60 protein-coding genes and 1 pseudogene (2 of these 61 cut by a window edge) are annotated in these 54,023 nt (G+C 66.4%); 21 read left to right on the top strand and 40 right to left on the bottom strand.

Features of this window, described 5'->3' with window-relative positions; translation table 11 throughout:
* The 3 genes from nusA to pip form a co-directional block, all read right to left on the bottom strand.
* Nucleotides 1-26: the start of a transcription termination factor NusA gene (gene nusA / locus CX676_RS11450; protein WP_101752731.1), read on the bottom strand. Its footprint begins 1,663 nt before the window's first position; 26 of the gene's 1,689 nt are visible here — the first part of the coding sequence; it begins with the start codon at nt 24-26; its stop codon lies beyond the left edge, outside the window.
* 3 nt (nt 27-29) lie between these two features.
* Nucleotides 30-659 (bottom strand): ribosome maturation factor RimP, encoded by a 630-nt coding sequence (rimP, locus tag CX676_RS11445; protein WP_101752730.1) that lies wholly within the window; start codon nt 657-659, stop codon nt 30-32.
* A 144-nt stretch (nt 660-803) separates the two neighbouring features.
* Nucleotides 804-1,784, bottom strand: a complete 981-nt coding sequence (gene pip / locus CX676_RS11440; protein WP_101752729.1) for a prolyl aminopeptidase — start codon at nt 1,782-1,784, stop codon at nt 804-806.
* Nucleotides 1,785-1,834: 50 nt separating this feature from the next.
* Here pip and ubiG point away from each other — a divergent pair, with 50 nt between their 5' ends.
* The gene (gene ubiG / locus CX676_RS11435; protein WP_101752728.1) at nt 1,835-2,605 is read left to right on the top strand and encodes a bifunctional 2-polyprenyl-6-hydroxyphenol methylase/3-demethylubiquinol 3-O-methyltransferase UbiG; all 771 of its coding nucleotides are present in this window, start codon (nt 1,835-1,837) and stop codon (nt 2,603-2,605) included.
* A 3-nt stretch (nt 2,606-2,608) separates the two neighbouring features.
* On the opposite strand, the gene CX676_RS11430 is transcribed toward ubiG, so the two are convergent.
* The 4 genes from CX676_RS11430 to CX676_RS11415 are packed head-to-tail and all read right to left on the bottom strand — an operon-like array spanning nt 2,609 to nt 5,091.
* A complete protein-coding gene (locus tag CX676_RS11430) occupies nt 2,609-3,094 on the bottom strand; it encodes a MarR family winged helix-turn-helix transcriptional regulator (protein ID WP_101754287.1) in 486 nt (161 codons plus the stop codon).
* A gap of 7 nt (nt 3,095-3,101) precedes the next feature.
* The gene (locus CX676_RS11425) at nt 3,102-3,944 is read right to left on the bottom strand and encodes a carbon-nitrogen hydrolase family protein (protein WP_101754286.1); all 843 of its coding nucleotides are present in this window, start codon (nt 3,942-3,944) and stop codon (nt 3,102-3,104) included.
* A 58-nt stretch (nt 3,945-4,002) separates the two neighbouring features.
* Nucleotides 4,003-4,281, bottom strand: coding sequence for a glutaredoxin 3 (gene grxC, locus CX676_RS11420; RefSeq protein WP_101752727.1), 279 nt, complete (start codon nt 4,279-4,281; stop codon nt 4,003-4,005).
* A gap of 45 nt (nt 4,282-4,326) precedes the next feature.
* A complete protein-coding gene (locus CX676_RS11415) occupies nt 4,327-5,091 on the bottom strand; it encodes a ComF family protein (protein ID WP_232816424.1) in 765 nt (254 codons plus the stop codon).
* Here CX676_RS11415 and CX676_RS11410 point away from each other — a divergent pair.
* The 3 genes from CX676_RS11410 (at nt 5,090) to CX676_RS11400 (ending at nt 7,376) form a co-directional block, all read left to right on the top strand.
* Entirely contained in the window at nt 5,090-5,932 is an 843-nt protein-coding gene (locus CX676_RS11410; RefSeq protein WP_101752726.1) for a methyltransferase domain-containing protein, read from the top strand. The genes CX676_RS11415 and CX676_RS11410 overlap by 2 nt on opposite strands.
* Nucleotides 5,929-6,966, top strand: a complete 1,038-nt coding sequence (gene hemH, locus CX676_RS11405) for a ferrochelatase (RefSeq protein ID WP_101752725.1) — start codon at nt 5,929-5,931, stop codon at nt 6,964-6,966. The genes CX676_RS11410 and hemH overlap by 4 nt, the downstream gene beginning before the upstream one ends.
* Before the next feature lie 68 nt (nt 6,967-7,034).
* Complete coding sequence (locus tag CX676_RS11400; protein WP_101752724.1) at nt 7,035-7,376, top strand: 4a-hydroxytetrahydrobiopterin dehydratase; 342 nt, start codon at nt 7,035-7,037, stop codon at nt 7,374-7,376.
* 67 nt (nt 7,377-7,443) lie between these two features.
* Here the strand turns inward: CX676_RS11400 and CX676_RS11395 are convergent, their stop codons facing one another.
* On the bottom strand, nt 7,444-8,091 hold the full coding sequence (locus CX676_RS11395; protein ID WP_101752723.1) for a L,D-transpeptidase: 648 nt from the start codon (nt 8,089-8,091) through the stop codon (nt 7,444-7,446).
* Nucleotides 8,092-8,327: 236 nt separating this feature from the next.
* Between CX676_RS11395 and dalA the strand changes: the two genes are divergently transcribed.
* Together dalA and CX676_RS11385 are read left to right on the top strand one after the other, a co-directional pair.
* Nucleotides 8,328-8,843 carry a divisome-associated lipoprotein DalA gene (dalA, locus tag CX676_RS11390; RefSeq protein WP_101752722.1) on the top strand — a complete coding sequence of 172 codons (516 nt, stop codon included), beginning with the start codon at nt 8,328-8,330 and terminating at the stop codon, nt 8,841-8,843.
* 160 nt (nt 8,844-9,003) lie between these two features.
* Nucleotides 9,004-9,417: a DUF2852 domain-containing protein gene (locus CX676_RS11385; RefSeq protein WP_101752721.1), complete on the top strand. Its 414-nt coding sequence runs from the start codon at nt 9,004-9,006 to the stop codon at nt 9,415-9,417.
* A 71-nt stretch (nt 9,418-9,488) separates the two neighbouring features.
* Here the strand turns inward: CX676_RS11385 and betC are convergent, their stop codons facing one another.
* The 9 genes from betC to CX676_RS11340 form a co-directional block, all read right to left on the bottom strand.
* A complete protein-coding gene (gene betC, locus CX676_RS11380; RefSeq protein WP_101752720.1) occupies nt 9,489-10,985 on the bottom strand; it encodes a choline-sulfatase in 1,497 nt (498 codons plus the stop codon).
* Complete coding sequence (choX, locus tag CX676_RS11375) at nt 10,982-11,911, bottom strand: choline ABC transporter substrate-binding protein (protein ID WP_101754284.1); 930 nt, start codon at nt 11,909-11,911, stop codon at nt 10,982-10,984. The genes betC and choX overlap by 4 nt, the downstream gene beginning before the upstream one ends.
* Nucleotides 11,912-11,985: 74 nt before the next feature.
* The gene (locus CX676_RS11370) at nt 11,986-12,861 is read right to left on the bottom strand and encodes a 3-hydroxybutyryl-CoA dehydrogenase (protein ID WP_101752719.1); all 876 of its coding nucleotides are present in this window, start codon (nt 12,859-12,861) and stop codon (nt 11,986-11,988) included.
* Nucleotides 12,862-13,036: 175 nt separating this feature from the next.
* Nucleotides 13,037-13,963, bottom strand: a complete 927-nt coding sequence (locus CX676_RS11365; protein WP_101752718.1) for an electron transfer flavoprotein subunit alpha/FixB family protein — start codon at nt 13,961-13,963, stop codon at nt 13,037-13,039.
* Nucleotides 13,963-14,721, bottom strand: coding sequence for an electron transfer flavoprotein subunit beta/FixA family protein (locus CX676_RS11360; RefSeq protein ID WP_101752717.1), 759 nt, complete (start codon nt 14,719-14,721; stop codon nt 13,963-13,965). Before CX676_RS11360 ends, CX676_RS11365 begins: the two co-directional genes overlap by 1 nt.
* A gap of 109 nt (nt 14,722-14,830) precedes the next feature.
* Complete coding sequence (locus tag CX676_RS11355; protein WP_101752716.1) at nt 14,831-15,403, bottom strand: cob(I)yrinic acid a,c-diamide adenosyltransferase; 573 nt, start codon at nt 15,401-15,403, stop codon at nt 14,831-14,833.
* A 3-nt stretch (nt 15,404-15,406) separates the two neighbouring features.
* Nucleotides 15,407-15,604, bottom strand: coding sequence for a twin transmembrane helix small protein (locus CX676_RS11350; RefSeq protein ID WP_101752715.1), 198 nt, complete (start codon nt 15,602-15,604; stop codon nt 15,407-15,409).
* A gap of 24 nt (nt 15,605-15,628) precedes the next feature.
* Nucleotides 15,629-16,453 carry an SDR family NAD(P)-dependent oxidoreductase gene (locus CX676_RS11345; RefSeq protein ID WP_101752714.1) on the bottom strand — a complete coding sequence of 275 codons (825 nt, stop codon included), beginning with the start codon at nt 16,451-16,453 and terminating at the stop codon, nt 15,629-15,631.
* Nucleotides 16,454-16,951, bottom strand: a complete 498-nt coding sequence (locus CX676_RS11340) for an SH3 domain-containing protein (RefSeq protein ID WP_101752713.1) — start codon at nt 16,949-16,951, stop codon at nt 16,454-16,456. It abuts the gene before it with no gap.
* A gap of 123 nt (nt 16,952-17,074) precedes the next feature.
* Between CX676_RS11340 and parC the strand changes: the two genes are divergently transcribed.
* Nucleotides 17,075-19,297: a DNA topoisomerase IV subunit A gene (gene parC, locus CX676_RS11335; RefSeq protein WP_101752712.1), complete on the top strand. Its 2,223-nt coding sequence runs from the start codon at nt 17,075-17,077 to the stop codon at nt 19,295-19,297.
* 226 nt (nt 19,298-19,523) lie between these two features.
* Here the strand turns inward: parC and folD are convergent, their stop codons facing one another.
* The 13 genes from folD to ybgC all read right to left on the bottom strand — a co-directional run bounded on the left by folD (nt 19,524) and on the right by ybgC (nt 31,881).
* Nucleotides 19,524-20,399, bottom strand: coding sequence for a bifunctional methylenetetrahydrofolate dehydrogenase/methenyltetrahydrofolate cyclohydrolase FolD (folD, locus tag CX676_RS11330; protein WP_101752711.1), 876 nt, complete (start codon nt 20,397-20,399; stop codon nt 19,524-19,526).
* Nucleotides 20,396-20,698 carry a chorismate mutase gene (locus tag CX676_RS11325; RefSeq protein WP_101754283.1) on the bottom strand — a complete coding sequence of 101 codons (303 nt, stop codon included), beginning with the start codon at nt 20,696-20,698 and terminating at the stop codon, nt 20,396-20,398. Before CX676_RS11325 ends, folD begins: the two co-directional genes overlap by 4 nt.
* 136 nt (nt 20,699-20,834) lie before the next feature.
* Nucleotides 20,835-22,730 (bottom strand): ATP-dependent zinc metalloprotease FtsH, encoded by a 1,896-nt coding sequence (gene ftsH, locus CX676_RS11320; RefSeq protein WP_101752710.1) that lies wholly within the window; start codon nt 22,728-22,730, stop codon nt 20,835-20,837.
* Between the two features lie 85 nt (nt 22,731-22,815).
* Nucleotides 22,816-24,081, bottom strand: coding sequence for a tRNA lysidine(34) synthetase TilS (gene tilS, locus CX676_RS11315; protein WP_101752709.1), 1,266 nt, complete (start codon nt 24,079-24,081; stop codon nt 22,816-22,818).
* Nucleotides 24,071-25,030: a tetratricopeptide repeat protein gene (locus tag CX676_RS11310; RefSeq protein ID WP_232816423.1), complete on the bottom strand. Its 960-nt coding sequence runs from the start codon at nt 25,028-25,030 to the stop codon at nt 24,071-24,073. Before CX676_RS11310 ends, tilS begins: the two co-directional genes overlap by 11 nt.
* Entirely contained in the window at nt 25,027-25,554 is a 528-nt protein-coding gene (locus tag CX676_RS11305) for an OmpA family protein (protein ID WP_101754281.1), read from the bottom strand. The genes CX676_RS11310 and CX676_RS11305 overlap by 4 nt, the downstream gene beginning before the upstream one ends.
* Before the next feature lie 8 nt (nt 25,555-25,562).
* On the bottom strand, nt 25,563-26,888 hold the full coding sequence (gene tolB / locus CX676_RS11300) for a Tol-Pal system beta propeller repeat protein TolB (protein WP_408634459.1): 1,326 nt from the start codon (nt 26,886-26,888) through the stop codon (nt 25,563-25,565).
* A 133-nt stretch (nt 26,889-27,021) separates the two neighbouring features.
* Nucleotides 27,022-28,593, bottom strand: a complete 1,572-nt coding sequence (locus CX676_RS11295; RefSeq protein ID WP_232816422.1) for a protein TolA — start codon at nt 28,591-28,593, stop codon at nt 27,022-27,024.
* Nucleotides 28,586-29,038, bottom strand: a complete 453-nt coding sequence (locus CX676_RS11290; RefSeq protein WP_101752706.1) for an ExbD/TolR family protein — start codon at nt 29,036-29,038, stop codon at nt 28,586-28,588. The genes CX676_RS11295 and CX676_RS11290 overlap by 8 nt, the downstream gene beginning before the upstream one ends.
* 3 nt (nt 29,039-29,041) lie before the next feature.
* Entirely contained in the window at nt 29,042-29,734 is a 693-nt protein-coding gene (gene tolQ, locus CX676_RS11285; RefSeq protein WP_101752705.1) for a protein TolQ, read from the bottom strand.
* Nucleotides 29,735-29,873: 139 nt separating this feature from the next.
* A complete protein-coding gene (locus CX676_RS11280) occupies nt 29,874-30,575 on the bottom strand; it encodes a sulfotransferase-like domain-containing protein (protein ID WP_101752704.1) in 702 nt (233 codons plus the stop codon).
* A gap of 14 nt (nt 30,576-30,589) precedes the next feature.
* Nucleotides 30,590-31,495: a D-amino acid aminotransferase gene (locus CX676_RS11275; RefSeq protein WP_101752703.1), complete on the bottom strand. Its 906-nt coding sequence runs from the start codon at nt 31,493-31,495 to the stop codon at nt 30,590-30,592.
* Nucleotides 31,492-31,881, bottom strand: coding sequence for a tol-pal system-associated acyl-CoA thioesterase (gene ybgC / locus CX676_RS11270; protein WP_101752702.1), 390 nt, complete (start codon nt 31,879-31,881; stop codon nt 31,492-31,494). The genes CX676_RS11275 and ybgC overlap by 4 nt, the downstream gene beginning before the upstream one ends.
* A 104-nt stretch (nt 31,882-31,985) precedes the next feature.
* Between ybgC and CX676_RS11265 the strand changes: the two genes are divergently transcribed.
* Complete coding sequence (locus CX676_RS11265; protein WP_157935905.1) at nt 31,986-32,855, top strand: hypothetical protein; 870 nt, start codon at nt 31,986-31,988, stop codon at nt 32,853-32,855.
* 14 nt (nt 32,856-32,869) lie between these two features.
* Here the strand turns inward: CX676_RS11265 and CX676_RS11260 are convergent, their stop codons facing one another.
* The 3 genes from CX676_RS11260 to CX676_RS11250 all read right to left on the bottom strand — a co-directional run bounded on the left by CX676_RS11260 (nt 32,870) and on the right by CX676_RS11250 (nt 34,952).
* Nucleotides 32,870-33,463 (bottom strand): hypothetical protein, encoded by a 594-nt coding sequence (locus tag CX676_RS11260; RefSeq protein ID WP_101752700.1) that lies wholly within the window; start codon nt 33,461-33,463, stop codon nt 32,870-32,872.
* Nucleotides 33,464-33,602: 139 nt separating this feature from the next.
* A complete protein-coding gene (locus CX676_RS11255) occupies nt 33,603-34,244 on the bottom strand; it encodes a 3-oxoacid CoA-transferase subunit B (protein WP_101752699.1) in 642 nt (213 codons plus the stop codon).
* 3 nt (nt 34,245-34,247) lie between these two features.
* On the bottom strand, nt 34,248-34,952 hold the full coding sequence (locus CX676_RS11250; RefSeq protein ID WP_101752698.1) for a CoA transferase subunit A: 705 nt from the start codon (nt 34,950-34,952) through the stop codon (nt 34,248-34,250).
* Between the two features lie 330 nt (nt 34,953-35,282).
* On the opposite strand from CX676_RS11250, the gene CX676_RS11245 reads away from it, so the two are divergent.
* Nucleotides 35,283-35,993, top strand: a complete 711-nt coding sequence (locus tag CX676_RS11245; RefSeq protein ID WP_101752697.1) for a prephenate dehydrogenase — start codon at nt 35,283-35,285, stop codon at nt 35,991-35,993.
* Here CX676_RS11245 and topA read toward each other — a convergent pair whose 3' ends face one another.
* From topA to tldD, 4 genes are all read right to left on the bottom strand, one after another.
* Entirely contained in the window at nt 35,994-38,699 is a 2,706-nt protein-coding gene (gene topA, locus CX676_RS11240) for a type I DNA topoisomerase (RefSeq protein ID WP_101752696.1), read from the bottom strand. It lies immediately after the preceding gene.
* A gap of 56 nt (nt 38,700-38,755) precedes the next feature.
* A complete protein-coding gene (locus CX676_RS11235) occupies nt 38,756-39,157 on the bottom strand; it encodes a VOC family protein (RefSeq protein WP_198590180.1) in 402 nt (133 codons plus the stop codon).
* 88 nt (nt 39,158-39,245) lie between these two features.
* Nucleotides 39,246-40,406, bottom strand: coding sequence for a DNA-processing protein DprA (gene dprA / locus CX676_RS11230; RefSeq protein WP_101752695.1), 1,161 nt, complete (start codon nt 40,404-40,406; stop codon nt 39,246-39,248).
* Between the two features lie 84 nt (nt 40,407-40,490).
* On the bottom strand, nt 40,491-41,912 hold the full coding sequence (gene tldD, locus CX676_RS11225; RefSeq protein ID WP_101752694.1) for a metalloprotease TldD: 1,422 nt from the start codon (nt 41,910-41,912) through the stop codon (nt 40,491-40,493).
* A gap of 170 nt (nt 41,913-42,082) precedes the next feature.
* Between tldD and coxB the strand changes: the two are divergent.
* From coxB to CX676_RS11180, 9 genes and pseudogenes are all read left to right on the top strand, one after another.
* Nucleotides 42,083-42,955: pseudogene (gene coxB / locus CX676_RS11220) on the top strand (cytochrome c oxidase subunit II); the annotation flags it as partial.
* A gap of 167 nt (nt 42,956-43,122) precedes the next feature.
* Complete coding sequence (gene cyoE, locus CX676_RS11215) at nt 43,123-44,040, top strand: heme o synthase (protein WP_101752692.1); 918 nt, start codon at nt 43,123-43,125, stop codon at nt 44,038-44,040.
* A complete protein-coding gene (locus CX676_RS11210; protein ID WP_101752691.1) occupies nt 44,040-44,267 on the top strand; it encodes a hypothetical protein in 228 nt (75 codons plus the stop codon). Before cyoE ends, CX676_RS11210 begins: the two co-directional genes overlap by 1 nt.
* A complete protein-coding gene (locus CX676_RS11205; protein WP_101752690.1) occupies nt 44,264-44,827 on the top strand; it encodes a cytochrome c oxidase assembly protein in 564 nt (187 codons plus the stop codon). The genes CX676_RS11210 and CX676_RS11205 overlap by 4 nt, the downstream gene beginning before the upstream one ends.
* Nucleotides 44,828-44,854: 27 nt before the next feature.
* A complete protein-coding gene (locus tag CX676_RS11200; RefSeq protein ID WP_101752689.1) occupies nt 44,855-45,655 on the top strand; it encodes a cytochrome c oxidase subunit 3 in 801 nt (266 codons plus the stop codon).
* 89 nt (nt 45,656-45,744) lie between these two features.
* Nucleotides 45,745-46,416, top strand: coding sequence for an SURF1 family protein (locus CX676_RS11195; protein ID WP_101752688.1), 672 nt, complete (start codon nt 45,745-45,747; stop codon nt 46,414-46,416).
* A gap of 10 nt (nt 46,417-46,426) precedes the next feature.
* The gene (gene thrC / locus CX676_RS11190) at nt 46,427-47,809 is read left to right on the top strand and encodes a threonine synthase (protein ID WP_101752687.1); all 1,383 of its coding nucleotides are present in this window, start codon (nt 46,427-46,429) and stop codon (nt 47,807-47,809) included.
* Between the two features lie 65 nt (nt 47,810-47,874).
* Entirely contained in the window at nt 47,875-49,083 is a 1,209-nt protein-coding gene (locus tag CX676_RS11185; protein ID WP_101754279.1) for a M16 family metallopeptidase, read from the top strand.
* On the top strand, nt 49,083-49,664 hold the full coding sequence (locus tag CX676_RS11180; protein ID WP_101752686.1) for a GNAT family N-acetyltransferase: 582 nt from the start codon (nt 49,083-49,085) through the stop codon (nt 49,662-49,664). Before CX676_RS11185 ends, CX676_RS11180 begins: the two co-directional genes overlap by 1 nt.
* Nucleotides 49,665-49,670: 6 nt before the next feature.
* Here CX676_RS11180 and CX676_RS11175 read toward each other — a convergent pair whose 3' ends face one another.
* Together CX676_RS11175 and CX676_RS11170 are read right to left on the bottom strand one after the other, a co-directional pair.
* A complete protein-coding gene (locus CX676_RS11175) occupies nt 49,671-50,204 on the bottom strand; it encodes an adenine phosphoribosyltransferase (RefSeq protein ID WP_101752685.1) in 534 nt (177 codons plus the stop codon).
* Nucleotides 50,201-50,803: a flavin reductase family protein gene (locus CX676_RS11170; RefSeq protein WP_101752684.1), complete on the bottom strand. Its 603-nt coding sequence runs from the start codon at nt 50,801-50,803 to the stop codon at nt 50,201-50,203. Before CX676_RS11170 ends, CX676_RS11175 begins: the two co-directional genes overlap by 4 nt.
* Nucleotides 50,804-50,950: 147 nt before the next feature.
* Between CX676_RS11170 and CX676_RS11165 the strand changes: the two genes are divergently transcribed.
* The 3 genes from CX676_RS11165 to CX676_RS11155 all read left to right on the top strand — a co-directional run bounded on the left by CX676_RS11165 (nt 50,951) and on the right by CX676_RS11155 (nt 52,907).
* Nucleotides 50,951-51,466, top strand: coding sequence for a GNAT family N-acetyltransferase (locus CX676_RS11165; protein WP_101752683.1), 516 nt, complete (start codon nt 50,951-50,953; stop codon nt 51,464-51,466).
* A 61-nt stretch (nt 51,467-51,527) separates the two neighbouring features.
* Nucleotides 51,528-52,322, top strand: coding sequence for an EcsC family protein (locus CX676_RS11160; protein WP_101752682.1), 795 nt, complete (start codon nt 51,528-51,530; stop codon nt 52,320-52,322).
* A 72-nt stretch (nt 52,323-52,394) separates the two neighbouring features.
* A complete protein-coding gene (locus tag CX676_RS11155) occupies nt 52,395-52,907 on the top strand; it encodes an ABZJ_00895 family protein (RefSeq protein WP_157935904.1) in 513 nt (170 codons plus the stop codon).
* Here the strand turns inward: CX676_RS11155 and CX676_RS11150 are convergent.
* On the bottom strand, nt 52,904-54,023 hold the 3' portion of the coding sequence (locus CX676_RS11150) for an ATP-dependent DNA helicase (protein WP_101752680.1). 410 nt of this gene lie beyond the right edge of the window; 1,120 of the gene's 1,530 nt are visible here — the last part of the coding sequence; the start codon falls outside the window, past its right edge; the stop codon is at nt 52,904-52,906. The genes CX676_RS11155 and CX676_RS11150 overlap by 4 nt on opposite strands.

Genomic DNA, 54,023 nt, shown 5'->3' with positions numbered 1-54,023 from the left:
AGCTGGTTGGCAGAGGTGATTGCCATCACTTACTCCTTCACTGAGCCGGCGTCCTGCGCGGCCTCGTCTTCGGTTTCGATCTCGTCAAAATGGGATTCGTCGAGATTGTCTATCTCGACCCCCGCATCCTTCTTCTGGCGCAGCATTTCCCGGATCAGCTCGTCGGTCAGCACCAGCTTGGCGTCGCTGAGCCAGTCGAAATTCAGCCCGATGGTCTGGGTCTCGCCGGCTTCCTCGATGTTCAGCAGAACCTCGTCGCCACCCTCGCCGGTCTCGACCCCGGCCAGGATGCCCTTGAAGCGCTTGCGACCGTCGATCGGCTGGTTGGTCTCCAGCCGGGCCTCGTAGCCTTCGAAAGTGGCGAAGTCCTTCAGCCGGGTCAGCGGCCGGTCGATGCCGGGGCTGGAGACTTCCAGATGGTAATTGTCCTCGATCGGGTCCTCGACATCCAGCGTGGCCGAGACGGCGACCGAGATATCGGCGCAGTCATCCACGTTGATGCCGCCCTCGGGACGGTCGGCCATGATCTGCAGCGTGGCGGTCTTGCCGCCCTGCAGGCGCAGGCGCACAAGTTCGAATCCCAGATCCTCGATCACCGGGATCAGGATCTCGGCCAGGCGCCGGTCGATGGCAGTCTTGGCGATCAGGTCATTGGACATGTCAGTCCCCAGAAATGAAAAACGGGCCATCAGCGGGCCCGGTCGTCTTGCTCGGTGGGGCAGGTGGTGGAAGCCTGCGCCGCTGTTGAGGCGGTATATAGGCGCAAGCTTCGTGGAATGCAAGCCGAGTCTCGGGCCGGTTGTCTAGGCGGAGCTGGCCCTGTCGCGCAGCTCGTCCATCACCCGCACCAGTTCGGCGGCAATCGGCGCTTCGGACAGGGCATGGCCCGCCGCCGGGACGATTCGCAGCTCGCAGCGGTCCCAGCCCTCGGCCAGTTGCCAGGCGCTTTGCGGCGGGCAGACCATGTCATAGCGGCCCTGCACGATCACCGCCGGCAGATTCTCGATCCGGGCCCTGTTGCGCAGCAGCTGGCCCTCGTCGAGGAAACAGCCGTTGACGAAGTAGTGGTTTTCCAGACGGGCGAAGGCGCGGGCATATTCGGTCGGCGCCGTGGTCGAGGCCGAGGATTGCAACCCGGCCAGCGCGTTTTCCCAGATCAGCCAGGGCAGCGCGTAACGTGCCTGCCGCCCGGGATCATCATCGAAGAGGCGGCGATGATAGGCGGCGATCAGGTTGCCGCGTTCCCCCTCGGGGATCACCTCGCGGAAGCGCGCCCAGAGATCGGGGAAGAACCGGCCAGCGCCGCCGCCATAGAACCAGTCGAGCTCGCTCTGCATCCCCAGGAACACCCCGCGCAGCACCAGCGCGGCAACACGATCGGGATGGGCCTCGGCATAGGCAAGGGCCAGTGTCGCCCCCCAGCTGCCACCGAAGAGGGTCCAGCTCGCGACACCGAGAATCTGCCTGATCGCCTCGATATCGCCGATCAGATGCGCCGTGGTATTCGCCTCGACGCTGGCGGTTGGGCGCGAGCGGCCGCAGCCGCGCTGGTCGAAGAGGACGACACGGTAATGAGCCGGGTCGAAGAAGCGCCGCATGAACGGGCTGCAACCGCCGCCGGGGCCGCCATGCAGCACCAGCACCGGCTGGCCATCGGGATTGCCGCATTGCTCGACGTAAAGCTGATGCCCGTCGCCGCGGTCGATCATGCGCTGGTCATAGGGGCGGATGTCGGGATAAAGCCGCCCGGGTGTCGCGCCGATTTGTCCTGCCAATCTGTCCATTGACGCAGTATAGATCGCCCGCGACAAACCTGCCAGCCGAAGGACACGCCATGACCCAGGACAGTACCCTTGTAACGGGACGGAATGCCGAAGGCAGCAGCGTCGATCCGGCGGAACTGGCGAAATTCGAGGCCATGGCCGCCGAATGGTGGGATCCGAACGGCAAGTTCAAGCCGCTGCACATGCTGAACCCGACCCGGCTCGACTATATCATCAGCCGCATCGGCGCCGAGTTCGGCCGCGATGCCCGCAGCCTTCGGCCCTTCGAAGGCTTGCGGCTTCTGGATATCGGCTGCGGCGGCGGCCTGCTGACCGAGCCGATGGCGCGGCTGGGGGCCGAGGTGGTGGGTGCCGACGCGGTCGAGCGCAATATCTCGGTCGCCAGCCTTCATGCCGAGCAGCAGGGGCTGGAGATCGATTACCGCGCCACCACCGCCGAGGCGCTGGCCGACGCGGGCGAGCGGTTCGATGCGGTTCTGGCGCTGGAGATCGTCGAACATGTCGCCGACCCGGCGGCTTTCGTCGCCACCTGCGCGGCGCTGACGAAGCCCGGGGGGGTCATGATCGTCTCGACCCTGAATCGCACGCCGAAAAGCTTTGGCGCGGCGATCATCGGGGCGGAATGGATCATGCGCTGGCTGCCCAAGGGGACGCATGAATGGCACCGCTTCATCACCCCCGAGGAACTGGCCGGGATGATGGCCGCAGCGGGGATGCCGGCGGTGGACCGGCGTGGCATGGTCTTCAACCCGATTCGGTGGGACTGGAGCCTGTCTGAGCGCGATCTGTCGGTAAACTACATCATGACCGGGCGGCGCTGAGGCTCAGCCGTTCTCGTCACCCGCCAGCCGCAGCCGCAATTCGCGCAGCACCGGCAGGGTGGCCCGCACCCGGTCCGCGCCGATGTCGCGGACGATATCGGCGATCAGCGGCATGAAGGCAGCGATGGCCGCATCGCGCGCGGCACGGCCCGCCGGGCTGATCGCCACCAGCTTGCGCCGGGCATCATCCCAATCAGGGCGGATATGGACATGCCCGGCCCATTCCAACCGCGACAGCGTATTGGTCATCGCGCCCCGGGTGACGTGGAAGGCCGCCGCCAGTTCGGCCGGCGTGCGTTCCTCGTTCATATGCGCCAGCAGGTTCAGCACCGAGAAATGCGAGATCTGCATCCCGCGGGGCAGGGCCTTGCTGATCAGGTTGCGCGACAGCTGATCGGCGATCAGCACCTCGGCAAAGAGGCTCGCGGCCAGACGGTCGGGCGTCTGGTCCTTGGGCTGCGGCGCGTTGGGGGCGGTAGTAGTGGTCATCTGCAGGTCAGGGGCCGCAATAGTCGCGATCATGGGTCAGGGACGGAATGCGCGACCGTGCCCTTTCCACTGCCCCCAGGTCAAGCTCGGCGATGACCAGACCCTGCGTCGTTTCGCCATCGGCCAGCACCTCGCCCCAGGGATCGACGATCAGCGAATGACCATAGCTTTGCCGCGGGTGGCGGTCGGGGCTGTGCGGGGCAGGGTGGGTGCCGCATTGCGCCGGGGCGAGGATGAAACAGCCGGTCTCGATGGCGCGGGCGCGGAGCAGGACATGCCAATGCGCTGCACCCGTGGTCGAGTTGAAGGCGGCGGGCACCGTCAGGATGCGCGCCCCGGCCTGTGCCAGGCGGCGGAAAAGCTGCGGGAAGCGCAGGTCATAGCAGACGGTCATGCCGATCGGCCCCGGCCCCTCGGCCAGCACCGCCTGCGCGCCGGGACGATAGGCGGCGCTTTCGCGATAGCTTTCGGTGTCCGAGATGGTCACGTCGAACATGTGGATCTTGTCATAGCGTGCGGCGATGCCGCCATCCGGCGCGATGAGGAAACTGCGATTAGCAAAGCGGCCGTCGCCTTCCGGGTCGTCATCGCGCAGTGCAAGCGAGCCGATCAGCAGCCAGAGGCCGTGCTGCCGCGCGGCGTCCCGCAGGGCGGCCAGTGTCGGGTCTTCGGCCTCGGGTCGCAGCGCCTCGCGCTGCCAGTCGCGCGAGGGCGACAGCAGGTTCGTCGCCTCGGGTGTGGCGATCAGCGTCGCGCCCTCGGCCGCCGCCTTGGCGATCAGGTCCAGCGTCACCGGCAGGTTTTCTGCAGGATCGTCGCTGACCGTCAGCTGCAGCAGCGCGACGCGCAGGAGATCGCTCCCTGCACCGGGTTTCGCCCCGCCGCTGCCCGCTGACTGTGCCACCGTCTTAGCGACCGACGGGCGCGGCATCCGCTGCCAGCAGCGCATCCAGCTTGCCGGCCTGTTCCAGCGCGTAAAGATCGTCGCTGCCGCCGACATGTTCGCCATTGATGAAGATCTGCGGCACCGAGCGGCGGCCACCGGCGCGGTTGGTCATCGCCAGCCGCAGGTCCGGGTCCATGGAAACATCGGTCTCGTCAAAGGCTGCCCCCTTCTCGCGCAACAGGGCCTTGGCCCGGTGGCAATAGGGGCAGGAGGGGGTGGTATAGATCTCGATCTGGGCCATGGCAGCAGGACTCTCGCGTGGAAAACGGTTCGTTCAATTCCCTATCTAGTGAGCCTTGACCGCCCGCGCCACCACCGCGACCGAAATCGGCCCCGATCCGGCGGCGCGCAGCGCCTCGGCCGCCTGCGCCAGCGTTGCGCCCGAGGTCATCACGTCATCGACTAGCAGCACCGCGCGTCCCTGCAACCGCGCGGCATGGCGGCGGCTGGCCCGGATGCTGCCGGCGACATTGGCGAAGCGATCAGCCACGCCCTTGTGATCCTGCCCCTCGCTATGCCGGGTGCGGGCGAGGAACTCGGGTCGATGCTCAAGCTCAAAGACCTGCGCCAGGTGCGAGGACAGCAGTTCGGACTGGTTGTATTTCCGCTTGAGCAGCCGCCAGGGATGCACCGGCACCGGCACCACCAGCATCCCGGGCCGGATCAGCGGACGCGCCGCCCGCGCCAGCCAGTCGCCAAGTGCCGGCGCAAGGTCGGGCCGATCGGCATGTTTCAGCGCCAGCACCAGCTGCCGCCCGGTGCCGGAATAGACCATCGCCGCGCGGCCATGGCGCCAGGGGCGGGCAATGACCAGGCAATCGTCGCAGACCAGTTGCACCTCTCGCCCGCCCGATGTCTCGACTTCGCCGGGCAGCGGCGCGCCGCAGCGGCCACAGCAAGCGCCGGTGATGAACTCCGCCTCGGACCAGCAGCGCCCGCAGAGCGCGCCTTCGGTCGCGACCGGATCGGCGCAGCACAGGCATTGCGGCGGGTAAAGGATACGCAACGCACCTTTCAACATCCCGCCAAGGCCCCTATGTTGCATCACCATGCAAGCCCTCTCCTCTTCTGACAGACCGGCTCTGACCGACCGCGCCGCGCTGACCCGCAACCGGGCCCGCGCCACCCGCGCCGGTCTGGCGGATTTCCTGCATCGAATCGCCGCCGACGAGCTGCAGGATAGGCTGGCCGAGGTTAAAAGATCGTTTCGGGACGTTGCGGTCGTGACCGGCCATCCGGCGCTCTGGGCCGAGGCCTTTCCCGGGGCGCTGATCCTGCCCGACACGCCGGTTCTGGACCTGCCGCCGCCCGGCAGTCTCGATCTGGTCATTCATGCCATGTCGCTGCACTGGGCCGATGATCCGGTCGGCCAGATCATCCAATGCGCCCGCGCGCTGCGCCCGGACGGGCTGTTCATCGCCGTCTGCCCCGGCAACCAGACGCTTTCGGAACTGCGCGCCGCGCTGGCTGAGGCCGAGGCCGAGGTTTCGGGCGGGCTGTCGCCGCGCGTGTTGCCGATGGGCGAGATCCGCGAGATGGGGGCGCTGCTGGGCCGCGCCGGGCTGGCGCTGCCGGTGGCCGATCTGCTGAACCTGCCCGCCAGCTATCGCGACCTGATCCATCTGGCGCAGGATCTGCGGGCGATGGGCGAGGGCAATGCGCTGGCCGCTCGGCTGCGCCAGCCCACCCGGCGCGAGGTTCTGGCCCGCGCCGCCGCCATCTATGCCGAGCGTTTCCCCGACCGCGACGATCCCGCGCGTATCCGCGCGACCTTTGACCTGGTCTTCCTGACCGGCTGGTCTCCCGCCGAGAACCAGCAGAAGCCGCTGCGCCCCGGCAGCGCCCAGATGCTGCTGGCCGATGCGCTGAACGATACGAAAGACAAGACATGACGCCAGCTGCAAAGCCCGCCGACCATCCCGCCGTCACCCCGCCGAAGACCGGCATCCTGATCGCCAACCTGGGCACGCCCGACGGCTATGACTACTGGTCGATGCGCCGTTACCTGAACGAGTTCCTCTCGGACAAGCGGGTGATCGACCTGCCGCGCTGGAAATGGCAGCCGATCCTGCAGGGCATCATCCTGACCAAGCGGCCGTTCAGTTCGGGCGCGAATTACAAGCTGATCTGGAACGAGGAAAAGGGCGAAAGCCCGCTGATGACCATTACCCGTGACCAGACCGCGGCGCTGCGTGCCCGCGCCCATGCCGAATGGGGCGACCAGGTCATGGTCGAGTTCTGCATGCGCTATGGCAATCCCTCGACCGGGGAAGTGCTGGAGCGGATGGTCAAGGCCGGCTGCCGGCGCATCGTCTTCCTGCCGCTTTACCCGCAATATGCCGGCGCCACCTCGGCCACCGCCAATGACCAGCTGTTCCGGGCGCTGATGGAACAGACATGGCAACCCTCGGTACGCACGGTCGATGCCTATTTCGACCGGCCCGATTACATCGCGGCGCTGGCGGCTTCGGTCCGCCGGGTGCTGGGCAATCGTAAGCCGGGGCGGCTGGTCGCCAGCTATCACGGGATGCCGAAACGCTATCTGATGCAGGGCGACCCCTATCATTGCCAGTGCCAGAAGACCTCGCGCCTGTTGCAGGCCGCGCTTGGCTGGGAGGACGGGATCATCGATACCAGCTTCCAGTCGGTCTTCGGCCGCGAGGAATGGCTGCGCCCCTATACCGTCGAGCATGTGGCCGAGCTGGCCAAGCAGGGCGTCAGCGACATCGCCGTCATCTCGCCGGCCTTTGCCGCCGATTGCATCGAGACGCTGGAAGAGATCAATGGCGAGATCCGCGAGGCCTATGAACATGCCGGCGGCAAGGAGTTCACCTATATCCCCTGCCTGAACGACGATCCCGCGCATATCGACGTGATGATGAACGTCATCCGAGAGAATATCGGCGGCTGGGTGACGCCGGCCTGAGCGCGCGCCGGCTTATCGCGCCGCCCATGACCTGCTAGTGTTGGCAGCAGCGGCAGAGGGAGGACAGCATGGCGACCAATGACCTGAGCCAGAAGACCTGCGAGCCGTGCCGGGGCGGCATCGCCCCGTCTTCGCCCGAGGCGGTGCGGGAGATGATGACGCAACTCGACGCGGGCTGGGTGCTTGCCGAGGATGGCACGAAGATCAGCCGCCGCTTCGAGTTCAAGGGCTTTGCCAAGGCGGTCGAGATGGCCAACCTGGCGGCATGGCTGGGGAACAAGCAGGGCCATCATCCCGACATCGCCTTTGGTTGGGGCTATTGCGAAGTGACCTTCACCACGCATGAGGCCGGCGGGCTGACGGAAAATGATTTCATCTGCGCCGCCCGGCTGGACGTGCTGGTCGCCTGAGACCGAACGCGAGACAGCAAAAAGGCCCCGTTCCCGGGGCCTTTTCTTTGGGCAGCTGCGCTGCGCCTCAGATGATCAGAACCTGCGTGCCGACGGTCGAGAGGGCGAACAGTTCCTTGATGTGCTCGTTGTAAAGACCGATGCAGCCGTTCGAGGACTTGCGGCCGATCTTGCGCGTGTCGTGGGTGCCGTGGATCCGGTAATACTGCCACGACAGGTAGAGCGCATGGGTGCCGAGCGGGTTGTCCGGCCCGGCGGGCACGAAATCGGGCCATTCCGGGTTGCGCTTCTTCATGTCCGGCGTCGGCGACCAGGTCGGGCCTTCGACCTTGCGGATCACCTCGGTCCGGCCACGACGGGTCAGGTCTTCGCTGACCGGGATCGAGGACGGGTAAAGCTTGTAGACCGACTGGTCCTCGGACCAGTAATGCACCGCGCGCGAGGTCAGGTCGACCAGGATCGCGCCATTGGTCAGGGTGTCGAAATGCGGCTGCCAGCTTTGCGAATGGAAGCTGGAGATGTTCCGGCGGCTGTCCTGACCGCTGTCATATTGCACCGCGCCGGCATCGGGCGTGGCGCCGGCGGTCGCGCCGTAGATCGGCTGGCCGGTATAGGGATCGATCTGCTGGCCAAAGGCCGGAAGCGCCAGGCCGGCGGCACCGGCGGCGGCGGTCGTCAGGAACGCCCGGCGATTAAGCTGGTGAAACTTGCTCATGCTCTTGTCCTTCGTTCTGGGCCGTTCTGCTGGCGGCCTCTTGCTGCCCATCGAGAGAGATGCGGGTCTGTTGGCGGATTTATGCTTATGAACTTGCCATTTCAAATCAAAGGACCGTCATCGGCCGGGCAGGGGCGAAAGGCTGTTGCAGGACTGCCGCATCACGAATTCTTGCGTTTGATCGGAGGCCCGGGTTTGGGTAAATCACCGGAAAACGCCTATGAGGGACACCCGAAATGTTGAACATCCGCACGATTGCGGTCCTGTCCGTGCTTGCGCTGACCGCCTGTGCGCCGCGACTTGCCCAACCGCAGCTTGGCCCTGACGGCCAGCCGATCCCGGTCGCCTACACGATCGACCAGCGCGAGGCGTCGCAGATCCCGCTGCGCGTTCAGGGCCAGATCAACCAGTTGCGCGCCAATATCGGCCTGACGCCGCTGATGCTGAACCCGCAGCTTTCGGCCTCGACCGTGGCGCATTCGCAGGACATGGCGGCTCAGAACCGGGCCTGGCATTTCGGTTCGGATGGCAGCTCGCCCCTCGACCGGGCCAAGCGGCAGGGCTATTTCGGCGGGATCATCGGCGAGAACATCTCGGAATCCTATGAGAACGACATCCAGACCCTGAACGCCTGGATGCAGACCCGCGACACCCGCGACATCATCATGGACCCGACCGCGACCCAGTTGGGCATCGGCTGGTACCAGGAGCCGTCGAAGAAGATCTGGTGGACGCTGGTTACCGGCAACTGATCCGCATCAGGCGGTGAACAGACAAAACCCCGGCCTGATGGCCGGGGTTTTTTCGTTTCGGCGGGTCTGTGAAAAATAGTCCCTGCCGCGTCTTGACCGGGGACTTGGACCTCCCATTTATGTAAATGTGATTAACATTAACATGGAAAGGTCACAAGAAATGCACAGCGCCTCTCAAACCTGGCCGGTCTATCAACTGCCCCAGCAGCGCGGAAATGGTCCGCTTGGCCGTGCCCGTGACTGGCTGGACGAAAAGGGCAAGCCCGCATGGATCGTTGCCATGATCCTCGGCTTCGTTGCCTTCTGGCCGGTCGGCCTCGCCATCCTTGGTTACATGATCTGGAGCAAACGCATGTTCGGACATCGCAGCTGCGGCCATCGCGGCCATCGCAGCCACTACTACGCCGCCCCCACGGGCAATGTCGCTTTCGACGCCTATCGCGATGAAACGCTGAAGCGGCTCGAGGACGAGCACCGCGAATTCCTCGACTTCCTCGCCAAGTTGCGCGAGGCCAAGGACAAGGCGGAGTTCGACCAGTTCATGAACCAGCGCGACCCCAAGACCGACGAGTAAAGTCCTGATCGCGCGAAACGGGGCCGGAGAAATCCGGCCCCGTTCTGCTGTCCGGCGCTACTCCCCCCAAGCTATTCACCGCGCGGGAAGCGCTTGCTTTCCTCCAGCACGTTCAGGTCCATGTGGTTGCGCATGTAACGCTCCGAGGCCTGCATCAGCGGCTGGTGATCCCAGGGGTAATAGGCGCCGTTCCGCAGCGCCTCGTAGACGATCCAGCGCCGGGCCTGCGACTGCCGCACCTCGGCGTCATAGGTCGACAGATCCCAACGCGCGGCCGCCATCTGCCGGAAATGGGCGAGGGTCTCGGCATGGGCCGGATCGGCGGCAAGGTTCATCCGCTCGCCCGGATCGGCCTCGAGATCGAACAGTTGTTCGGGATCGGCCTTGCAGGCGATGTATTTCCACTGCCCTTCGCGCAGGGCGACCAGCGGGGTGATGCTGCCCTCGGCGGCATATTCCATCGCCACCGGCCCGTGCGACGCGCCGCCATCCGCAAGCGATTCCCCATCCGTCCAGGGGGCAATCTCGTCCATCGGCAATCCGGCCAGATCGCAGATCGTCGGCAGCACATCGATGGTGCTGACCGGGCGATCCACGCGCCCCGGCGCCATGCCGGGCGCCGCGATCATCAGCGGCACCCGGGCCGAGCCTTCGAAAAAGCTCATCTTGAACCACAACCCGCGCTCGCCCAGCATCTCGCCGTGATCCGACAGGACAATGATGATCGCCTCTTGCCGGCTGCGTTCCAGCACGTCGAGGATCTCGCCGAATTTCTCGTCGATATAGCTGATATTGGCGAAATAGCCCTGACGCGCGCGGCGCACATGTTCGGGCCGGATTTCCAGTCCCTGCCAGTCGCAGGCGTCCATCAGCCGCTGCGCATGGGGGTCCTGTTCGGCATAGGGGATGGCTTCCGGCGGTTCCAGCTCCGGCGCGTCCTCGTAGAGATCCCAGTATTTGCGCCGGGCGACGAAGGGGTCATGCGGATGGGTGAAGCTGACCGTCAGGCACCAGGGTCGCGCATCCCCGCCCCGCGACAGGTCATAGAGCTTGCGGCAGGCGTGATAGGCGACCTCGTCGTCATATTCATACTGGTTGGTGATCTCGGCCACGCCGGCGCCGGTGACGGAACCCAGATTGTGATACCACCAGTCGATCCGCTCGCCCGGCTTGCGGTAGTCCGGGGTCCAGCCGAAATCGGCGGGATAGATGTCGGTGGTCAGCCGCTCCTCGAAACCGTGCAGCTGGTCGGGGCCGACGAAATGCATCTTGCCCGACAGGCAGGTCTGATAGCCGGCGCGGCGCAGGTGATGGGCATAGGTCGGGATGTCCGAGGCGAACTCGGCCGCATTGTCATAGACCCGGGTGCGGCGCGGCAATTGCCCCGACATGAAGCTGGCGCGCCCCGGCGCACAAAGCGGGCTGCCGGTATAGGCATTGGCAAAGCGGGTCGAGCGTTCGGCCAGCCGCTTCAGGTTCGGGGCGTGCAGGAAATCGGCGGGGCCGTCGGGGAACAGCACCCCCGACAGCTGATCCGCCATCAGGATCAGGATATTCGGCTGCGTCATCCGGCGATGGCAGCCTTGACCGCATCACCGCCGGGCTGACCGTCCAGCGTGGTCACGCCGTCAAGCCAGGGCGTCAGGGCATCGGGATTGGCGGACAGCCAGTCCTTTGCCGCGTCCTCGCCGCTCATCCCCTCGTCGAGGATCTTGCCCATCAGCTGGTTTTCCATGTCAATCGAGAAGACCATCTGCTGAAACAGCTTCGCCGCATTGGGGCAGGCGGCGACCCAGTCCTTGCGGGCCAGCGTATGCACCGTGGCACCACCGAAATCGGGGCCGAATTGCTTGTCGCCGCCCGACAGGTAGGTGACGGCGAAATTCACGTTCATCGGATGCGGTGCCCAAGCGAGAAAGACCGTGGGCGTGCCGGCGGCGTCATTTCGCGCCAGCTGCGCCAGCATCGCCTGTTCGCCCGATTCGACCAGTTCCCAGTCACCCAGCCCGAACTCGTCGGCCTCGATCATGCCCTGGATCGACTGGTTCGCCGGGGCGCCCGGCTCGATCCCGTAGATCTTGCCCTCGAAGGCGTCCTTCTGCGCATCGAGATCGGCGAAGTCCTTGACCCCGAGATCGGCACCCGGCGTGGTCACCGCCAGGGTGAACTTGGCACCCTCGAGATTCTGGCCCAGCAGGTCGACCACGCCCGAGGCATCCAGATCGTCGCGGAATTTCTGCTGTGCCGGCATCCAGTTGCCCAGGAAAACGTCGGTATCGCCGTTCTTCAGCGCCTCATAGCCGACCGGCACCGACAGGGTGCTGATTTCGGGCTCATAGCCCAGACCCTGCAGCACCACGCTGGCAACGCCATTGGTGGCGGTGATGTCGGTCCAGCCGGGATCAGACAGGCGGACGGCCTTGCAGGCCTCGTCATCGGCAAGGGCCGGCGCGGCCAGAAGGGTCAGCGCCGTCGTCACAATCACTCGCTTCATCATCACACTATCCTCGCTTCGGATCGGGTCATCCTGTGGCGGCGAGGCCGGGCCGGCCGGTCTGAATGCGGCATTCAGCGCGTCGGAACCGGCTCCTCGCCGCGATAGTCATAGAAGCCGCGCCCGGTCTTGCGACCCAGCCAGCCGGCCTCGACATATTTGGTCAGCAGCGGGCAGGGGCGGTACTTGGTATCCGCCAGCCCCTCATGCAGCACGTTCATGATTGCCAGACAGGTATCCAGCCCGATGAAATCCGCCAGTTCCAGCGGTCCCATCGGGTGATTGGTGCCGAGCTTCATGGCGCTGTCGATCGACTTCACGTTGCCCACGCCCTCGTAGAGCGTGTAGACCGCCTCGTTGATCATCGGCATCAGGATGCGGTTGACGATGAAGGCGGGGAAATCCTCGGCACTGGCGGCGGTCTTGCCGATCTTCTCCACCACCTCCAGCATCGCCTGATAGGTCGGCTCATCGGTGGCGATGCCGCGGATCAGCTCGACCAGCTGCATTACCGGCACAGGGTTCATGAAGTGGAAGCCCATGAATTTTTCGGGCCGGTCGGTGCGGCTGGCAAGCCGGGTGATCGAGATCGACGAGGTGTTCGAGGTCAGGATCGTGTCATGCTTCAGATGCGGCAGCAGGTCCTCGAAGATCGCCTGCTTCACCGTCTCGCGCTCGGTCGCAGCCTCGATCACCAGGTCGGTCTTGCCCAGATCGGCCAGCTTCAACGTGGTCTTGATCCGGCCCATCGCCGCCGCCTTGTCCTCGGCCGTGGCCTTGCCCCGGCTGACCTGGCGTTCGATGTTCTTGTCGATCAGGGCGACGGCCTTGTCCAAGGCCTCCTGGCTGATATCGGTCATCAGCACGTCATAGCCGGCCAATGCGAAAACATGGGCGATGCCGTTGCCCATCTGCCCTGCGCCGATCACGCCCACCGATTGAATCGCCATCTCGTCTCACCCTCGCTTGACTGGGGGCGACGATAGGGCGGCATCGGAGGCGCTTCAATGAGAAAACCGCCCGGGCCGGTTGGCGCGGGCGGTTCGGTGTTCTGGCCGGGGCGGGGGCGCTGCCCCGTCGCGCTTTGCGCGACTCCCCGGGATATTTAAGCCAAGATGAAAGCTCTTACAGCTTCTCGGTCAGTTCCGGGACCACGGTGAAGAGATCGCCCACCAGACCATAATCGGCGATCTGGAAGATCGGGGCCTCTTCGTCCTTGTTGATGGCGACGATGACCTTCGAGTCCTTCATGCCCGCGAGGTGCTGGATCGCACCCGAGATACCGACGGCGACGTAAAGCTCGGGCGCCACGACCTTGCCGGTCTGGCCGACCTGCCAGTCGTTCGGTGCGTAGCCACTGTCGACGGCAGCGCGCGAGGCACCGACGGCGGCGCCCAGCTTGTCGGCCAGGGCCTCGATGATGGCGAAGTTCTCTTTCGAGGCGACACCACGGCCACCCGAGACCACGCGGCCGGCCGAGGTCAGTTCCGGGCGGTCGGATTTGGCGACCTCGTCGGCAACCCAGCTCGACAGACCGGGGTTCTCGGCAATGGCGGCGTCGGAAACGCTGGCCGAACCGCCATCGCCCGCAGCATCGAAGCTCGCGGTGCGGACGGTGAAGACCTTCTTCGCGTCTTTCGACTTGACCGTCTGGATGGCGTTGCCGGCATAGACCGGGCGCTCGAAGGTATCGGCATCGATCACCGCCGAGACATCCGAGATTACCATCGCGTCGAGCAGCGCGGCGACGCGCGGCATGACGTTCTTGGCGTCGGTCGTGGCAGGAGCAGCAATGTGCGAATAGTCGCCGGCCAGCGACACGATCAGCGCGGCGGTCGGCTCGGCCAGACGGTGGCCATAGAGCGCATCCTCGGCGACCAGCACCTTGGCAACACCGGCGATCTTCGCCGCTTCTGCAGCGGCCTCCTTCGCGGACGCCCCGGCGCAGAGCACCGTCACATCGCCCAGACCCTTGACCGCGTTCACGGCCTTGGCCGTGGCATCGACGCTCAGCACACCGTTGGTGACTTCACCCAGCAGAAGAACAGCCATCAGATCACCCCCGCTTCTTTGAGTTTGCCGACCAGCTCGTCGACCGAGCCGACCTTGATCCCGGCCTTGCGGCCCTCGGGTTCCTTGACCGAGACGATCTCGAGCCGCGGGCTGACATCGACGCCGTAATCCGCCGCCGTCTTTTCATCGAGCGGCTTCTTCTTCGCCTTCATGATGTTCGGCAGCGAGGCATAGCGCGGCTCGTTCAGCCGCAGGTCGGCGGTGACGATCGCCGGCAGCTTCACCTCGATGGTCTGCAGACCACCGTCAACCTCGCGGGTGACTTTCGCCGCACCGCCCTCGATTTCGAGCTTCGAGGCAAAGGTCGCCTGACCCCAGCCCAAGAGCGCGGCCAGCATCTGGCCCGTGGCGTTCATGTCATTGTCGATGGCCTGCTTGCCGGCGATGACCAGCTGCGGTCCTTCGGCATCGACCACGGCCTTGAGGATCTTGGCGACGGCCAGCGGCTCGATGTCCTGGTGCACGTCATCGGCGGCAACCACGAGGATCGCCCGGTCGGCGCCCATGGCCAGCGCGGTGCGCAGCGTCTCCGCCGCCTGCTTCACGCCGATCGAGACAGCGATCACTTCTTCCGCGACGCCCTTCTCCTTCAGCCGGATCGCCTCTTCCACGGCAATCTCGTCAAAGGGGTTCATCGACATCTTCACATTCGCCAGATCGACACCCGTGCCGTCCGCCTTCACGCGGGCCTTCACGTTGTAGTCGATTACGCGCTTCACCGGCACGAGGACCTTCATCCGTCTCTCTCCCAAAGTTGCGTCATCGGTTCGCGGCCCGTGTTAGCTGCCGAAAGGCAAGCTTTACAAGACCAATTTCCATGACGTTACGTTTACGCCAACGTAAGCCTTAGCGGCTGGCCCCCGGCACCCAGAGGATATCGTCGAGCCCGCCGTTATTGGCGACCCGACCGGCGACGAACAGCCAGTCCGAAAGCCGGTTCAGGTACTTGATCGCGACCGCATTGGCATCGCCACCCGCCGCCAGTTCGGTCGCCCGGCGCTCGGCCCGGCGCGCCACGGTGCGCGACAGGTGCAGATGCGCGGCCAGCGTCGAGCCGCCCGGCAGGATGAAGCTGCGCAGCGGTTGCAGGTTGGCATTCATCGCGTCGATCTCGGATTCGAGCCGGTCAACCTGCGGCTGGACGATGCGCAGCACCTCGTAACCGGCCTCGCCGTCGGCAGCCATGTTCGGTCGCGACAGGTCGGCCCCGAGATCGAAAAGATCGTTCTGGATCACCGCGATACGCGCGGCCAAGTCGCCGGTCGCGTGCAGCCGGCACATGCCAAGGGTGGCATTCAGCTCGTCCACCGTGCCATAGGCCTCGACCCGCGGATCATGTTTCGCCACCCGGCTGCCATCCGACAGCGCGGTGTCGCCCTTGTCGCCGGTGCGGGTGTAGATCTTGTTCAGAACGACCATGGATTACCCTCTCAGCCAGACGTAAAGCAGGATCAGTGCGATGGCGACGGCCTGGGCGATGATCCGCCAGCGCATCATCCGGTTGCCATGCTTGCGGTTCCAGGCGCCGCCGCGGGCAAAGCCGCCGATCCCGGTCACCAGGATCAGGGTCGTGGCCAGCACCGCCAGCACGATGAGATAGAACAGGGGATCGTCCTTCATGGGACCTCGCTTTCGCGCCGGACCCTAGCTGCGGCGGGCGAACCAGTCCAGTGCGCGCGTCGGCAGAATCCGCCGTCCGATTCCCGAAACCCGGGTCGGAACGGTGACATAATAGCGCGGCTTGGGGCGCGGGTCTTCCAGTGCATGGGCGATGCGGCGGCTGACCGCCTCGGGCGGCAGTTCGAAGCGATCCTTCTTTGCCGAGGGCTGGTAGAGCCGCTTCAGCAGCGTATCGCGGTAATCCTGCACCCGGGCGCTGTCTTGCCAGTTCACCCACCGCTCGAAATGCGGAATGGCGTTCACCCGGATCCGCGAGGCGATCGGGCCGGGTTCGATCAGGCTGACATGGATCGGCGTATCCGCCAGTTCGATCCGCAGCACGTCGGTCAGCCCCTCGAGCGCGAATTTCGTCGCCACATAGGGGCCACGCCATGGAATGCCGACAAGCCCCAGCACCGAGGAGATATTGACGATCCGGCCCCGGCCCAATTCGCGGAAATGCGGGATCAGCCGCACGGTCAGGTCATGGGTGCCGAAGAGATTGGCCTCGAAGATCGACCGGAGGCCGCCGCGCGGAATATCCTCGACCGCGCCGGGCAGGGCGAAGGCGGCGTTGTTCACCAGCGCGTCGACCGGCCCGCCGGCGAGCGCCTCGGCGACGCATTCGGCCACGCTGGCCTCATCGGCCAGTTCCAGATGCAGGCATTCCATGCCTTCGGCCTGGCGGGCGGCAATGTCCTCGGGCTTGCGGCAGGTCGCCACCACCTGCCAGCCTCGACCCTTGAGGTGCCGCGCGGCATCCAGCCCGATGCCCGAGGAGCAGCCGGTCAGCAGAACCCTGCCGGACATCTAGTTCGGCCGCTCGGGCGACAGGAATTGCAGCGACATGTAACCCTCGCGCCCGCCGGCATCGCGCAGCTGTACCCAGCCTTCGGTCTGGCCAAGGATCTCGACCGGGCTGCCGCGCAGGATCGCGCCGATCACCCGGTCATTGGTCGAGGGGCCGGCGCGGAAATTCACCCGGTCGCCGGTCACGTACATGATCTCGGCGCCGCCTGCCGCCAGTGCCTCGGCCTCGGCCAGTTCGGTCTCGGCTTCGCCGGCATGTTCGGGCGAGGGGCGCAGCGGCGGGCCGGGGAAGGTCTGCACCTGTTCGGGTGTCTGGGCCACCTCATCGGCAGGGACTGCCGGGGCCGCCGCTTCAACCACCGTCTCGACGGGTGCGGCCTCCGGCGCGGGCGCGGCCTCCTCGGTCGTCGGGTTGAAGGGCCGGTCCGGGTCCCGGTCGCCAAGAAGCGCCAGAACTGCGAACAGGCCCAGCAAAGTCAGGATCGTCAGTCGAATCATCTTGCGTTCGTTCCCCCGCGGCACCGATCTTAACGCCCTTTCACGCGGCTGTGTTCCGCAGCTTGTCGCAGGGCGCGGATTTTCCCGCTGGACCGAGGCCCCGCCGCGCCCTATCCAGTCGCCATGTCTGACGAATTGCCCCTCGACCCCGACCGCAATACCGAATCCGAACCGCTGTCGCGGGCCATCGGCGAGCGCTACCTGACCTATGCGCTGTCGACGATCATGAACCGCGCGCTGCCCGATGCGCGGGACGGGCTGAAGCCGGTGCATCGCCGCATCCTTTACGCCATGCGCGAGCTGCGGCTGTCGCCCACCGGCGCGTTCCGCAAATCCGCAAAGATCACCGGCGACGTGATGGGCAACTATCACCCCCATGGCGATGCCGCGATCTATGACGCGATGGCGCGCTTGGCGCAGGATTTCGCCATGCGCTATCCGCTGGTCGACGGGCAGGGGAACTTTGGCAATATCGACGGCGATAACCCCGCCGCCAGCCGCTATACCGAGGCCCGTCTGGCGATGGCCTCCGAGGCGCTGATGGAGGGGCTGGCCGAGGATTCGGTCGATTTCCGCCCGAATTATGACGGCACGCTGACCGAGCCTGTCGTGCTGCCCTCGGCCTTCCCGAACCTTCTGGCAAACGGCGCCTCGGGCATCGCGGTCGGCATGGCCACGAACATTCCGCCCCATAACCTGCACGAGGTGATCGACGCCTGCCTGCATCTGATCAAGATGCCCGAGGCCCGCGACGATACCCTTGCTGGCCTGATCAAGGGGCCGGACTTCCCCACCGGCGGCGTGCTGGTGGAAAGCGCGGAATCGATCGCCGAGACCTATCGCACCGGGCGCGGCGCCTTCCGGCTGCGTGCAAAGTGGGAGCAGGAGGATCTGGGCCGGGGTCAGTGGCAGGTCGTCGTCACCGAGATCCCCTACCAGGTGCAGAAATCCAAGCTGATCGAGCGTCTGGCCGAGCTGATCCAGACCAAGAAGATCCCGATCCTTGCCGATGTGCGCGACGAATCGGCCGAGGATGTCCGCATCGTGCTGGAACCCCGCGCCCGCAGCGTCGATCCCGAGCAGCTGATGGCGGCCCTGTTCCGCGTCAGCGATCTGGAGATCCGCTTCAACCTGAACATGAACGTGCTGATCGATGGCCGCGTGCCCAAGGTCTGCTCGCTGAAAGAGGTGCTGCGCGCCTTTCTGGACCACCGCCGCGAGGTGCTGGTCCGGCGCGCGAATTTCCGGCTGGAAAAGATCGCCGCACGGCTCGAGGTGCTGGAAGGCTATCTGATCGCCTATCTGAACCTCGACCGGGTGATCGAGATCATCCGCTTCGAGGATGACCCGAAATCGGTGATGATGGCCGAGTTCGGGCTTACGGATGTGCAGGTCGAGGCGATCCTGAACATGCGCCTGCGCGCCCTGCGCAAGCTGGAAGAGATCGAACTTCGGGCCGAGCGCGACAATCTCTTGGCCGAGCGGGACGGGCTGCAGGCCATGCTGGCCGATGAGGGCGCGCAATGGTCGCGCATCGCCGACCAGTTGAAGGAGGTTCGCAACCTCTTTGGCAAATCCGCGGCCGAGGGCCAGCGCCGTACCCTGATCGGCGATGCCGTGGAGGTCGAGCCGATCGACATGGAGGCGATGATCGAGCGCGAGCCGCTGACGGTGATCCTTTCGAAGATGGGCTGGATCCGGGCGATGAAGGGCCATCAGGCGCTGGATGCCGAGGTCAAGTTCAAGGATGGCGACGGGCCGGGTCTGGCGCAACATGCCGAGACCATCGACAAGCTGATGATCTATGCCAGCAATGGCCGCTTCTACACCCTGCCGGCCAACAACCTGCCCGGCGGGCGCGGCATGGGCGAGCCCCTGCGGCTGATGATCGACCTGCCGAACGAGGCCGAGGTCATCGCCATGTTCCCGTGGCGCGAGGGCGAACGCTACCTGGTCGCCTCGAAGGCCGGGGACGGATTCATCGTCTCTGCCGCCGATATCCTCGCCCAGACCAAGAGCGGCAAGCAGGTGCTGAACGGCGAGGCGCTGCTGATCCGTCCGGTCAGCGGCGACCATGTCGTGACCGTCGGCCAGAACCGCAAACTGCTGGTCTTCCCGCTGGACGAACTGCCCGAGATGGCGCGCGGCAAGGGCGTGCGGCTGCAGAAGTTCAAGGATGGCGACCTGTCGGACGCGGCCTTCATCACCTTGGCCGATGGCCTGCGCTGGCAAGAAAGCGGCGGCCGCACCCGCACCGAGCCGGACCTGACCGAATGGCTGGGCAAACGCGCCAGCGCCGGCCGCATGGCCCCGCGCGGATTCCCTAGGGACAATAAGTTCAATTGAAACGGGAGCAGGGGCTTCGCCCCGGTCATCGCTCGGGCGATGACCTCCCCAGGATATTTTCACCAAGATGAAATGGCGGCGCCCTGACCCGCCGGTCCCTTGCGGAGCGGTCGGGCAGGGCGCTTTCACCTTGGGCGGTCATCGGCGTCCCCGCCTGTACCGCTCATCCCGGATAACCGGAAATGCTCTCAGCTTGGTTTAAATATCCCCGCCGGAGGCAAGAAAATCAGGGCGTCAGCCCCTCGGGATCGGGCAGGCCATTGGCGCGGGCGGTGGCCGTCAGCGTATTGGCCAGCAGGCAGGCAATGGTCATAGGACCGACGCCGCCCGGCACCGGCGTGATCGCGCCGGCGACCTGCTCCGCCTCGGCGAAATCCACATCACCGACCAGCCCGTCATCGGTGCGGTTGATTCCCACATCGATCACCGTGGCCCCAGGTTTCACCCAATCGCCCTTGACGAAATTCGCGCGACCGACGGCGGCCACCAGAATATCGGCGGTGCGGCAAAGCCCCGGCAGATCCTGCGTGCGGGAATGGGCGATGGTCACCGTGGCGCTGTCGCGCAACAGCAGCTGCGCCATCGGCTTGCCGACGATGTTCGACCGCCCGATCACCACCGCATTCTTGCCCGAGAGCGAACCCAGATGCTCGCGCAGCATCATCAGGCAGCCAAGCGGCGTGCAGGGCACCATGGCCTTCTGCCCGGTCGCCAGACGGCCGACATTCAGCACAGTGAAGCCGTCCACGTCCTTCTCTGGCAGGATGGCATTGATGACCGCTTCCTCGTCCATATGCGCGGGCAGGGGCAGTTGCACCAGGATCCCGTTCACCGCCGGATCGGCATTCAGCCGCTCGATCAGCGCCAGCAGATCGGCCTCGGGCGTCTCGGCCGGCAGCTTGTGCTCATACGAGTTCATCCCGACCTCGAGCGTCTGCTTGCCCTTCGAGCGGACATAGACCTGGCTCGCCGGGTCCTCGCCGACCAGCACGACCGCCAGACCCGGCGTGATCCCTTGGGCCTTCATCGCCGCCACTTCGGTGGCGATACGGGTCCGCAGCCCGGCGGCGAAGGCTTTTCCGTCGATCAGCGTGGCGCTCATTCCTGCTCTCCCTTCAGATGGCGGTCTTCCTGATCTATGGCGGCATCGATCAGCCTGCGCCAGATATGCTCGATCAGAGCGGGGTCCAGCCCGGCATCGGCGGCATGACGGCAGACGTTTGCGACCACCTCCTCGACGCGGTCATCGATCCGCGCCGGCAACCCGTCCCGCGCCTTGATCCGCGCCGCCCGGTCGATCAGGGCGCTGCGTTCGGCCAGCATGGCGATCAGCTCGGCATCCAGCGCGTCGATGCGGGCGCGCAGGGCGGTCATGTCGGGGATGTTGTCAAACTGGCTCATCTTGGGCGGGGACATGCACCCATGCGCCGCCAGAGGCAAGGGGGCGCGGGGAAAACCGCCCGCGCCTCATGGTCACAGCCCAACGAAAAACCCCGGCCGCGAGGGGCCGGGGTTCCAGTTTTGGGAAAGCCGTGGCTCAGGCCGGGGCAGGGTCGCCACCGGGGGCGGGCTTCGCCTCGCCCGCCTTCGGCACCGAGGTCACCGAGGGGATCGAGCTGCCCGGCGTGTTGTCATCGCCGCCCAGCTGTTCGCCGCGAATGACCTTGCCGATCTCTTCGCCGGTCAGCGTCTCGTATTCCAAGAGGCCCTTGGCCAGTCGCTCGAATTCCTCGTCCTTTTCCAGCAGGATGCGGCGGGCGTCCTGATAGCCCTGTTCGATCAGGTCATGGACCTCCTGCTCGATCAGTTCCTTGGTCGAGGCCGAGATCGAGAAGCCACCGGTCGAGCCGTTATAGCCCTCATGCGCCTCGGCATAGTCGATATTGCCGACCTTGTCAGACATGCCCCAGCGCATCACCATGGCGCGGGCCAACTGGCTGGCCTGCTGGATGTCGCCGGCGGGGCCGTTAGACACGCCTTCTTCGCCGTATTTGATGATCTCGGCTGCCTTGCCCGCCATGGTCATGGCCAGCTTCTGCTTGGCCTCGTCCTTGTGGAAGTTCAGCCGGTCCATCTCGGGCAGCGACACCACCATCCCCAGCGCACCACCGCGCGGGATGATCGTCGCCTTGTAGACCGGATCGCATTTCGGCAACGACAGGCCGACGATGGCATGGCCGGCCTCGTGATAGGCGGTCTTTTCCTTCTGCTCGGGGGTCAGGACCATGCTGCGGCGCTCGACGCCCAGCATGACCTTGTCCTTGGCGTTCTCGAAATCTTCCATGCTGACAAAGCGGCGGCCGATGCGGGCAGCGGCCAGCGCGGCCTCGTTCACCAGGTTCATCAGGTCGGCGCCCGAGAAGCCGGGCGTGCCGCGGGCAATGATGCGCAGGTCGACATCGGGGCCGACCGGCACTTTGCGCGAATGGACGCCGAGGATCTTCTCGCGGCCCTTGATATCGGGGTTCGGCACATGGATCTGGCGGTCGAAACGGCCCGGGCGCAGCAACGCCGGGTCCAGCACGTCCTTGCGGTTGGTGGCGGCGATGATGATGATGCCTTCGTTGGCCTCGAAGCCGTCCATCTCGACCAGAAGCTGGTTCAGCGTCTGCTCGCGCTCGTCATTGCCGCCGCCGATGCCCACGCCACGGGCGCGGCCCACGGCGTCGATCTCGTCGATGAAGACGATGCAGGGGGCGCTTTTCTTGGCCTGCTCGAACATGTCGCGCACGCGGCTTGCGCCGACGCCGACGAACATCTCGACGAAATCCGAACCCGAGATGGTGAAGAAGGGGACACCGGCCTCGCCAGCGATCGCGCGGGCCAGCAGGGTTTTACCGGTGCCCGGAGGACCAACCAGCAGCGCGCCTTTCGGGATCTTGCCGCCAAGACGGCTGAACTTCTGCGGGTTGCGCAGGAATTCGACGATCTCTTCCAACTCCTCCTTGGCCTCGTCGATACCGGCCACGTCGTCGAAGGTCACGCGGCCATGCTTTTCGGTCAAGAGCTTGGCCTTGGACTTGCCAAAGCCCATGGCGCCGCCACGGCCACCGCCCTGCATCCGGTTCATGAAGAAGATCCAGACGCCGATCAGCAGAATGAAGGGCAGCCAGACGCCCAGCATCGACATGAAGCCGGATTGCTGCTGCTTGACGACCTGAACCTCGACACCCTCGGCGATCAGCTTGTCGGTAATCTCTTCGCCCATCGGGCGCACGGTGACATAGTTCTGCCCGTCGGTGCCGACGATGGTGATATCCTCGCCGTCGATGGTGACGGACTGGATCTGGTCGCTCTGGGCGCGCTGGATGAAGTCGGAATAGGTGATCTGGCGGCTGTTCAGCGGTGCGCCACCGTCATTGAAGACGTTGAACAGCATCAGCACCATCAGGAACAGGGCGACCCAGACGGCCAGATTGCGTGCATTGCCCAAGACGGGACCTCCGAGCGGAAACAGTTGCGACAGAAAATAGGGATTATCGGGCGGGGTTCAATGCGCGCTTTGCCGCGCGCGCGGGTTAATGTGCAAAGATCAGCCCCCGAAACTGCTCGAGCCCCCGCATCGGGCGGGCGGTATAGGGTGTCTGACGCAGAACCGGGGCGGCAACCAGCCGCTCGCCCTCCCAGATGGCCGGGCTGCTGGCCGCCTCGTCGCGCGTCAGGCCCGAGGCGCGCCAGGCGGCTTGCGGCAGGGTCAGCGACTCGAACCCCAGCGCGGCGACATGCTGGCCGGGCTGAAGCCCACCGACCCGCCAGCGGTTGTCCCAGACCAGGTCGCTGTCATCGCCATCGGGCAAGGCGGGGGCGGCGCGCAGCGCGGCGGCGGGTTCGCGGACGATCCGCAGCCGGTCGCCCGAGGGCGCCAGCAGCGCGCCATCCAGCGTCACCCGGCTGCCGGCGGCGATGCCCGCCAGCGCATGGCTGACGGTGGCGCGGCGGGGAGAATAATCCGCGCCGGTGATCCAGCGGGTTGCGGCGATGATCAGGCGGCGGTGGATCTCGGGCGGGCTGCGACGAAAGGGGCCGCGCGGCAGGACCAGCGTGCCATTGGCGGTCCCGGCATCCTGCGCCGCCTCGGCGGTGTAGAATTGCAGCGCCTCGCGCGCCAGCGCGATGTTCTCGGCGGCGAGTGCCAGCGGCTCGGGACGCAGACCGGTCGCCGCCATTGCCTTGCGCATCCGCACCCGGTCGAAGCCCTCGTTCTCGTTGCTCGGATCATCGATCCAGCCGATCTGGCGCGCGGCCAGCCAGTCGCGCAGTTCCGCCCGGCCCACGCCCAGCATCGGCCTGATCCAGCGGATGCCGAAGGCGTCGCGCCATTCGGCCATACCGGCCAGACCGTCGACGCCCGCGCCGCGCGCCATGCGCATCAGCAGCGTCTCGGCCTGATCGTCCAGCGTATGGCCCAGCAGCACCGCCGTCAGGTTGTTGCGCTGCGCCCAGCCCGAGATCAGCCGCAGGCGCGCGTCCCGGGCATTGGCCATCAGGTTGCCGGCCTCGGTATCGCGCCGCCAGAGCAGGGTGGCATGGGGGATCTCCAGCGCCAGCGCCGCCCGGTGCGCCGCCTGCGCCTCCTCGGCGCTGCCCTCGCGCAGCCCGTGATCGACGGTGGCCGCCATCAGCCGCCGTCCGCGCGCCCAGTCTTTCGCCAGATGCATCAGCGCGGTCGAATCGCCCCCGCCCGACAAGGCAATGCCAAGGCCCGGCAGATCGCCCGCCAGTCTGTCCAGCGCGGCATGGACCCGGAAGGCAACAGGGTCGCCGCCCGCGCTCTCAGCCTTCATCGGCCAGATCGGCAGCGGCTTCCGGGTCGGTGCCCTCCGGCAACTCGCCCGCACCGCACTCCAGCGCCGCCATCCGCCGCTCGGCCTCGGTCGCTGCATCCGTGCCGGCAAAGCGCACCGGGATCTCGGAGAGATAGAGGCAGGCGGTCTGCGGCTCATCGGTTTCGCTGATGATCCGGGCAATGCCCAAGAGGCTTTCGGCCGAACGGCTGCCCTGCGGATCGGCGGCAAAGGCCTCGAGCCATGCAGTCGCCGCGCCCTTGGCATCTCCCGCGTTGTCCAGCGCCGAGCCGCGCATGAACAGCGCCTCGGCGGTCAGCGGTCCGCCGGCATGGGTTTGGGCAACGGCCGCGAAGAGTTCTGCTGCGCGGAGAAAGTCACCCTGACCGAGCACCTCCTGGGCCCGGTCGAAATCCTGCTGCTCGGCCCCGGTGGGCGTTGCCGCGCCGGTTTCCTCCGCCGTTGCGGGCGCTGTCTGCCCGCCGACCGAAACGCCGCCGCCGCCGCCCTGGCTGCCCAGATCGGGCTGGGTCATCAGCGCGCCCAGATCGCAATTCGCGTCCATCTCGCACAGGCGGAACTCGATATCGCCGATCCGCCGGGTGCCGTCGCGCACGACGCGCTGGATCTCGTGCTGCAGCTTCTCGGTCTGGCCGGTCAGCCGGCTCAGCTGCGCCTCCATCGCGTTCATCCGGTCGATGGCGCTGTCGCCCCCCGCCGCCTGAAACCCGGCAGCGCCCGAGGCGACCAGTTCGCCCCGCAGCGCCTGCAGCTCGTCGGTCAGTTGACCCAATTGCGTGCGCAGATCAGCCAGCGTCGCCGCATCGGCCTGCGAATTGGCCGGTGCCGCGTCCAGTGCGGGCATGGCGGGGGCATCCGCCGTTTGCGCGGCGGCCAGGCCGGCCGACCCGAGGGTCAGCGCCAGGGCAAACGCCGCGCTGCGGATCATGCGCCGGCCCCTTGCGTGACCACGGTCTGCGCCCGGCGGTTCTTGGCAAAGCAAAGCTCCGTCGAGCAGACCTCGAGCGGGCGTTCCTTGCCATAGGTATTGGTGCGCACGCGCCCGGCCTCGACCCCTTGCGAGATCAGGTATTCCTGCACCGAATTGGCGCGCCGTGCACCAAGCGCGAGGTTGTATTCCCGCGTGCCCTTCTCGTCGGCATGGCCGGCAACGCTGGCGGTGAAGCCGGTATTCTCGGTCAGCCATGCGGCCTGACGCGCCAGGATGGTGCGCGCTTCGGCGGTCAGCGTGGTCTGGTCCGCCGGGAAGATCACCGTGTCGCCGACCGTGCTGCGGAAATACTCGGCGCTGGCGGTGCCGCCAAGCGAGCCGCCCTGCAGGTCGCCCTGGTAGATCGCGCCCGCGCCGGCATTGGCATAGGGGTCGCTGATCATCTGCGGCGGGGTGGGCTGGGCGCAGGCCGACAGCAGGCCCGCAACGGCAAGAAGCGCAATCGTCACATGGTGTTTCATCTTGTCCCTCATGGCAGCAGCGGCCCCCAGGCCGGGTCCGAGGCCGCAAAACTCAGATCCAGCGGTCGCATGTTGCGACCGGTAATGTCCACCGAATGCAGCCGCGGCTCGCCATTGCCGCCGGGCGTGACGCGGGTGAACATCACCACCCGGCCATTGGGCGCCCAGGTGGGGCCCTCGTCAAGGAATGATTCCGTCAGGATTTTCTCGTTCGAGCCATCGGCCCGCATCACCCCGATGTGGAATTTCTCGCCGATCTGCCGGGTGAAGGCGATCAGGTCCCCCAGCGGCGACCAGACCGGCGTGCCATAGCGGCCCTCGCCAAAGCTGATCCGCGTGGGCTCGCCGCTGCCATCGGCGGCGATGGTGTAAAGCTGCGGCGTGCCCGAGCGGTCGCTCTCAAAGACGATCTGGCTGCCATTGGGGCTGTAGCTGGGCGAGGTCTCGATCGCGGGCGATTCGATCAGCGGGCGCGCGGCGCCGCTGGCCGGGTCCATCTGCCAGATGTCGGAATTCCCGGCCTTCTCCAGCGAGAAGACGATCCAGCGGCCATCAGGCGAATAGCGCGGCGAAAAGGCCATGCTGTCGGCCGACTGGGTCAGCGGCCGCGAGGTGACGCTGGCCACATCCATCAGCTTGATCTGCGGAAAGCCCGATTCGAAGCTGGTGAACAGGATGGAATTGCCATTGGGCGACATGCGCGGCGACAGGACCAGCGCGGAATCGTCGGTCATCCAGTCGATATTTGCGCCGTCGTAATCCATGATCCCCAGCCGCTTCATCCGCGCGTCCTTGGGACCGGATTCCTGCACGAAGGCGACGCGGCTGTCGAAATAGGGCTTCTCGCCGGTCAGCCTTGCATAGACCTGGTCGGCGACCTTGTGGGCGGCGCGGCGCCAGTCGGCCTTGGCCGATTGCATCTGCATCCCGTCGCCAAGCGGCTGGCCCGAAACCACGTCGAACAGCCGGAACTTGACGCTGACCGTGTCGCCCGTAACCGTCACCTCGCCCGTCACCAGCGCCTCGGCATTGACTGCCCGCCAGTCCTCGTAGGCGATCGGCTCCTCGAAGCTTTCGCGGCTCGACAGATGTGCGCTGGTCGGAATCTCGCGGAACAGGTCGGTGCCGGTCAGGTCGGCGGCGATCAGGTTCCTGACCAGCCCGGTGACCTCGTCGCTGCCCTGGAAAGCGGCGATGGCGATGGGCAGTGGTTCGACCACGCCATCGGTGATCTCGATGCGCAGCGGGCCGTCATCCTGCGCGAAGGCGGGGGCGGTGAGGGCGGTGGTCAGGCCGAAGGCAAGGGCCAGGGTCAGGTGTCGCATCATGGTCACGGTCTACCTTTGTATCGCGGCACGGGGAAGCGCCATCATTCGGGAACTTCGCGCAGGGGCGCGTTTTCAATGACAATAATCTTGCGGTTGTGACATTTCGCCATCGCGGCAACCCTCGCGCGCAGGGCCGGCATCACTTCACCCCCACGCCATTGGGGCTGAAGTCGATGATCACGTCCTTCCAGCGGTTGTATTTCTCGACCGGCAGGCCGTAGCCGGTGCCGGCGCAGTTCAGCACCGCGCGCTGCGCTGCCTCATAGGCCTGCTGCGCCGCCGCCGGGCTGCCGCCGGAATGGCCCATCAGCCGCATCGTGCCCGGTTCGGGCATGCCGTTCTGCGACATCGAGAAGGCCACGGTCACGCTGGTCGCCTGCGCCTCGCGAGACAGCGAGCCGACGCGCCAGCATTCGTTGATCGCCAGCCGGAAGCCCTCGCGCTCGCTCAAGGACAGGGGTGCGCCATCGGTGGCGCCGCCGCCGCTGTCGCTGTCCGCTGCCGGGTCGCCAAGCGCCTCGGAGAGGGCAGCGGTCAGCGCGTCCTGATCGGGGCTGGCTTCCTCGGCGCGCTGGCGGGCCTCTTCTGCGGCGGCTTCGGCGTCGCGGGCGGCCTGTTCGGCCTCTGCTGCCTCCTGACGCGCGCGCTCGGCCTCTTCGGCGGCGATGCGGTCACGCTCGGCCTCAGCGGCTTCTGCGGCTTCGCGCTCCTGCTGCTCGCGTTCGGCGGCGAGGCGTTCATCCTCCTGCCGCTGGCGCTCAGCTTCCTCGGCGGCGAGGCGATCCGCCTCTGCCCGCTCCTGCTCCAGCCGTTCCTGCTCCAGCCGCTCGGCTTCGGCCTCTGCGGCTGCCTGCCGTTCCGCTTCGGCGCGTCGGGCCTCCTCGGCCTCGCGTGCGGCCGCTTCCTCGCGGGAGCGGGCCTGATCCGCCTCGGCACGGGCACGGGCTTCGGCCTCGGCCTCTGCTGCTTGCCGCTCCGCCTCGGCGGCCTCTTCGCGCGCGGCCTCCTCGGCTTCGGCCTGACGGCGCGCGGCTTCCTGCGCCTGTCGCGCCTCTTCGGCCAGCCGGCGGTTGCGGTTCTCGACCAACCCATCGGGCCGGCCGCGCGGACGCGGTGAATTGTCGAGCGCCAGCTCCGAGCGCGGCGGTGCCGGCGGTTCGGGCAGGCTTGGCGGGGTCACTGCCGCATCGGGCAGGGCCGGGGTTTCCGGCGCCTCGGGCTGCGGCGTGGCGGTCTCGGCTGCCGGCGGGGTCACCGGCTGCGGCGCGGTTTCCGCCGGCTCCTCGCTCCGGCTCGGCAGTGCCTGCTGCGGCAGGGCCGTTGCCACCTCGACCGGCGGCTGCGCCTCGGCGAGATCGGTCAGGTCGGGCGCGTCCTCGGTCTCGGGTTCGGGCAGGGGCTGCGCCTCGGCCTCGGGCTCGGGCGATTGCGCGGCTTCCAGCGCGCCCGATTGCACGTCATCGGCGGCAGGCTGGGGCAGCGTTGCCACCTCCTGCTGCTGGCCCTGCACCGGGCCAGCCCCGCGCGAAGCGGCGGCGAAGTCCTGAAACTCGGCCTCGGTCATGGTCGCGACCTGGGTCATCTGGATCGGCGGCGAGGGCTGTGGCCCAAACAAGGCCCCCCCAATCGCGGCCCAGCCCAGGATGCCGACATGGCCTATGCCCGAGACCCATCTGCCGATCCGTTCCGAACGGTCCATCGGCTCAGCCATCCATGCGCGGGCCGCCAGCATCGGTGACCAGCACGATATTGGTGAAGCCGGCGACGTTCATCGCGCCCATGACCTGTACCACGCGGGCATAGGGGATCGCCCCGTCGGCGCGCAGGAAGATGCGGTCGGTCTGGCGCTCGCCAATGACCGCCTGCAGCTTGCTGACCAGTTCGGTCTCGGCGATTTCCTCGTTCATCAGCACGATCGGACCCTCGGCGGTCACCGAGATGACCAGCGGCTCCTCGGGTTCCGAGGGAACGGCGGTCGCGGCGGTGCGCGGCAGTTCCAGCGGCACGCCCACGGTCAGCAGCGGCGCGGCAACCATGAAGATGATCAAGAGCACCAGCATCACGTCGACGAAGGGCGTGACGTTGATCTCGGCCATGGGCTTGTTGCGCCGGCGGCCCCGGCCTTTCCTGCGCTCGCGCGTGACGACGTCGGCCATGGGTTACTCCCCGTCCAACTGCCGCGACAAGATGGTCGAGAACTCGTCGGCGAAGGCACCCCAGCCGCCGACGACCCGGTCGGCATCGCCCGAAAGCTTGTTGTAGAAGACCACGGCCGGGATCGCGGCCAGAAGGCCAAGCGCGGTGGCGACCAGCGCCTCGGCAATGCCCGGCGCGACCACGGCGAGGTTGGTGTTCTGGCTGACGGCAATGCGCTCGAAGGCGGTCTTGATGCCCCAGACGGTGCCGAAAAGCCCGATGAAGGGCGCGGTCGAGCCGGTGGTGGCGAGGAACGAGAGGCCGCGCATCAGCCGGCTTTCCTCGCGCTGGATGGCGACGTTCATCGCCCGGTCGATGCGCTGGGTGGCGCCGGGGATCAGCCCGCCATCGTCACGATGGCTGCGCCGCCATTCGGTCATGCCGGCGGAAAAGATCCGCTCCATCGCGCCCTTGGGGCGGTCGCTCATCCGGTCGTAGAGATCGTCCAGCGGCTCGCCCGACCAGAAGCGGCGGTCGAAGCCATTGGCATCGGTCCGCGCGGCGGTATAGGCGATCAGCTTCTGGATGATGATGGCCCAGGACCAGAACGAGGCCAGGATCAGCACGATCATCACGATCTTGACCGTCAGCGAGGCGCGCAGGAAAAGCGCGATCAGCGAAAAGTCGATGGCCTGCGCGGCCTGTAGGGGTTCCATCTCACTGCCTCATGATTTCGGTCTGCCGTTCTGGGGCGGCCTCATAGCGGCTGTTTACCAGAATGGTCAGGGGGTTGACCAACACAATGGCGCGAGGGAGGCGTGTGTGCCACAGGTCGCCGTGGCGTAAGATGGGGGTTCAGATGACCAGCTTCCGCGCCGCCACCGCCTCGTAATCCGCCCGCAGGCTCGCAGCCAGCGCCGCCAACTCGCCCTCCAGCACCGGCAGCGGCCCCTCGGCCCCGGCAAAGCCGGTCGAGCCGTTCACCGCATCATACCAATGGGCGCCCCAGACCCCGTCCTCGGGCTTGGCGCCCGGCGTCCAACCCAGCATCCGCGGGGTGAAATCAATCCCGATGGCGGCGCAAAGCGCCCTGAGCGCCGGTTCCGGCGCGCGGCGGATATCGGCGCTGTCGATCACCACCGGACGTTTCCCGCGTGAGACCAACTCCTCGTAAAGCTCACGCTGGCGCCGAAAGCCCAGTTCCCCCGCATCTGGCAGACCACGCTTGGCCGAAAAGCTCGCCACCACCCGCTCGGGCTCGCGGATCAGGAAGACATTCACCAGCCCGTCCAGCCAGTCGGTCTCCATCCCGGGCAGCATGTGCTGGACCATGTGCTTCTGGTACTGGATCGGCTGCACCACCGGCCCCATCAGCGCCTCCCGCGCCACCCGCCAGTCCTGCGGCTGGCTGGCCAGCACCGCCGCGCGCATCGGATGGTCAAGCCCCGTGGCCGCCAGATAGGCGGCATAGAAGGGTTCGTCCACGCAGGCGCAATCGCCCCGCGCGCCAAAACTGCGCATCATCGCGGTCGAGAGGTTGCGCGGCCCCGACCACATGGCAATGCGCGTGTTCACGCCCCCACCTTCGCCTTGTAGAGATCCCTCAGACGCCGCGTCACCGGCCCGGCCCCGCCATCCCCGATCCTGCGGCCGTCGATCTCGGCCACGGGCGTCTGCGCCCCGAAAGTGCCGGTCAGGAAGGCTTCATCCGCCGAATAGGTCTCGACCAGCGAGAAATTCTTCTCGCGGCAGGTTATGCCGTTCTCGTGGCAAAGGTCGATCACCGCCTGACGGGTGATGCCGTTCATGCAGTAATCGCCGTTCGAGGTCCAAACCTCGCCCTTCCGCACGATGAAGAAATTGCAGCCATTGGTGGTCGAGACGAAACCCTGCGGGTCCAGCATCAGCGCCTCATCGGCCCCCGCCTTCTGCGCGGCGATGCAGGCGAGGATGCAATTCAGCTTGGAATGACTGTTCAGCTTGGGGTCCTGCGCCATCGGCATCCCCCGCACATTCGGCACCGTCGCCAGCCGGATGCCCTTGGCCATGCGATCGACCGGCACCGAATGCTCCATGATGATGACCATGGTCGGCCCGCTCCGCGACAGGCGCGGGTCCTGGAAGGGCCGCACCTTCGGCCCCCGAGTCACCATCAGCCGTGCATGGGCATCGCCGGTCATGCCATTGGCCCGCGCCGTCTCCTCCAGCGCCGCAACGATCTGGTCGGCGCTCATGCCGATCTCCAGATCGATGGCCTTCGCCCCCTCGAACAGCCGCTCCACATGCAGGTCCAGAAACGCCCACCGTCCGTTGTAAAGCCGCAGCCCCTCCCAGATGCCATCGCCCATCATGAAGCCGCTGTCATATACGCTGACCACCGCCTGATCCTTCGGCACCAGCCTTCCGTTCACCCAGATCAGGATGTCGTCATTGCGCGGGTCATGGGCGGCGTCGTGGCTGGAACGGTGTTCGGTCATCGCAGCGCCTTTCGGACGGTTTCGGGGATGCGGGCAGGGCGGCCCGAGGCCGAGAGGCAGGCCACGGTGACGCGGGCGGCGAACAGGACCGTCTCGCCCCGCAGCACGCGCTGATCCATGACGATCCGCGCCGGGGTCATCTGGTGCAGGCTCGACTCAACCACCAGCAGGTCGTCGAAGAGGGCCGGCGACAGGTAATCCGCCTCGACCCGGCGCACAGCAAAGACCACGCCCTCGCGCTCCTTCAGGGCGCTCTGATCGACGCCCAGATCGCGCAGCCAGTCGGTCCGCCCGCGCTCGATGAATTTCAGGTAATTGGCGTAATAGACGATGCCCGCCAGATCGGTGTCTTCGTAGTAGACGCGGAGCGTGATGCGATGGTTCATGGCGGCGAGACTAGGGCGGGTCCGAGGCGACCGCAATTGCTGCCGCGAGGATTGCAGGAACCGCAGGCTTGTGCAGACTGGCCGGGCCCGAGGCGAGATCCGACATGCCCCATGACGCCAGCCCAGCCCCGCCATCGCCACGGCTTCATGTCATGATCGCCAGCGCCGCGCCTGTTGCCGTGATCTTCAGGCGCAGCCCATCCCGACTGGTGCAACTGATCCGCTGGCACCTCGGCGATGACCAGATCGAAGCCGGGCAGTGGTTCAAGGGCCTTATCCACGCGGCACGCTGCGATCTTTCACCCTCGGGGCAATACCTGATCTATTTCGCCGCCATCCATCGCGCGCCCTATGGCAGCTGGACGGCGATCAGCCGCCCGCCCTATCTGACCGCCCTCGCGCTCTGGCCCAAGGGCGACAGTCGGGGTGGCGGTGGCATGTTCACCGGCGAAGCGCAGGTGGTTCTGGATCACCAGCCGAAGGAGATGGTGCTGGCCGAGGGGTTCGACCTGCCCGAGAATTTTCGACCGACATCGATCGCGGCCCATTCCGGCTGGACACCGGGCGATCTCGAGGAACGCAAGGCGCTGCGCGATGGCTGGCAGGTGATCGCCGAGGCCGGACTGCTCTATCCCGTGCCGGGCAGTCGCCCTCGGCCGTTCATGCCGATGCGGCAGCATGAAAAGCCGGGCGAAGATGGCCTACGTCTTCGCCGGCTCCGAAGCAGCTTCGAGCGCGGGCACAGAACAGAATACGCGGTGACCGACCGCCACGGGCGCATGATCCTGACGCTGCCGAACTGCGACTGGGCGGATTGGCAGGGCGGCGATCTGCTCTATGCCCAGGGCGGGGCGCTCTATCGCCTGCGCGGCGGTTCATTGGCGCAGGGCTTGGCGCAGGCCGAACAGGTCCATGATTTCAACGGCACCCAATTCGCCCCGCTGGCCCCGCCGGACTGGGCGACCCGCTGGTAGGCCCCGCTGGTTCGCTATGCGCCTGCCGCCATCCGCGCCGCCAGCCGCAGGGCAAGGCTCGGATCGGTCGAGGCCACCGGCAGCACCGGGTCATAGGCCGCCCGGATCAGCGCCGCCAGGGGGCGCGAGGGCGTCACGTCGCGGGCAAAGGTCAGCATCGCCCGCACCGCCAGCGCCTCGGCCAGCTGTGCCGGATGGGCATCGGCCAAGGCGCCTGAGAGGCGGGCGAAGGTCAGGCAGGCGCGGATGCCGCCATCGGCGTCGAAACGGAAAAGCCGGTACTGGTCCGCCCCGGCTTCGGCCAGCCGCGCCGGCAGGCCGGGCTGGCCGGTCAGCCGGTCCAGATCCGGAACGTCTGCCAGCTCGTCCCAGTCCCGGGTGAAGAAGATCATCAGGTTGCTGCCCATCTCGGGATCGGTCTCGGCCAGTGCCAGACCGGCATGAGAGGTCACCGCCCGGATGGCGCTGCGAAAGATGTCCAGCGTCTCGTCCGCGAGACCAAAGATCACCGGCGCCACCGGCCGGCCCCAGCGGGCGCAGAGAAAGCTTCCATCCGCGCGGGTGAACAGCGCGGCGATCTCGTCGGGGGTCAGGTTTGGTTCGGTCATGGCCGAGCCATACGTCCTTCCGCCCCGCGCGGCAATCGCGCCCGGACATGCGAAACGGCGCGCCCTGCCTGTCGCAGCGCGCGCCGTTTCTGTCTCGCGGAACTATCCCGGGGTGCGGGGCAGCGCCCCGCCAGACCCCTCAGTTGACGATGGTCGCCTCGGTCGAGGCGCGCAGCTCGTCCTCGCTGACGCCATCGGCCAGCTGCACGATCTTCAAGCCCCCCGGCACCACGTCCAGCACGCCGAGATTGGTGATGATCCGGTCCACCACGCCCTTGCCGGTCAGCGGCAGGGTGCAGGCCTTCAGCACCTTCGACTCGCCGGCCTTGTTGGTGTGATCCATCACCACCACCACACGGCCCACGCCGGCGACCAGATCCATCGCCCCGCCCATGCCCTTGACCAGCTTCTTCGGGATCATCCAGTTCGCCAGGTCGCCATTCTCGGCCACTTCCATCGCACCCAGGATCGCCGCCGCGATCTTGCCGCCGCGGATCATAGCAAAGCTGGTGGCGCTGTCGAAATAGCTGGTGCGGTTCAGTTCGGTGATGGTCTGCTTGCCCGCATTGATCAGGTCGGCATCCTCTTCGCCCTCAAACGGGAAGGGCCCCATGCCCAGCATGCCGTTTTCCGACTGCAGGGTGATGTCCTTGTCGCCGACATAGTTCGCCACCAGCGTCGGAATGCCGATGCCGAGGTTCACATACATGCCGTCTTCCAGTTCCTCGGCCGCACGCGCGGCCATCTGGTTGCGGTCCCAGCCCTTGGTTTCACCGGCCATGGATCAAGCCTCCTCACGCTTGCGGGTGGTGCGCTGTTCGATGCGCTTCTCGTGCGGACCCTGGATGATCCGGTGGACATAGATGCCCGGCAGATGGATGTGATCGGGATCGATCGAGCCGCGCGGGACGATCTCCTCGACCTCGGCCACGCAGACCTTGCCGCACATGGCGGCGGGCGGGTTGAAGTTGCGGGCGGTCTTTCGGAAGATCAGGTTGCCGGTGTCATCGGCCTTCCAGGCCTTGACGATCGACAGGTCGGCGACGATGCCGCGCTCGAGGATGTATTCCTGGCCGTCGAATTCCATCACCGGCTTGCCTTCGGCGATGACAGTGCCGACGCCGGTCTTGGTGTAGAAGCCCGGAATGCCCGCGCCACCGGCCCGCATCCGCTCGGCCAGGGTGCCCTGCGGGTTGAATTCGAGTTCCAGCTCGCCCGAAAGATACTGGCGCATGAACTCGGCATTCTCGCCGACATAGGAGGAGATCATCTTCTTGACCTGCCGGGTCTGCAGAAGCAGGCCCAGACCGAAATCATCGACACCGGCATTGTTGCTGGCCACGGTCAGATCCTTGACGCCGCTGTCGCGGATCGCCGCGATCAGCAGTTCGGGAATGCCCGAAAGGCCGAAGCCGCCGGCTGCGATCAGCATGCCGTCCTTCAAGAGGCCATCGAGTGCCTCGGTTGCGTTGGCATAGACCTTTTTCATCGGTCCCCCCTTTGATCTGACGGTTCGCGCCTTTCTTCGCGTGCAGGGGCAGAAGTGTCAATGTGGGCTGGCGGTATCGGGCGATGCGCAACGGGTTGCCTCGTCAGGGCCGCCGGGCCTCGGACAGAAAGCGATCCCGCGCCGCGCCGCGCCGCTTGACTAACCGCCACCGCTGGCGCATTCCCGGCCTATGAACCCGTGTTTCGCCCTGCTGAACGCCTATTACCGCCCGCTGACATAGCGGGGGCTGGAACATGTCAACCGCGCGGGGCCCGCGGTTGATCTTTGACCTTCACCACGACCTTGCGCCACACAAGGAAAGATCGTGCCGTGAAGACCCCGAAACCCCGTCTCGCCATCATCGGCTTTGGTGCCTTCGGCCAACTGGCCGCGCGGCACCTGCGCGACCATGCGCGGATCTGCGTCTCCGATCCGGTCAGCCGCGCCGATGACCTGCCGCAGGTCGGGCTGGCCGAGGCCGCCCGCGCGGATGTCATCCTGCTGGCCGTGCCGCTGTCGTGTCTGGAACAGGTGCTCACCGAGATTGCCCCGCATCTGCGGCCCGGTGCGGTGGTGATCGATGTCACTTCGGTCAAGCTCCGCCCGGCCGAGCTGATGCAGGCGCTGCTACCGGATCATGTCGGGATCATCGCGACCCATCCGCTGTTCGGTCCGGAAAGCGCGCGCGACGGCATTGCCGGCCATCGCCTCGCCTGGTGCCCGCTCAGGGGCGGCGAGCATCGCCGGCTGGCGGCCTTCCTGCGATGGCTGGGGTTGAAGGTGCTGACCACGACTCCGGATCAGCACGATGCCGAGATGGCGATGGTGCAGGGCCTGACCCACCTCATTTCCCGCAGCCTCGGCGCGCTGGGGCCGATGCCGACACGGCTGGCGACCGCCAGCTTTCAGCACCTGATCGAGGCGGCCCGAATGGTGCAGGCCGATTCGCCCGAGCTGCTGCGCACGATCCTCTGCGAGAACCCCCATGCAGAGCCGGTGCGGCGCCGGTTTCTCGACGCCGCAGCCGCAGTCACAGGCTGATCACTCGGCCTTCTTCGCCGCCGCTTTCTTGGCCGGGGCCTTCTTCGCGGTGGTCTTCTTGGCGGCCGGCTTCTTCGCCGCTGCCTTCTTCTCGCCCGCGGGCTTGGCCGCCGCCTTGCGCGTCGCCTTCTTCGGCGACTTCGCGGCCTTGGCGGCGATCAACTCCAGCGCCTGCTCAACGGTGATCGACTCGGGCGTCACGTCGCGGGGCAGGGTGGCGTTGATCTTCTCCCATTTCACATAGGGACCGAAGCGGCCGTTCATCACCTGGATGGCGCCGCCATCGGGGTGATCGCCCAGCTCGCGCAGCGGCGCGACCGCCGCGCCGCGACCGCGCGACTGCTTGGCCGCCAGCACCTCGACCGCGCGGTTCATGCCGATGGTGAAGACCTCTTCGACATCCGGCAGATTGGCGTATTTCGGACCATGCTTCACATAGGGGCCATAGCGGCCGATGCCGGCCTCGATCAGCTCGCCATCATCGGGATGCGGCCCGACCGGGCGCGGCAGGTCCAGAAGCATCAGCGCCCGTTCCAGATCAAGGCTGGCCGCGTCCCAGCCCTTGGGCAGCGAGGCGCGCGGCGGCTTCGGTACCTCTTCGGTGGCCTCGCCGCGCTGGACGTAAAGGCCAAAGCGCCCGTTCTTCAGGCTGATCGCCTCGCCGTTGTCATCGCCAAGGATGCGGTCGCCCATCGCCTCGTCGCCATCGGGGGCCGACAGCGGGCGGGTATAGCGGCAATCGGGATAGCGGGTGCAGCCGATGAAGGCCCCGCCCGAGCGCGCGGTCTTGAGGTTCAGCCGGCCCTGGTGGCACAGCGGGCATTCGCGCGGATCGCCGCCATCGGCGCGGGCCGGATAGAGATGCGGCGCCAGCGCGTCGTCGATCGCCTCCAACACCTCGGTGATGCGCAGCTCGCTGGTGCCTTCCAGCGCCTTGGTGAAATCCTTCCAGAAGCGCGCCAGCACCTCGCGCCACATCAGGTCGCCGGCGCTGATCTCGTCCAGCTCGTTCTCCATGTCGGCGGTGAAGTCATAGCTGACATAGCGCGGGAAATATTTCACCAGGAAGGCGGTGACCAAGCGACCCTTGTCCTCGGGGAACAGGCGGTTCTTGTCCTTGCGGACATATTCCCGGTCCTGGATCGTGGTGACGATGCTGGCATAGGTCGACGGCCGGCCGATGCCGAGTTCCTCCATCCGCTTCACCAGAGTCGCCTCGGTATAGCGGGGTGGCGGCTGGGTAAAATGCTGGCGCGCAGCGGTCGAGGCGGTTTCGCTGGCGATGGTGCCGGGCGCGGTCAGCTGACCTTTCGGCGCCTCGGGCAGATCACCGCCCTTGTCGCGGGCCTTGGCGAGTTCGGCGGTAAAGGCATCGGCCACCTTGCGCGCGGCCTCGCCCTGCTGAATGACCGGCAGGCGGGCGCTGTCCTCGCCCTCGTCATCGTCGCGGCCCTGGTCATAGACGCGCAGGAATCCGTCGAACAGCATCACCTGACCGGTGGCGCGCAGACCGACCTGCTTGTCCTCGCTGCCGATCTCGACCGTCGTCCGCTCCATCCGGGCGGCTTCCATCTGGCTGGCGATGGTGCGCTTCCAGATCAGGTCATAGAGCTTCTTCTGGTCATCTGCGCCGACCTTCAGCTTGTCGGGCGACAGCATCATGTCGGTCGGGCGGATACATTCATGCGCTTCCTGCGCGTTCTTGGCCTTGTTCTTGTACATGCGCGGGCTGGAGGGCAGGTATTTCTCGCCGAACTTCGCCTTGATCGCATCACGCGCCGCCATCACCGCCTCGGGCGCCATGTCGATGCCGTCAGTCCGCATGTAGGTGATGTAACCCGCCTCATAGAGCCGCTGCGCCGCCGACATGCAGGCCTTGGCCCCCATGCCCATCTTGCGGCTGGCTTCCTGCTGCAGGGTCGAGGTCATGAACGGCGGCCAGGGATTGCGGCTGGCGGGCTTGGCGCTGACCTCGGTGACGAAAAGATCGCGGCTCGACACCGCGCTGACCGCCATGGCGGCATCCTTGGCGGTGGGAAGGTCGTAACGGTCCAGCTTCTTGCCGGCGAGGCTGGTCAGCGTGGCGTCATATTCATCGCCGCCCGGCGTCGCCAGGCGAGCATGGACCGACCAGTATTCGCGGGCCTTGAAGGCCTCGATCTCCATCTCGCGGTCGACGATCAGCCGCAGGCAGACCGATTGCACCCGGCCCGCCGACTTTGCGCCGGGCAGCTTGCGCCACAAGACCGGCGACAGGTTGAAGCCGACCAGATAATCCAGCGCGCGGCGCGCCAGATAGGCATCGACCAGCGCCTGGTCGATCTGGCGCGGATGCTGCATCGCCTCGGTCACGGCGTTCTTGGTGATGGCGTTGAAGGTGACGCGGTTGACCTCGCTGCCCTTCTTCAGGGATGTCTGCAGCGCCTCGAGCAGGTGCCAGCTGATCGCCTCGCCCTCGCGGTCGGGGTCGGTGGCGAGGATCAGGTTCTGATCGTCCTTCAGCGCATCCTTGATCGCCTTCAGGTGCTTCTTGCTGTCGGAAGCGACCTCCCATTTCATGGCGAAATCGGCCTCGGGATCGACGCTGCCATCCTTGGGCGGCAGGTCGCGGACATGGCCGAAACTGGCCAGCACGCGGTAATCGCCACCGAGATATTTCTCGATGGTCTTGGCCTTGGCCGGGGATTCGACGACGACAACGGGCATGGGCTACTCGCGGCTTTGCAATTGGGCCGGGAACATGGGCAGCCCGGCGGGCAGTGTCAACTGGCCCCGTCGCCACGGTCAGGATGGCCCAGTTCGACCAGGTTGCCATCCGGGTCGCGCAGATAGACCGAGAGGATCGGCCCGCTGGCCCCGGTCCGGGCGACCGGACCCTCCTCGATGGCGATGCCGGCGGAGCGCAGCGCCGCGAGGGTCTGGTCGGGGCGGTTCGCCAACAGGAAGCAGAGATCGGCCGAGCCGGGCAGGGGCGATCTGGCCTTGGGTTCGAACTCGTGCCCGGCGCGGTGCAGGTTGATCTTCTGGCTGCCGAAATGCAGCGGCGTCCGGCCCGCGCCGAAGGTGACGGCCCTCATGCCCAAGATACCGGAATAGAAGGCAATCGTGAGGTCGATGTCGCGAACGGTCAGCACCAGATAGTCCAGCCCGGTGATCTCGATCATCTTGCCCGCCCTCGCCGTTTCGCCCGTGACGCCGCAGGCAAACACGAAACGCGCCGGGGCAACAAGGGGAGGGCCTCAGCGGGAAGGGCTAGTTGCGTGCCAGCCGACCACCGGCCAGCCGTGTCAGCATCCCCTGCAGTTCCAGCGATAGGATGGCGCTGTTGGCAACCGAGGCCGGCACCCCAAGCCGCCGGATCAGGTCGTCCTCGTCGCTGGGGCTGGGCGAGAGCCAGTTCATGATCCGCGCCTCCAGACCGGCGGGACCGCCCGAATCACAGGCGCGGTTCGGCAAGGACGGGCGCGGCGTGACGGGTTTGGACTCCGGCAGTTCGAGTCGCGTCTTGCGCTCTGCCTCCGTCCCGAAACTCACGGCGATCACATCCGCCGCGCAGCGCACCAGCGCCGCGCCGTCGCGGATCAGTGCATTGCAGCCGGCGGCGCGGGCATCCATCGGGTGGCCGGGCACCGCCATCACCTCGCGCCCCTGATCGAGGGCATTCTTCGCGGTGATCAGGCTGCCGGAACGATGTGCCGCCTCGATCACCACCACCGCGCGCGAAAGGCCCGAAATGATGCGGTTGCGGGCGGGGAAATGGCGGGCCGCTGGTTCCACACCGGGCGCCTGTTCCGAAACCAGCGCGCCCATTTCGGCAATCTGGGCGGCCAAGATGGCGTTTTCGGCGGGATAGATCTGGTCGATCCCGCCCGCCATCACCGCGACCGTACCGGTGGGCAGCGCGGCGTTATGGGCGGCGGTGTCAATGCCGCGCGCCAGCCCCGCGACGACGCAATGCCCGGCCTCGCCAAGACCGGCCGCCATGCCCCGCGCCATGCGGAGGCCGAGGGACGAGGCGTTGCGCGCGCCGATCACGGCAAAGGGGTCGCCCTGCAGCCAGCGTGCATCGCCACGGATCCACAGGACCGGGGGGGCGCCGTCGATCTGGCGCAGGGCCGGGGGGTAATCGGGGTGATCGCAGCGCAGGAAGCGGGCACCGACCCGACGACCGGCGCGCAATTCGGCTTCGGCGGTGGCTTCGGGGCAGGTCTCGTAGCCCTCGAGACCGGCGCTGCGCGCAATCTCCGGCAGCGCGGCAAGGGCCGCCGCGACCGAGCCCTGTTCGGTGATCAGGCGGTGAAAGGTCGCCGGCCCGACGCGGCGAGAGCGGATGAGGCGAAGGAAGCTGAGATCGTCGTCCTTCGCGGTGGGTGGGGTGTTGGGGGTGTCGAAAGAAAACGGTCCAGTCGTCATTGCCGCCCTCGCCTCATCCTGACGTCAGGTCTAAGGGCGAAAGGTTAATAACTGGTTAGCGACTGGAAGGTTTTCCTGGCTGCCTCAGGCCGCCGAGCCGCCCACGGTCAACCCGCCGATCATCAGCGTCGGCTGGCCCACGCCGACCGGCACCCATTGGCCCTGCTTGCCGCAATTGCCCATGCCGGGGTCCAGCGCCATGTCATTGCCGATGGCCCGCACCTGCTGCAGTGCCGTGGCCCCGTCGCCGATCAGCGTGGCGCCGCGAATCGGATCGCCGACCACGCCGTTCTTCACCCGGTAGGCCTCGGTGCAGGAAAAGACGAACTTGCCATTGGTGATGTCGACCTGCCCGCCGCCGAAGCCCACGGCATAGATGCCGTCCTTGAGATCGGCGAGGATCGCCGCCGGGTCGGCCGTGCCGCCGGGCATGTAGGTATTGGTCATCCGCGGCATCGGCGCATGGGCAAAGCTCTCGCGCCGCCCATTGCCCGTGGGCGCAACGCCCATCAGCCGGGCGTTCTGGCGGTCCTGCATGTAGCCGACCAGAATGCCGTCCTCGATCAGCACGTTGCGGGCGGGGGCGGTGCCCTCGTCATCGACGCTGAGGCTGCCGCGACGGTCGGGAATGGTGCCGTCATCGACCACGGTCACGCCGGGCGCGGCGACTCGCTGGCCCATCAGCCCGGCAAAGGCGGAGTGGCCCTTACGGTTGAAATCGCCCTCGAGCCCATGGCCGACTGCCTCGTGCAACAGGATTCCGGGCCAGCCCGGAGCCAGCACAACATCCATTACCCCTGCAGGGGCGGGAACCGAGCGCAGGTTCACCAGCGCGATGCGCAATGCCTCGTCCACCAGCCCGCGCCAATGGGCCGGATCGACCAGCCCGCCGATGCCGATGCGCCCGCCGCCGCCGGCGCTGCCGGATTCGCGGCGGTCGTTGTTCTCGACGATGACTGCGACATTCAGTCGCGCCATCGGGCGGATGTCGGTGACCAGCCCGCCCTCGGGCCGCAGGATCGCGACTTCCTGCAGCGATGTGGCGATCGAGGCGCTGACCTGCACCACCCGCGGATCGGCGGCGCGGGCATAGGCGTCGATCTCGCGCAGGGTCTCGATCCGGACCGCGATGGGAATGTCGCCGGCCGGATCGATCGCCGCGTAAAGGTCGGGGCCACGCGGACCGGGGGCCTCGGCCGCGACGCCGCCGCCCTGACCCACCGCCAGCCGGGCGGTTTCGGCGGCGCGTTTCAGCGAGGCTTCGGAGATCTCGGTCGAATGGGCATAGCCGGTCACTTCGCCCCGGACGGCGCGCAGGCCAAAGCCCTGCTGGGCGGTATAGCCTGAATTCCTCAGCCGCCCGTCATCGAAGACCAGCGTCTCGGCGGTCGAGCGTTCCAGGAACAGCTCCCCGTCATCGGCGCCGGCCACCGCATCCTGCAGCACCCGCTGCGCCACCGCGCGGTCAATCTGTTCGTCGAACGGGGCAAAGGGCTTGCGGCTCATCGAAACGGTCCTTTCCGTCAGGAAAATTCACCCATTAGACGTTCCTACGTCTTGCCGGATGGGCTGAGATATGGTCATAGAACGGTCACTGAACAAGGAAAAGGGGCGGCTTGTGCGGCCTCTGACCCATGCGCGTCCGGCAGGCCGCGCCAAGGTAACGGGATGGGACGATGGCAAAAGCGATGATTCGCCGTGCAACCGCGGCAGTAACGGGGTTCGCGGCGAGTGGGTTGGCCGCCACGGCCGCCTTTGCGCAGGACAATCTGGGCGATCTGCCGGTGATCGGCAAACCGCATGCGCGCGGTATCAACTTCCAGGAGGCGGTGACCGAGATCGCGCACCAGCAGCAATGGCTGGACCATTTCGTGCTGATCATCATCACCGCCGTGACGATTTTCGTCTGCGCGCTGCTGCTGATCGTGATCCTGCGCTATAACAGCCGCGCCAACCCGGTTCCGGCGAAATTCACCCACAACACCCCGATCGAGATTGCCTGGACCATCGTGCCGGTGCTGATCCTGATCGCCATCGGTGTGTTCTCGCTGCCGCGCCTGTTCTATTCGCAGGAAATGCCGGCCAATCCCGACCTGGTCATCAAGGCCATCGGCAACCAGTGGTACTGGTCCTATGAATACCCGGATAACGGTCTCAGCTTCGACGGCATCATGCTGGCGAAAGAGGAACTGGCCGAATACGGCTATGCTGAGGATGAATACCTGCTGGCCACCGATACCTCGGTCGTCGTGCCGGTGGGCAAGGACGTGCTGGTGCAGGTCACCGCGAATGACGTGATCCATGCCTGGACCGTTCCGGCCTTTGCCGTGAAGCAGGACGCGGTGCCGGGCCGCATCGCCCAGCTGTGGTTCAATGTCGAGAAAGAGGGCGTCTATTTCGGCCAGTGCAGCGAGCTGTGCGGCATCAACCACGCCTATATGCCGATCGTGGTGAAGGCCGTCAGCCAAGAGAAATTCGACGCCTGGGTGGTCGAGCAGGGCGGCACGCTGGGTGAGGAAGAGGCCGTGGCCGAGGCCGAGGTTCCGGCCGGCGCCGCCGCTGCCGCCGAAGTTCCGGCTGAAGCCGCTGCCGAGCCGGCCGCTGAAGAAGCTGCTGCCGAAGAACCGGCTGCTGCTGAGCCCGTCGCTGCCGGGCCTGCAGCCGAAGAACCCGCTGCCGAGGGCGAAGCTGCCCCGGCCAGCAACTGATCGGGCCGATGGCGGATATTCACGCATATGAAGGTGCCCCCGAGGCCGAGTTTGGCGATTATGTCGCGCTCCTGAAGCCCCGGGTCATGTCGCTGGTGGTGTTCACGGCCTTTGTCGGGCTGTGGATCGCGCCGGTCGATGTGCATCCCTTTGTCGCCTTCTGCGCGGTGCTGTTCATCGCGCTGGGGGGCGGTGCCTCGGGCGCGCTGAACATGTGGTATGACGCCGATATCGACGCGGTGATGCGTCGGACGCAAAGCCGGCCGATCCCCTCGGGCCGGGTCGCCCCCGGCGAGGCGCTGGCGGTCGGTCTGGCGCTGTCGGGCATTGCCGTGATGATGCTGGGACTGGTGGCCAACTGGTTCGCCGCCGCCTTCCTCGCCTTCACCATCTTCTTCTATGCCGTGGTCTATACCGTCTGGCTGAAACGCTCGACCCCGCAGAACATCGTCATCGGTGGAGCTGCCGGGGCCTTCCCGCCGATGATCGGATGGGCCTGCGCCACCGGCGGCATCAGCATCGAATCGCTTCTGATGTTCGCGCTGATCTTCGTCTGGACGCCGCCGCATTTCTGGGCGCTGGCGCTGTTCATGAAGGAGGATTACCACAAGGCCGGCGTGCCGATGCTGACGGTCACCCATGGCCGCCCGGCGACCCGCCGCCATATCTTCGCCTATACGCTGGTGCTGGCACCCTTCGCGATCTGGCTGGGGCTGACCTCGGTCGGCGGACCGGTCTATCTGGCGGTCTCGGTCGTGCTGAACGCGCTGTTCATCCTTGGCGGCTGGCGCATCCTCCGCCGCGACGAGGCAGCGGCAGAGGGTGACCACTACGCGGTCGAGAAGCGCTTCTTCAAACTGTCGCTGATCTATCTGTTCCTGCATTTCCTCGCGCTTCTGGTGCAGCGCGGAATGGGAGCGTGGTGATGGGCCTTGCCAACGAACACGAGATCTTCCGCCGCCGCCGCTCGCGCAATGTCGGGCTGGGGCTGGTTCTGGTCGCCTTTGTCGTGCTGGTCTTTGGCCTGACGGTGGTGAAGGTCCAGCAGGGCGACATGATGGAAGGCTTCGACCACCAGCCGCGCGTGTCGGTGCTGCCGCCTGAACCGGCACCAGCTGCCGAGGCGCCTGCCGCAGCGGAGGCCAGCCAATGAGCCCCGAAAAGCGCACGGTCAGCTGGCTTCTGGGCGTCGTCGTCCTGATGGGCGCGCTGTCCTGGGCGGCGGTGCCCTTCTATAACTGGTTCTGCAAGGTGACCGGCTATGGCGGCACCACGCAGGTGGCCGAGCAGCCCTCGGATCACGAGATCGACGAGGTGGTGCGGGTCCGCTTTGACGCCAATGTCGACAAGAATCTCGACTGGTCCTTCAAGCCGATGCAGAACCGCATGGACCTGAAGATCGGCGAGAATGCCCTGGCCTTCTACGAGGCGGTGAACACCTCGGACGAGCCGATCACCGGCACGGCCAGCTTCAACGTCGCGCCGGAAGTGGCGGGCTATTACTTCATCAAGGTGGAATGCTTCTGCTTCACCGAGCAGACGCTGCAGCCGGGCGAAAGCATCGAGATGCCGGTCAGCTTCTATGTCGACCCGGAGCTGGTGAACGACCGCGATGCAAAATGGGTGCGGGACATTACCCTGTCCTATACCTTCCACAGAACAGAACCCAAGCAGGCCGCGCTGGACGAAGATCCGGCCAAGGCCGTCAATTGACGAAAACGAGGAACGACGGGGCTCATCATGGCGCACGCTAAGAACCACGACTATCACATCCTGAAGCCGTCGATCTGGCCGTTCATCGGTGCAGTCTCGGCCTTCATCATGCTGTTCGGCGGCGTCATGTGGATGCAGGACCACGGGCCCTGGATGTTCCTGATCGGCCTCGTCGGCGTGCTTTACGTCATGTTCAGCTGGTGGACCGAGGTGGTCCATGAGGGGCAGGAAGGTGACCACACCCCGGTCGTCCGCATCGGCCTGCAATACGGCTTCATCCTGTTCATCATGTCCGAGGTGATGTTCTTCGTCGCCTGGTTCTGGGCCTTCTTCAAGAACGCGCTTTACCCGATGGGGCCGATGAGCCCGATCAAGGACGGCGTCTGGCCGCCGGAAGGCATCGTCACCTTCGACCCCTGGCACCTGCCGCTGATCAACACGCTGATCCTGCTCTTGTCGGGCGTCGCGGTGACCTGGGCGCACCATGCCTTCGTCCACGACAATGACCGCAAGACCACCATCAACGGGCTGATCGTCGCGGTCATCCTTGGCCTCTGCTTCACCGCGCTGCAGGCCTATGAATACAGCCACGCCGCCTTTGGCCTGTCGGGCAACGTCTACGGCGCGGTCTTCTACATGGCGACCGGCTTCCACGGCTTCCACGTGGTCATCGGGACCATCTTCCTGATCGTCTGCCTCGTGCGTTTCATGCGTGGCCAGATGACCCAGGACAACCATGTCGGCTTCGAGGCCGCCGCCTGGTACTGGCACTTCGTCGACGTGGTCTGGCTGTTCCTGTTCTTTGCGGTCTATATCTGGGGCCGCTGAACCCGACCCGATCTCAAGAACGACGCGCGGGGGCAGTTTCCCGCGCGTTTTTCGTTTCACACCTCCCTGTTGCCCGAAAGACCACTGCCATGCGCCGGATCATCGTTCCCCTGCTTTTCGGCCTGATCGGCTGCGCCATCCTGATAGGGCTAGGTGTCTGGCAGCTGCAGCGCATGGGCTGGAAAGAGGCGATGCTAGACGAGATCCAGTCGAGCATCGAGGCCGCACCTGTGCCCTTGCCCGCAGCTGTCGATCCGTCGATGAAATACCTGCCGGTCACCGTCAGCGGCACCACGACGGGCGAAGAGATCGACGTGCTCTCGGGCACCAAGGAGCAGGGCGGCGGTTACCAGATCGTTTCGGGCTTCGTCACCGATGACGGCCGGCGTATCCTGGTCGATCGCGGCTTTGTCCCACAGGAAGACCGCCATGCACAGCGTCCGCCCGTGCATCTGAACATCACCGGCAACCTGCACTGGCCTGCCGAGAAGGGGTCGTCCACGCCCGACCCGAACCTGTCGGAAAACATCTGGTTCGCCCGCGACGTGCCGGCGATGGCCGCGCAGCTGGAAACCGATCCGATCCTTGTCGTCGCCAGCTTTGTCGAGGGCGATGCGCAGGGCGTCGAACCGATCCCCGTCGCCATCGAGGGCATCCCCAACAACCACCTCTCCTATGCCGTCCAATGGTTCATGATCGCGGCGGTCTGGGCAGGGATGACAGTGGCTTTGATCTGGCGTATCAGGCAGCGCACATATTGAAGGAAAGCCGATGCGTTACGTCTCGACGCGGGGAGAGGCCCCGGTTCTGAACTTCGAACAGGCGATGCTGACCGGCCTTGCCCGTGACGGCGGGCTGTATCTGCCCGAGACGATCCCGGCGCTTTCCGATATCGGCGCGCTGGAGGGCCTTAGCTACGAGGACGCCGCCTTCCGGGTGCTGAAACCCTTCACCGGCGACAGTTTTTCGGATGACGAGCTGAAGGGTGCCATCGCCCGCGCCTATGGAAGTTTCGGCCATGTCGCCCGCGCCCCGCTGGTGCAGCTGGCGCCGGGGCATCACCTGCTGGAGCTGTTCCACGGCCCGACGCTGGCCTTCAAGGATTTCGCGATGCAGCTGATCGGTCAGCTGTTCCAGATCGCGCTGGCGCGGTCGGGCCAGCGGATCACCATCGTCGGCGCGACCTCGGGCGATACCGGCAGCGCGGCGATCGAGGCCTTCCGCGGCCTCCCGAATGTCGATGTCTTCATCCTCTATCCGCATGGCCGCGTCTCGGAGGTGCAGCGCCGTCAGATGACAACGCCGGCCGAGGCCAATGTCCACGCACTGGCGATCGACGGGCATTTCGACGATGCGCAGGCGCGGCTGAAGGATCTGTTCAACGATCACGGCTTCCGCGATCAGGTGGGGCTGGCGGGCGTCAACTCGATCAACTGGGGCCGGGTGCTGGCACAGATCGTCTATTACGTCACCTCGGCGGTCAGCCTTGGCGCGCCGCATCGCGAGGTGGATTTCACCGTTCCGACTGGCAATTTCGGCGACATCTTCGCCGGCTCCATCGCCCGGGCCATGGGCGTGCCGATCCGCCGGCTGGTGGTGGCGACGAACCAGAACGACATTCTGCACCGCGCGCTGACCACCGGCGAATACCGCATGGGCGAGGTTCACCCCTCGATCAGCCCCAGCATGGACATCCAGATCAGCTCGAACTTCGAACGCGCGCTGTACCTGGCCTATGGTGGCGATGCCGGTGCGATCCGACAGCTGATGGACGAGCTGAAGACCGGCGGCTTCACCATCAGCCAGGGCGCGCTGCAATCGCTGCGCGAACAGTACGCCTCGGGCCGCGTCTCGGAGGCGGAGACCACCGAGACCATCCAGACGATCCGCGCCGAGACCGGAGAGATCATCTGCCCGCATACCGCCGTGGGCGTGAAGGTCGCGCGCGAGCATCTCGAGCCCGGCGTGCCGATGATCACGCTCGCCACCGCCCATCCGGCCAAGTTTCCCGATGCGGTCGAGGCCGCTGTCGGGGTCCGTCCGGCACTTCCCTTGCACATGGCGCAACTTTTCGACTTGCCCGAGAGGGTCACCCGGGTTGAAAACGACAATGAGGCGCTTAAATCGCTGATCCTTGAACGGAGAACAGCTTGACCCAGACCGATCCCCATCTGCGCATTTCCTCGCTTCCCAACGGCTTGCGCGTCGTCACCCGGCTGATGCCGGGCCTGCATTCGGCCGCCATCGGGGTCTGGGTCAGCGCGGGCGGGCGGGACGAGCGGGTCGAGCAGAACGGCATCGCGCATTTTCTGGAGCATATGGCCTTCAAGGGCACGCAGCGCCGCACGGCGGTGCAGATCGCCGAGGCGATCGAGGATGTGGGCGGCTTCATCAACGCCTATACCTCGCGCGATGTGACCGCCTATTACGCCCGCGTGCTGCAATCGGATGTCGATCTGGCTTTTGACGTAATCTCGGACATCGTCTTGAACCCGATCTTCGATCCGCGCGAGATCGAGGTCGAGCGTGGGGTGATCCTGCAAGAGATCGGCCAGGCGCTGGATACGCCCGACGATGTGATCTTCGACTGGCTGCAAGAGGCCGCCTATCCCGATCAGGCCATCGGCCGCACCATCCTTGGCCCCGCCGAGCGCGTCAGCTCCTTCTCCCGCGCCGACCTGTCGGGTTTCGTGGCCGAGCATTATGGCCCCGGCCAGATCATCGTCGCGGCCTCGGGCGCCGTGGATCACGACCGCATCATGCGGCTGGCCGAGGCGACCTTTGGCCATCTCGCCCCGCGTCCCTCGGGCGTCCGCGATCCGGCCCGCTGGTCGGGGATCGAGGCGCGGCATCTGAAGGGGCTTGAACAGGCGCATTTCGCACTAGCGCTGGAAGGGCCGGGCTATCGTTCGGATGATTTCTACGCGGCGCAGATCTTTTCCAGCGCGCTTGGCGGCGGCATGTCCTCGCGCCTTTTCCAGAAGATCCGGGAAGAACGCGGCCTCTGCTATACCATCTTCGCGCAATCCGGCTTCCACGATGATACCGGCATGCTGACCATCTATGCCGGCACCGGGGCCGAGGATATCGCCGATCTGGCTAATCTGACCGCCGACGAGATCCGCCGCGCCGCCGATGGGCTCAGCGATGCCGAGATCGCCCGCGCCAAGGCGCAATTGCGCGCCGGGCTACTGATGGGGCTGGAAAGCCCGTCGAACCAGACCGAACGTCTGGCGCGGACCTTGGCGATCTGGGGCCGGGTGCCGGACGCCGCCGAGGTGGCCGACCGCATTGCCGCCGTGACCGCCGCGCAGATCCGCGACCATGCGCAGCGCCTGCTGACGAATGCCCGCCCGGCGCTGGCGCTTTATGGCCCGGTCGATGCGGCGCCCTCGCGCGAGGCCTTGGCCGAAAGGCTTGCCGCCTGATGTTCCTGCGCCGCCGTCCGGTCCGTCTGGAATCCGAACGGATCGTTCTGCGATTGCCGGCGCATTCGGATTTCAGTGCCTGGACGGCGCTGCGTCAGGAGAGCCGCGATTTCCTGACGCCTTGGGAGCCGGTCTGGGCTGCCGACCACCTGACCCGTAAAAGCTTCACCAACCGGGTCTACTGGGCGCAGCGCGCCAGCCGGGGCGGCACCTCGCTGCCGCTTTTCGTGCTGCGCCGTGACGGGCTGCTCTTGGGGGCGATCACGCTCGACAATATCCGGCGCGGCCCGGCGCAGATGGGCACCATCGGTTACTGGATCGGCCAGCCCTTCGCCCGTCAGGGCTACATGCGCGAGGCGATCAAGGCGCTGGTTCATCACGCCTTCACCGAACTGGACCTGAGCCGGATAGAAGCCGCCTGCCTGCCCGAGAATGCCGCCTCACGCGGGGTGCTGGAACAGGCCGGCTTCAAATACGAGGGCGTCGCCCAAAGTTACCTGCAGATCAACGGCCGCTGGCGCAACCATGTGCTTTACGCCAACCTTCGCAGCGATCGCCGGGGCCGCACCGAGGTGCGCTGAGGCCCGTCACTCCCCGTCGAATTCGGCCAGGGTGTGGACCTCCATCCCCAGACCTTCCAGCCGCTTGCGGCCACCCAGTTCCGGCAGGTCGATGACGAAGGCACAGCCGATCACCTCGGCGCCGAGCCGGTGACAGAGCTTGATCCCGGCCTCGGCGGTGCCGCCGGTGGCCAGAAGGTCATCGACGATCAGCACCCGCTCGCCCGGTTTCAGCGCGTCGTCATGGACCTCCATCACCGCCTCGCCATATTCCAGCTGATAGGCCTCGGAAATGACGGCGCCGGGCAGCTTGCCCTTCTTGCGGATCGGGACGAAGCCGGTCGACAACTGATGCGCCACCGCGCCGCCGAGGATAAAGCCCCGCGCCTCGAGCCCGACCACCTTGTCGATCGGCCGGCCGGCATAGGGGTTAAGAAGCTGGTCGATGGCCATGCGAAAGCCGCGGGCATCGGCAAAAAGCGTGGTCACATCGCGGAACATGATCCCCTCATGGGGGAAATCGACGATGGTGCGGATGTAATCCTTGACCGTCTTCGTCATGCCGGACGGTCCATCTCGAAGAGATCGGTCACCGCGCTGTAATCCTTGTAGCCAAGTCGGGACAGCCAGCCGCCGGCCGCGCGCGGGTCAAAGCGGCCATCGATGATGCAATCGTCGCGCAGATGCACGCCGACCACCACGCCGAAGACGGCGAAGTTCGACTTGCCGGCCAGCGGCACGATCCGGGTCATCCGGCATTCCAGCGATGCCACCGCATCGGCGACGCGCGGGCAGTCGATGGTCTCGCATTGGGCCGAGGGGATGCCGGCGCGCTCGAACTCGCTGGTCCCTGCGGGCAGAGGCGCGGATGAGGCATTCACACGGTCGCGGTCGGCACCGCTGGCGATATTGACGCAGAACACCCCGGTCTCGGTGATCTGCGCGACGCTGTCCTTGGTGCCGTTGCGGTCGGGCTTGGAATTGGTCGAGGAGAACATCACCTGCGGCGGCACATAGGCCACGGCGTTGAAGAAGGAATAGGGGGCGAGGTTGTCGCCCAGTGACCCACGGGTCGAGATCCAGCCGATGGGCCGGGGCGCGACGATGGCGTTGAAGGGATTGTGCGGCAGGCCGTGCCCGGCCTCGGGGTGATAGAACATGCTGGGCGCTCCTGACAGTCGGGCCACAGTGCCACTGCTTTGGCGGCGCTGCAATATTTCGTGCGGAAGTCGCGACGGCGGCGGTTGAGGGTTCAGCCTTCCCGCATGGCGTGCTAAGCCGCGACGGCAGAGCGATGAACAGGTGCAATGTACGCGATCCAGCCGGAAACCCCTGCCGATTACCACGAGGTCGAGGCGCTGTATGACCTGTGCTTCGCGCCGGGGCGGACGGCGCTGTCCTCGTATCGGCTGCGCGATGGGGTGCCGCCGGTTGCCAACCTTTGCCTGCTCTACCGCAATCCAGATGGTGTGCTGCAGGCGGCCATCCGCTATTGGCCGGTGCGGGTCGGCGGGCGCAAGGCGCTGCTGCTGGGGCCGATTGCCGTGCACCCGACCGCGCAGGGCGAGGGGCTGGGCGCGCTTCTGATGCTGCAAAGTCTCGAATATGCGGCCATTGCCGGCTGGTCGCGGGTGATGCTGGTGGGCGATGCGCCCTATTACGCGCGCTTTGGTTTCAGCAAGCTCGAGGGGGTGGTGATGCCGCCGCCGACCAACCCCGACCGGGTGCTGGGGCTGGAACTTTGGGACGACGCCTGGGTTGATGTCCGGGGGCCGGTCACGCGCGAGGATGGCCCGAAAGACGAGGCCGGACTAGCAGAGTAACCGAAGCGCCCCCATATCTAGCTTGGCCCTGCCGGGCCTGTGACATGGGGAAAGGTGCTTGATGACCGCATTGCAGCAACATGTTCTGCCGCCGATCAACGACCCCTCGATTCATGCCGAGGTGGACCGTCTGGCGCGTCGCTATGTCGATGCGGGCGGGCTGGGCATGGATCTTCTGAACACCATCGGCACCAGCGCCGAAAGCCTGATCGAGCGCCTGCCAAGCCCGATCCGCAGCCGCATGGACAAGATCACCCGCAACGCGCTGAACCGTGCCTTTGACGCCGCCGGCAGCTCGCGCCGGCTGGTTCGGGACCGGGGCGACTGGTTCAATCGGCTGGTCAGCACGGCCTCGGGTGCGGCGGGCGGCGTTGCCGGCCTGCCGGGCGCGGTGGTGGAACTGCCCTTCACCATCACCATGTTCCTGCGGGGGATGCTGGAGATCGCGGTCGAGCACGGCTTTGACGCCGAGAGCGACGAGGTGCGGATGGAATGCCTGCGCATCTTCGCCGCCGGCGGCCCGATGGCCGAGGATGACGGCGCCGATCTGGGCCTGCTGGCCGCGCGGCTGTCGATCACCGGCCAGACCGTGCAGGGCCTGATCGCCCGCGTCGCGCCGCGCTTTGCGACCGTGCTGGGCCAGAAGCTGGCGGCGCAGGCGACGCCGATCTTTGGCGCGGTCGCTGGCGCCTCGATCAACTACACCTTCTCGCGCTATTATCAGGAACTGGCGCGGGTCCATTTCGGGCTGATGCGCCTGTCGCGTGAGACCGGCCTGCCCAAGGAGGCGCTGATCGAGGCGCTGCGGCTGTCGATCGAGCGGATCGACAAGCGCAAGCGACTGCGCCGCGCTTGATGGGGCCGACGACGCTAGCGCCTCGTCCTCAATTCGCTTAGACGCAGGCCGGAGCCGCTTGGGAGGTGCAACATGACCAACGAGACAGCGCCTCGCGCCAGCATGGTCCGGCTGCTTGTGGTCTATTTCCTGTCGGCGATCTTTACCACGACGCTGCTCTTGGTCCTGGTCTGGGCGCTGGCAACCTATGCCTCGGTCGATTACCCGGTCGGCATCCTGCTTGTCCTTGTCCCGATGCTCGCTGCGATGCAGGCGGGAGGCAGCTATTTCCGGCAGACCGGGCAGGCGGCCAGTTTCAGCCATGCCTTCAGCTTCGGAATGATTGCCACTCTTCTGGTGCTGATGCTAGTCATCGTCGCGTTTCAGGCGGGTCTGCTGGACGGGATGCTGCGCCAGATCGACCCCGCCGCCTTCGACCAGCGTGCGCTCGGCCGGATCTTGATGCCGCTTCTGGCGGTGCTGGCCGGGGTCACGCTGTTCAGCAATGTCATGCTGTTCTGGGCCGGGGCCCGCAGCCAGTGGAAGCAGCGCGAACGCCAGAACCGCATCGCAACAAGACGGGCGGGGAAGGGCGACCCGGGCTAGGTCGCGTCGGCGTCCTGCACCTCAAGGGCGATGGGCGCCGGTGGCTGGTCGAGATCGCCTGTGGTCAGCGCGCCCGAGGGCCGGGCAAGGCGCGAGCGGGTGATCCAGTGCAGCCGCTCCTGCGCCCGGGTGATGGCGACATAGGTGAGGCGCTTCCACAGCGGGATCCCGGCCTCGGTCCGGTTCGACCATGCGGCGGCGCTGATATCGGGGGCAAAGACCTGCACATCGGGCCATTGGCTGCCCTGCGCCTTGTGAATGGTCACCGCCGCCCCATGCAGGAAGGCCGCGCCCATGCGGGCGGCGGAGGGGATGAAGGGTTCCTCGATATCGGGCATTTCGATCTTGATGATCGAGGCGGCGGACAGCCGCGGTTCCTCGGCGCCGATGACATGAAGGCGCGAGAAGCCGGGCTTGTTGCCGGGGCCGAGATAGACCACCTGCGCCCCCTTGATCAGCCCGCGTGCCTCAAGGTCGATGCGCTTCTTGCGATGCTTCAGCGGCAGTTCCAGCCCGTCGCAGATCAAGGGCTCGCCCGGCAACAGCGCGTCGCCCGGCGCGCCGTAAGCCATGCGGAAGGCATGGATCAGCCGGATGCGGGTTGCGTTGCGCCAGACCAGCACCGGGCTGCGCGCCATCAGGTCGCTTTCCACCCGCTCGGCCCAGATGACGCGCGGATCGCGGGCGGCGGCCTCGCGCACCATGCGCTCGAAGGCGGGGAAATCGACGCTCTCGTCGGAGAGCGCATGGGCCAGGTCGAGGATCGGGCTGTCATCGGCCTGCCGGTGGATGCGGTTCAGGATCAATTTCTGCGACGCGGCCAGCCGGTCAAAGACCATCTCGCCCGATTGCCCGACCGGGGCCAGCTGGGCCGGATCGCCGAAGAGGACCAGCGTTGGAAAGATTTCCCGCAAATCCTCGAACTGGCGTTCGTCCAGCATCGAGCTTTCATCGACAAGGCCGATATCCAGCCCGTCCTCGCGCCGTTTCCAGCCCTTGATGAAATCCGAGCCACGCAGCCCCGCCGCCGCCAGCGCGCCGGGGATCGAGGCGTGCTGGTCATAGAAGGCCTTGGCCCGGTCCAGCGCCGCATCGGTCAGCCCCTCGACCGAGGGG

The organism is Paracoccus zhejiangensis (assembly GCF_002847445.1).
Taxonomy (GTDB): Bacteria; Pseudomonadota; Alphaproteobacteria; order Rhodobacterales; family Rhodobacteraceae; genus Paracoccus; species Paracoccus zhejiangensis.
Note: the sequence above shows the minus strand (reverse complement) of the source record. Positions and strands in the feature narration are given on the sequence as shown.

What these genes read in the sequence shown, in the direction of transcription:
- rimP (WP_101752730.1), bottom strand. Translation starts at nt 659, where the DNA reads ATGTCCAATGACCTGATCGCCAAGACTGCCATCGACCGGCGCCTGGCC.
- pip (WP_101752729.1), bottom strand. Translation starts at nt 1,784, where the DNA reads ATGGACAGATTGGCAGGACAAATCGGCGCGACACCCGGGCGGCTTTAT.
- ubiG (WP_101752728.1), top strand. Translation starts at nt 1,835, where the DNA reads ATGACCCAGGACAGTACCCTTGTAACGGGACGGAATGCCGAAGGCAGC.
- CX676_RS11430 (WP_101754287.1), bottom strand. Translation starts at nt 3,094, where the DNA reads ATGACCACTACTACCGCCCCCAACGCGCCGCAGCCCAAGGACCAGACG.
- grxC (WP_101752727.1), bottom strand. Translation starts at nt 4,281, where the DNA reads ATGGCCCAGATCGAGATCTATACCACCCCCTCCTGCCCCTATTGCCAC.
- CX676_RS11410 (WP_101752726.1), top strand. Translation starts at nt 5,090, where the DNA reads ATGCAAGCCCTCTCCTCTTCTGACAGACCGGCTCTGACCGACCGCGCC.
- CX676_RS11415 (WP_232816424.1), bottom strand. Translation starts at nt 5,091, where the DNA reads ATGGTGATGCAACATAGGGGCCTTGGCGGGATGTTGAAAGGTGCGTTG.
- hemH (WP_101752725.1), top strand. Translation starts at nt 5,929, where the DNA reads ATGACGCCAGCTGCAAAGCCCGCCGACCATCCCGCCGTCACCCCGCCG.
- CX676_RS11400 (WP_101752724.1), top strand. Translation starts at nt 7,035, where the DNA reads ATGGCGACCAATGACCTGAGCCAGAAGACCTGCGAGCCGTGCCGGGGC.
- CX676_RS11395 (WP_101752723.1), bottom strand. Translation starts at nt 8,091, where the DNA reads ATGAGCAAGTTTCACCAGCTTAATCGCCGGGCGTTCCTGACGACCGCC.
- dalA (WP_101752722.1), top strand. Translation starts at nt 8,328, where the DNA reads ATGTTGAACATCCGCACGATTGCGGTCCTGTCCGTGCTTGCGCTGACC.
- CX676_RS11385 (WP_101752721.1), top strand. Translation starts at nt 9,004, where the DNA reads ATGCACAGCGCCTCTCAAACCTGGCCGGTCTATCAACTGCCCCAGCAG.
- betC (WP_101752720.1), bottom strand. Translation starts at nt 10,985, where the DNA reads ATGACGCAGCCGAATATCCTGATCCTGATGGCGGATCAGCTGTCGGGG.
- choX (WP_101754284.1), bottom strand. Translation starts at nt 11,911, where the DNA reads ATGAAGCGAGTGATTGTGACGACGGCGCTGACCCTTCTGGCCGCGCCG.
- CX676_RS11370 (WP_101752719.1), bottom strand. Translation starts at nt 12,861, where the DNA reads ATGGCGATTCAATCGGTGGGCGTGATCGGCGCAGGGCAGATGGGCAAC.
- CX676_RS11365 (WP_101752718.1), bottom strand. Translation starts at nt 13,963, where the DNA reads ATGGCTGTTCTTCTGCTGGGTGAAGTCACCAACGGTGTGCTGAGCGTC.
- CX676_RS11360 (WP_101752717.1), bottom strand. Translation starts at nt 14,721, where the DNA reads ATGAAGGTCCTCGTGCCGGTGAAGCGCGTAATCGACTACAACGTGAAG.
- CX676_RS11355 (WP_101752716.1), bottom strand. Translation starts at nt 15,403, where the DNA reads ATGGTCGTTCTGAACAAGATCTACACCCGCACCGGCGACAAGGGCGAC.
- CX676_RS11350 (WP_101752715.1), bottom strand. Translation starts at nt 15,604, where the DNA reads ATGAAGGACGATCCCCTGTTCTATCTCATCGTGCTGGCGGTGCTGGCC.
- CX676_RS11345 (WP_101752714.1), bottom strand. Translation starts at nt 16,453, where the DNA reads ATGTCCGGCAGGGTTCTGCTGACCGGCTGCTCCTCGGGCATCGGGCTG.
- CX676_RS11340 (WP_101752713.1), bottom strand. Translation starts at nt 16,951, where the DNA reads ATGATTCGACTGACGATCCTGACTTTGCTGGGCCTGTTCGCAGTTCTG.
- parC (WP_101752712.1), top strand. Translation starts at nt 17,075, where the DNA reads ATGTCTGACGAATTGCCCCTCGACCCCGACCGCAATACCGAATCCGAA.
- folD (WP_101752711.1), bottom strand. Translation starts at nt 20,399, where the DNA reads ATGAGCGCCACGCTGATCGACGGAAAAGCCTTCGCCGCCGGGCTGCGG.
- CX676_RS11325 (WP_101754283.1), bottom strand. Translation starts at nt 20,698, where the DNA reads ATGAGCCAGTTTGACAACATCCCCGACATGACCGCCCTGCGCGCCCGC.
- tilS (WP_101752709.1), bottom strand. Translation starts at nt 24,081, where the DNA reads ATGAAGGCTGAGAGCGCGGGCGGCGACCCTGTTGCCTTCCGGGTCCAT.
- CX676_RS11310 (WP_232816423.1), bottom strand. Translation starts at nt 25,030, where the DNA reads ATGATCCGCAGCGCGGCGTTTGCCCTGGCGCTGACCCTCGGGTCGGCC.
- CX676_RS11305 (WP_101754281.1), bottom strand. Translation starts at nt 25,554, where the DNA reads ATGAAACACCATGTGACGATTGCGCTTCTTGCCGTTGCGGGCCTGCTG.
- CX676_RS11295 (WP_232816422.1), bottom strand. Translation starts at nt 28,593, where the DNA reads ATGGCTGAGCCGATGGACCGTTCGGAACGGATCGGCAGATGGGTCTCG.
- CX676_RS11290 (WP_101752706.1), bottom strand. Translation starts at nt 29,038, where the DNA reads ATGGCCGACGTCGTCACGCGCGAGCGCAGGAAAGGCCGGGGCCGCCGG.
- tolQ (WP_101752705.1), bottom strand. Translation starts at nt 29,734, where the DNA reads ATGGAACCCCTACAGGCCGCGCAGGCCATCGACTTTTCGCTGATCGCG.
- CX676_RS11280 (WP_101752704.1), bottom strand. Translation starts at nt 30,575, where the DNA reads ATGTGGTCGGGGCCGCGCAACCTCTCGACCGCGATGATGCGCAGTTTT.
- CX676_RS11275 (WP_101752703.1), bottom strand. Translation starts at nt 31,495, where the DNA reads ATGACCGAACACCGTTCCAGCCACGACGCCGCCCATGACCCGCGCAAT.
- ybgC (WP_101752702.1), bottom strand. Translation starts at nt 31,881, where the DNA reads ATGAACCATCGCATCACGCTCCGCGTCTACTACGAAGACACCGATCTG.
- CX676_RS11265 (WP_157935905.1), top strand. Translation starts at nt 31,986, where the DNA reads ATGCCCCATGACGCCAGCCCAGCCCCGCCATCGCCACGGCTTCATGTC.
- CX676_RS11260 (WP_101752700.1), bottom strand. Translation starts at nt 33,463, where the DNA reads ATGACCGAACCAAACCTGACCCCCGACGAGATCGCCGCGCTGTTCACC.
- CX676_RS11255 (WP_101752699.1), bottom strand. Translation starts at nt 34,244, where the DNA reads ATGGCCGGTGAAACCAAGGGCTGGGACCGCAACCAGATGGCCGCGCGT.
- CX676_RS11250 (WP_101752698.1), bottom strand. Translation starts at nt 34,952, where the DNA reads ATGAAAAAGGTCTATGCCAACGCAACCGAGGCACTCGATGGCCTCTTG.
- topA (WP_101752696.1), bottom strand. Translation starts at nt 38,699, where the DNA reads ATGCCCGTTGTCGTCGTCGAATCCCCGGCCAAGGCCAAGACCATCGAG.
- CX676_RS11235 (WP_198590180.1), bottom strand. Translation starts at nt 39,157, where the DNA reads ATGATCGAGATCACCGGGCTGGACTATCTGGTGCTGACCGTTCGCGAC.
- dprA (WP_101752695.1), bottom strand. Translation starts at nt 40,406, where the DNA reads ATGACGACTGGACCGTTTTCTTTCGACACCCCCAACACCCCACCCACC.
- tldD (WP_101752694.1), bottom strand. Translation starts at nt 41,912, where the DNA reads ATGAGCCGCAAGCCCTTTGCCCCGTTCGACGAACAGATTGACCGCGCG.
- cyoE (WP_101752692.1), top strand. Translation starts at nt 43,123, where the DNA reads ATGGCGGATATTCACGCATATGAAGGTGCCCCCGAGGCCGAGTTTGGC.
- CX676_RS11210 (WP_101752691.1), top strand. Translation starts at nt 44,040, where the DNA reads ATGGGCCTTGCCAACGAACACGAGATCTTCCGCCGCCGCCGCTCGCGC.
- CX676_RS11205 (WP_101752690.1), top strand. Translation starts at nt 44,264, where the DNA reads ATGAGCCCCGAAAAGCGCACGGTCAGCTGGCTTCTGGGCGTCGTCGTC.
- CX676_RS11200 (WP_101752689.1), top strand. Translation starts at nt 44,855, where the DNA reads ATGGCGCACGCTAAGAACCACGACTATCACATCCTGAAGCCGTCGATC.
- CX676_RS11195 (WP_101752688.1), top strand. Translation starts at nt 45,745, where the DNA reads ATGCGCCGGATCATCGTTCCCCTGCTTTTCGGCCTGATCGGCTGCGCC.
- thrC (WP_101752687.1), top strand. Translation starts at nt 46,427, where the DNA reads ATGCGTTACGTCTCGACGCGGGGAGAGGCCCCGGTTCTGAACTTCGAA.
- CX676_RS11185 (WP_101754279.1), top strand. Translation starts at nt 47,875, where the DNA reads ATGCCGGGCCTGCATTCGGCCGCCATCGGGGTCTGGGTCAGCGCGGGC.
- CX676_RS11180 (WP_101752686.1), top strand. Translation starts at nt 49,083, where the DNA reads ATGTTCCTGCGCCGCCGTCCGGTCCGTCTGGAATCCGAACGGATCGTT.
- CX676_RS11175 (WP_101752685.1), bottom strand. Translation starts at nt 50,204, where the DNA reads ATGACGAAGACGGTCAAGGATTACATCCGCACCATCGTCGATTTCCCC.
- CX676_RS11170 (WP_101752684.1), bottom strand. Translation starts at nt 50,803, where the DNA reads ATGTTCTATCACCCCGAGGCCGGGCACGGCCTGCCGCACAATCCCTTC.
- CX676_RS11165 (WP_101752683.1), top strand. Translation starts at nt 50,951, where the DNA reads ATGTACGCGATCCAGCCGGAAACCCCTGCCGATTACCACGAGGTCGAG.
- CX676_RS11160 (WP_101752682.1), top strand. Translation starts at nt 51,528, where the DNA reads ATGACCGCATTGCAGCAACATGTTCTGCCGCCGATCAACGACCCCTCG.
- CX676_RS11155 (WP_157935904.1), top strand. Translation starts at nt 52,395, where the DNA reads ATGACCAACGAGACAGCGCCTCGCGCCAGCATGGTCCGGCTGCTTGTG.